This window comes from Streptomyces sp. NPDC057302 (assembly GCF_042667685.1).
Taxonomy (GTDB): Bacteria; Actinomycetota; Actinomycetes; order Streptomycetales; family Streptomycetaceae; genus Streptomyces.
Genome location: NZ_JBHUZJ010000022.1, coordinates 1 through 57,671, shown reverse-complemented (window position 1 = coordinate 57,671; position 57,671 = coordinate 1). Strand labels below are relative to the sequence as shown.

Below are 57,671 nucleotides of genomic sequence, written 5' to 3'. Positions count from 1 at the left end.
CCCGCTCCCGGGCCGTGACGAGTCGTACTGGATGGCCACGAGTCCCCCGACGTCCCTCCCCCCGCTCTCCGCGGACACGGAGACGGACGTGGTCGTCGTGGGAGGCGGCATCGCCGGGCTCAGCACCGCCTGGGAGCTCGTCCGCAGCGGGCTTCGCGTCGTCGTCCTGGAGGCCGACCGCATCGCCGCCGGTGTCACCGGCCACACCACCGCCAAGGTCTCCGCCCTGCACGGCCTGGTGTACGACCGGCTCCTGAGCACCCGTGGACTCGATGCCGCTCGTATGTACGCCCGCTCACAGCAGGGTGCCGTGGAACGGATCTCCGCCGTCCGTGACGAGCTGAACATCGACTGCGCGTGGGAACGCCGTCCCGCCCTCGCCTACACCACCCGGCCGGAGAACCGCTCCGCCCTGCAGGCGGAGGCGAACGCTGCCCGGGCGGCGGGGCTGGACGCCCGTTATGTCGAGGAGACCGGGCTGCCCTTCGACGTGGTGGGTGCGGTACAGGTCGAGGGACAGGCGCAGTTCCACCCCCGCGCCTACCTCCTGGGCCTGGCGGAGGACCTGCGGGCCCAGGGCGGAGTGATCCATGAGCGGACCCGGGTGACGGGTCTGCACGAGGGGAGCCCTTGCCGGGTCACCACCGAGGCGGGGCACACGGTCACCGCTCAGGACGTCGTCGTCGCCACCCATTACCCGGTCTTCGACCGTGCGTTGCTCTTCGCCCGCCTCTCCCCCCGCCGTGAGCTCGTCGTCGCCGCCCCGCTGGCCGGCGGCCAGGATCCGGCCGGCATGTACCTCACCCAGGACGACGGCAAGCGGTCCGTGCGCACCGCCCCCTACGGCGACGGCCGGCGGCTGCTGATCGTGACCGGTGAGGGCTTCACGCCGGGCGAGGGCGACGCGGCCGCCGGTTTCGCGCGCCTGGACGCGTGGATGCACGCCCATTTCCCCGTCGGTGACACCGCCTACCGCTGGGCGGCCCAGGACAATGACGTCAGCGACACCGTGCCGATGATCGGCCGCTACCACCCCGGCGCCCGGCACACCTACGTCGCCACCGGCTTCGGCGGCTGGGGCATGAGCGGCGGCGCGCTGGCCGGACAGCTCCTCACCCGGCTCATCCACGGGGAGGAGCCGGCGTGGACGGGGCTGTACGACCCGCGCAGGCTCTGGAGCGCGGTGCGCGAGGCCCCGGCGCTGCTGAGACAACAGGCCGACGTAGCCCGCCACTTCGTGGGCGACCGCCTCGCCACCACCCACGTCGACTCGGTCACCGACATCGCCCCGGGCACCGGCGCGGTGGTACGCATCGACGGCAGCCGCTGTGCCGTCTACCGGGACGAGTCCGGGACCGCGCACGCCGTATCGGCCCGCTGCACCCACCTCGGCTGCCTGGTCGCCTTCAACCCGGCCGAGACGGCCTGGGAGTGCCCGTGCCACGGCTCGCGGTTCGCGCCGGACGGCAAGGTCCTCCAGGGGCCCGCCACCCGTCCGCTGGCATCCCGCGACCCGGTGGTCGCCCCCAGCACCCCACCGGGAGAAGGGGGGTAGACCGGGCACAGGCGGACGCCCGGTCTCCGCGCGACGATCAGTGGTGTTCAGAGCAGTCAGACGCACGAACAGCCCCATGGAGGAGTCATGGCAGTACGGCACCAGCTCATCCGACGCCCGCCGCGAGACCTGTGGGCGGTGCTCGAAGACGAGTCCCGCTTTCACGAATGGGTGGTCGGCACGCACTCCTCTCGTCCGGGCGAGGGCGACTGGCCGAGGACGGGCTCCACCCTGAACTACACCGTGCGGCTCGGACCCAAGGACTTCGAGGGGTTCACCGTCGTACGCTGCCACGAGCCTCCGCGGACCCTGGAGCTCGAGGCGTACAGCGGGCCGCTCGGCACCGCACGCATCGCCTTCGACGTCCGGCCGTGGGGTGAGCACACGCTGGTCATCCTGGACGAGCACCCGCTGCGCGGCGTGGGCGGCGCCCTGCACAACAGCGCACTCGACGCCCTGTTGCAGCTGCGCCACCGCCGCATGCTGGGCCAACTGGCCCGTGTCGTCGAAGAATCGACGCCGGACAGGGGCGAGAAAGCCGTTGATGCCTGACGCGCACCGGGGAGCCTGAATCATCCGTTCGGTCGCGGTCTGCTCGCACACCTTGCGGGGGCTCACGTCAGATGGGAACAGTCTCTGGAAGGAGTACGTCATGCCGCAGGGGTCCAGCAAGAAGCGCGAGCGCCAGTACGAGCACATCAAGGAGGGCGCGGAGAAGCGCGGGACCTCCGAGGGCCGTGCGAAGGAGATCGCGGCGCGCACCGTGAACAAGGAACGCGCCCGTTCCGGGGAGTCGAAGACGGCGAGCAAGACATCCACGCGGGACAAGAAGTCCGCCTCGCAGCGCGGCGGCGAGCGCTCCCACAGCGGGGCGCAGGGTCCGACGAGGGACCAGCTGTACGCGGAGGCCAAGAAACGCAACATCGACGGCCGATCGTCGATGAACAAGCAGCAGCTGGCCAAGGCCCTCGGCCGCTGAGCGAGGACCGCGGCGCCCGTAGCGGATCCTGACCGCCACCGGATCGGGTGACGACGAGGGTATGAATGGGCATCGAGGGGCTACTAGTCCCCCATGACGCATCATGATCTTGTAGTGGTCGGTGCAGGCTCCGGGAACGCCGTCGTCGACGACCGGTTCTCCCACCTGGACATCGCGATCGTCTCCGAGGGACCCTTCGGCGGCACCTGCCTGAACGCGGGCTGTATTCCCAGCAAGATGCTGGCCGCCACCGCGGACATCGCCGACACCGTCAGGGACAGCGGGCGGCACGATGTCGAGGCCCGGCTCCAGGGGATCTCCTGGTCCCAGGTTCAGCGGCGCGTGTTCGGCCGGCTCGACCCGCAGGCCCGGGACGGGGAGCAGGGGCGGCGGGACACGCCTTGGATCACGGTCTACCGGGGGCGTGCGCGGTTCACCGGTGATCGGGAGCTCTTGGTGACCACCGATTCCGGCAGTGAGCGCGTCACGGCCGACCGGATCGTCGTGGCGGCGGGCAGCCGCCCGGTCGTTCTCCCGGAGATCAAGGATTCGGGTCTGCCCTACGAGACCTCCGACACCATCATGCGTCTGGACGAGGTTCCGGCCCGGTTGACCGTGGTGGGAGGAGGCTACATCGCCGCCGAACTCGCGCACGTCTTCCATACGGCGGGCGCCGAGATCACGGTCGTCGAACAGGCCGACCGGCTGCTGGCCCAGCAGGACGAATCAGTCTCCAGGACGTACACGGACAGCGTGCGCGGCCAGTGGGACCTGCGGCTCGGCCGGAAGGTCACCGGTGTCCACGGCACGCCGGGCGAGCTGAGCGTGACCCTCGACGACGGCACCCAGCTCTCGGCGGACACACTCCTCGTCGCCGTGGGGCGTGTCTCCAACGCGGACACACTCCACATCGACCAGGCCGGCATCGCCTCCGACGACCAGGGGCTGATCACGGTCGACGAGCAGCTGCGCACCAGCGCTTCCGGTGTCTGGGCCCTTGGTGACATCACCGACGGCGGCCCGCCGTTGAAGCATGTCGCCAACCGGCAGGCAGAGGTGATCGCCCACAACCTCCTGCATCCCGAACGACCGCGTGACATGTCCTATACGGCGGTCCCCTCGGCGGTCTTCGCGCAGCCTCAGATCGGTCAGGTCGGCGTCACCGAGCAAGAAGCCCGAGAGCGCGGCATCGACTTCGTCGTCGGCCGCCGGGACTACGAGGACGTCGCCTTCGGGTGGGCCTTGGAGAACTCGCAGGGCTTCTGCAAGGTCCTCGTCGAACGTGGCACGGGGGCCGTCATCGGAGCCCATGTGCTCGGCCCTCAGGCGGCCACCCTCATCCAGCCCCTCGTCCTCGCCATGACCTGGGGCATTCCGGCGCGTGACGTGGCCGAACGCCCTCTGTGGCCGCACCCCGCCCTCACCGAAGTGGTCGAGAACGCCTTGCGTGATGCCGTTGAGACGCTCGCAGCGTCATGACCTCGTACCCCGTTGGCCGTCACCGGACGGGACACCCCCGGGGCAGCCGTCACGGCTGCTCCGGGGGCTCGCCGGATGATCAGCGGTCGAGTTCCAGGCGGTAGACCCCGCCCTGCTCCGTGCCGACGAACAGGCTGTCCCCCTCCCCCGTGGCGGCCAGGCTCAGGACGTCCTTGTTCGGCATGCCGCGGGAGATGTTCTCCCATGTCCGCCCACCGTCGGTGGAGCGGAGCACGCCGCGTGCCCCGTTGGGCGTGAAGTCCTGCCAGCGTGACGTGGTGCCCGCGTAGAGGGTGCCGTCGACGTCGAGGAGGTCCGAGACCTGGATGCGCAGGTCACCCGTGTCGGCCTTGGTGAAGGACTTGCCGCCGTCCGTGCTGAAGCGGATCGCGGTACCCCCAGTGATCATCTTCTTGCCGCGGAAGACGACCGAGTCCACTTCGTGGTCGGCGACCTGGGTCGAGGTGGCACCCAAGTCGTCCGAGTACGCGAGGCCCCAGTAACCGGCCAGCCAGATACGGCCCTTGACGTGGGGGTCGGCCGTGATGTCCTGGTAGTACCTCCCGCGCGGCACGGTCTTCCACGTCTTGCCGCCGTCCGTGGTGCTGTGGACCCCGGCTCCGTCCATCCGCGAGTACGACACGACCATGCGGTCCGGGTCGGCCGGGTCGACCATGAAGGCGGTGGCCCCGCCCTCCAGGCTGCTGATCTCATCCCATGTGCGGCCCCCGTCCGTGGATTTCTGGACGTGGCTGCCGAGCAGATCGTTGGTCACCCGCCAGACCCGCTCGGGGTCCTTCAGGGGTGCGACCAGAGCGACGGTGGCGATGCCCGAGTCCCCGTCTCCCGCGCCCCACTCGGCGCTGCGTGCCGGAAGGCCGGTGCGGTGGACTCCCTCCGGGGTCGCGGCGAGCAGGGCGTCGCCCGCGGTGGCCAGCGCCGTCACGCTCTCGCCCTGCACGCCGATGCGGCGGTATCCGCCCTCGTCGGTGGAGCGGTAGAGACCCGTGCTGCCGCCGATGGTGTAGGAGCCGTCCTGCCATCGGTCGTAGTCGGCGAAGACGTAGCCCGGCAGCGGCTGTTCGGCCTCCTTCCACGTCCTGCCGCTGTCACGGCTGACCGCGCCGGTGCCGGTCAGGTCGTCGTGGTAGATCTCGCCGCCCTGGACGTCGAACACTCCGCTGTAGGTGCGGCTGGTCTTCTCCACGGTGCGCCCGCCGTCGCGGCTGACCCACAGTCCGCTCTTCTTGCCCATGGCTTTGATCGCGACAACGTTGCCGTCGACGTCGTACCCGCCCAGGTGCGTCTCGCCGATCTTGCCCTCGAAGACCTTCTCGGCATGCTTGCCCTGGCCGGTCGCGAAGTCGCGGACCACCCAGATCACTTGACCCGCCCACACGTACAGATCGTCGCCGCCGAAGCGGGCGTCGGCGACCCAGCCCTCGATGCCGTACCCGGTCAGGTCGACCGGCTGCCACGAGGCGCCGCTGTCCCTGCTGACGTAGCGGTCATCGGTGGCCGCCGTGGCGAGCAGCGCCTTGGCCCCGGGGTCGGCGGACAGTTCGGTCCAGGGCAACTGGGGGGCACTCATCCGCTCCCAGGTCTTGCCCCGGTCCCTGGTCTCGAGGAGTGCGCCGCCGGCCGGAAACGCGGAGGGATGGTCGCTGCGGACCGCCTCCCACCAGTGCTTGGGGTCGTCCGGGTCGATGACCAGGGACGGCTCCTGCTTGAGGTTGCTGACCGGCGCGTGGTTCCTCGGCTGCCAGGTCTTGCCGTTGTCCGTCGTCAGCCAGGCACCACCGCTGCGGGTTCCCTGCGTCATGACGGCCTGGCGGGGTGCGCCCGGGGCGATCTGGGTGGTGCCGGCCGCGCTGTTGGGGCCGATGGCCTTCCACCGCTTGGCGGTGGGCCCGGCCGCCGTGACCTCGAACGCGCCGCTGCCGTGCTGACGGATCCCCGCATCCGTCGTGGCACCCACCGTCATCCTGTGTACGCCGTTCCTCAGGTCCGTGAGGTCGGTCCGGTAGTAGTGCGGGTCGGCGGTGGCCTGCGAGGTGACGGTGAAGTCCCGGCCGTGCGGCGGGTCGACGGTCAGCTTCGGCGGTGTGCGCAGCTTGGTGGGCGTGTAGGTGTAGACCGTGGTGTTGCCGTCCGTGCTCGGGTCGACGGCCGCGTCCACGTACAACGGGATGGCCGTCATGAGGTAGGGAACACTGATCTTCCTGCCCTTGCGGGGCGTGACGGTGACGCGGCCGGTGAGGTAGTTGGTCGTCGCGTCCGTGACGTCGGGCCGGTCCCGCTCGACCTTGAGCCGGACCTCGGCCCTGCCGCCCGCGGGGATGGTGACGCGGCTCGGTGAGACAGTGGCAGGACCGCTGACGGTGACCTTGCCCGTGACGGCCTTGGCGCCCGTGTTGTGCACGGTGACGGTGCGGGTGCCCTTGACCTTCTTCCGGTCCATGTGCGGCAGCCTGAAGGACACGGTGGCCGGTGAGGCGTACAGGTCGGTGTCGGCCGCGGCTGCGGTGCCCAGTCGGCCACCGCCCTGGGCCTGCATGTCCGGGCCGGTCAACGCAGCGGCGGAGCCGATGAGTTGGGCGCCGCTCTGGGCCGCGGTGCGCTCGGGGTGCAGCTGGCGCAGCAGGGCGGCGGAGCCGGCGGCCATCGGGGAGGCCATCGACGTACCGGACATGCGCAGCACACCGTCGGGGACGATGCTCTTCGGCACGGTGGAGCGGATCTCCACGCCCGGGGCGACGATGTCGGGCTTGAGGTCGAGTTCCTGGTCGGGGCCACGGGAGGAGAACGACGCCATCTGGTCGGTGGCGTCGGTGCTGCTGAGCGTGAGTTGGGCCGATGTCTCGGCCAACTCGGCTAGCTGGCGCCCTTGTTCGGTGCCGACGCCGACGACCGGCAGGCGGTCCATGCGCAGCGAGTCGCCCGACGCAGCGGGCGCGGTATTGGCTCCGGCCAGGAACTCGCCCGGCGTACGGCCACTGTGGCGGCCTTGTGGCTTCGACGGGTCGTCGAGGGGGTTCGTGCGCGCACGCCCGTCCGTGGCGACCGGGCCGTCGCCGGTTCTGACGCCGCCGATGACGGCGAGAGCGCCGCGCTTCTCGGCCTCGCGCCAGATGGCCAGTTCCTCGGCCCACACATCGTCCGGGCTGGTCGAGGGTGGGATCGCGAGAAGCACGAACTTGCCCTTCACCTCCCCCACCCGCTCCCAGTCCTGCGCGGTTCCCATGCCGAGGTTGACCATCGGCCCCGTGACCGGAGCGGCGGGCGGGTTGGCGGAGCGGCCGCCTCGGTACGTGACCAACTGCTCGCCCTTGCCCGCGACCTTGACCACGGGCTGGCGCACGCCGCTGGTGGACGCGCCGACGGCGATCACCCCAGGGGCGGCGGCCGGGGAGCCGACGCTGTAGTAGCCGGGTCCGCTGTTGCCTGCCGCGGCGAAGACGAGGGCGCCGGCCTCGACGGCCTGGGACGCGGCCCGTGCCACCGGGTCGTCACCGGTGCCCAGTGCGTTGCCCATGCTCATGTTGATGATGTCGGCGCGGTGCGGGTTGGCCGGGTCCACGGCGGCTTCGAGTGCCGCGATGATGTCCGAGTCCTCGCCGACGCCTTCCGCGTCCAGCACCTTGTACGCCAGCAGCCGGGCATCCGGTGCGGCTCCCGTGACGCCGTCCTCGGCCGCGGCCTCGGCGGCGACGATCCCCGCCACGTGAGTGCCGTGGCTGTTGTCGTCCATGGGGTCGGGGTCGTCGTTGACGAAGTCGTGGCCGCCGACGACCTTGTGGCCCTCGCCGAGGCCGCCGCCGAGGTCCGGATGCGTGTAGTCGACGCCGGTGTCGATCACCGCGACAGTGACCCCCTTGCCGGTCACCTTGGCCCCGTTCGCGTCCTCGCGCTCCCACACGTCCGGGTTGCCGACCACCTCGTTGGCGTCCACGTCCTGGGCGCGGAAGATGCCGGCGGGCGTGACGGACCGGACGCCGGGCAGCTTCGCGAGCGCTGCGGACTCGCGCGCGTCGATGGTCATCGAGACGGCGTTCAGCAGCAGATTGTGCTTGCGGACGGACTTCGCCCCGACACCGGCGTCCTTCGCGGCAGCGAGAAAGTCGTCCTGCTTGCCCGACACGTCCTTGCGCTCTGCCGCGACGTCGGCGGCCTTGGCGCTCCTGGCAGTCCCGGGCGCCGCCTCCAGGGCGCCCGCGCCGTCGAGTTGGACGATGACGCGTTCCGTTCGCCCGGCGCCGCCCGGCGATGCCGGTTCGTCCGCGGCGGCGCCGGGGACCGAAGTGAGCAGTCCGCCGAGCACTGCGGCCGCGATCCCTATGTGGACAGGTCTGCTGTGGGCAGGTCCTCTGTAGACAGGTCTTCGGGGGGAAATTCTCATGTTCCGACTTAGTAGTGGTGCGTGCCCCTGACAAGCAACGCTTGAAGGGTGGCCCATTGCTGCCGCTGACACAGTTGGGCCACCATCACCGTCATGACACATGAGCTCGCCGCCGTCGGTATCGACGCCTTTGACGAGGATGTCTACCGGGCGCTGCTGTCCCGCCACGCGGCGGTTCCCGGACAACTCGCCGCAGAACTCGGCACATCGCCGACGCGTGTCACCCGCGCCCTCGTCCGCCTCCACGACCGCGGACTGGTCGGCCGGCTCTCCGGTCACCGGCTGCGCTACGCCGCCATCGATCCGCATCACGCGGTGGACGCCCTGATCCGCACCCACAGCAACGAACTGGACCGCGTGCGCTCCGCGGCGACCGGCCTTGCCCGCCTGTTCGAGGCCGCTCAGCACGGCGACGCGGAGGAGGTGGAGATCGTCCAGGGCAGCGAGGCCCTCGGGCGCTGGTTCGTACGGCTGCAACAAGAGGCGCGCGACGAGGTCTGCACGCTCGACCGGCCGCCGTACGCGCTGACCACCACCAACCCCGTGGAGAAGACCGCGCTGGAGAAGGGAGTGGTCTACCGGGCCGTCTACGCTCCGGAAGCCCTGGAGTGGCCCGGCGTGCTCGACGACATCAAGCATCTGGTCGACCAGGGCGAACAGGCCCGGGTACTGCCCGGCCTACGGGTCAAGCTCGCCATAGCCGACCACAGGCTGGCTCTCATGCCGCTGTCGTTGAACATGACGGACGTACGCGCGGCGGTGATCCGCCCCTCCGCGCTTCTGGACGCCCTCGTCGACTACTGGCGGTTGTGCTGGCACAAGGCGACGCCGCTGATCGGCCCGGTGGGGGCGGCGGACGAACCTGCCGATGAGGACAAGCTGCTGCTCTCCCTGCTGGTCAGCGGAGTCAAGGATGAGGCGATCGCACGGCAGTTGGGCTGGTCGGTGCGGACCATGCGCCGCCGGATGAGCCGCCTGCACGAACAACTGGGCGCCGCCAACCGCTTTCAGGCCGGCGTCATCGCCGCGCGACGCGGCTGGCTGTAACCGACCGCGGGTCACGAGCGCTCTGGGCACGGCCGACAAGTTTCTGTCGGCCGTGCCCAGAGTGCTACGCCGAGCTGGGTCGCTCCGCATTCTCTAGTAGTAGTGCTTGCGCCCGCCGATCTTGCGTCCGGTCGCGCCGAGGACCCACAGGACCGCGCCGACCACGACGAGGACACCGCCGACGGTCGTCAGCAGCGATATGCCGACCAGCAGGCCGATGAGGAGCAGAATGACGCCAAGAACAATCATTTGGGTTCCGATCTTCAAGTCTCTTCGGTACGAGCAGGGCCCTCACCTCTTCAGGCTCACAGCACCCTCTGCGTAACCCGGATCAGGTGAACCCGGCGCACCGCGTGATCCGCGGTAGCGGGATCCTGTCGTGCTGCCTCCGAGTGCCCTGCTCCCGGCCGTCCATGCACGCGCCGCTCCTCGACCTCGTAACGAGATGTGGGAGGGGCGGCTCGCGCTACCGTCCCGAGTCGCGCAGGGCGGACAGGATTCGTCCGGCTTGTCCGTAGCAGGCGAAGTGGTCGCCGGGAAGGGTGACGTGCTGCAGCTCTGCTGCCGTGAAACGGTCCCAGTCGGTGGCGGTGTCGTCATCCACGTCGGGGTCGTCCTCGTTGGACAGGACCACGAGGGGAACGTCCAGGGCCTGCGGCTTCGGAGCGTACGAAGCCAGCAGGGCGAGGTCGCCCGTCAGGATGCGCGTGGCGGTGCGGCGCAGTTCAGGGTCGGGGCCTTCTTCGCCTTCCTGCAGCCATTGCACCTCGGGGCTGTCGTCCTGCCCGGCGGACTGTGCGGCGGTGGCGTCGGGCGGGGGGCTGCCGGAGGCGATGAGGCGGGCGGGGGCGGGGAGGCCGAGCTGGCCGGCTTGGCGAACGGTTTCATAGGCGACTAGGGCGCCCATGCTGTGTCCGAACAGCGTGTAGGGCTTGTCGGCCATCCATTGCAGGGCGAGCGCGATGTGCTGGGCCAGTTCGGGCAGCGTGCCGGGCAGCGCCTCCTCGGTGCGGTCCTCGCGTCCGGGATACTGGACGGCCCAGAGTTCGGGGGCGTCGTGCCAGTCGGTGAGCCATGACCGGTAGGCGCTGGCGCTTCCCCCCGCGTGGGGCAGACAGATCAGGCGGGTGGTGGCGTCGGGCTGGGTGTCCAGTCGGCACAGCCAGGACGCGTAGGGGGCGTCGACGGTTGAAGAGCCGGGTGTCCCCTGTGGGGCGGCGGAGGTCATCGTGTCTCCTGCGCGGTGTGCTCGTCGCGGGCTTCTGGGGCTGACGCGTCTGAACTCGGCTGCCTCATACGGTCGATGTGCTCGGCCATGCTGGTGAGGGTCGGGGAGCGCAGGACCGTACGCAGGTTGAAGCTCTTGCCGTAGCGGCGTCGGATGTCGCTGGTCAGCTTGGCGGCCAGCAGGCTGTTGCCGCCGATGTCGAAGAAGTTGTCGTGCCGTGAGGTGACCGGGGCCGAGAGGATGTCGCTCCACATGTCGGCGAGCGACTGTTCGGTGCCTTCCACCGGAGGTTCCTGTGGGGTCCGGGGACGCTCCGGCAGGGCCCATGAGGCCAGGGTCTTGCGGTCCACCTTTCCGTTGCTGCCCAGCGGCAGATCGGTGAGCAGGAAGTAGTCGGCGGGCCTGGCGTACTCCGCGAGACGCTCGGCTGCTTCGCCCTTGACCCGGGCCAGGTCCAGGTCGGTGCCGTCGGGGACGACATAGGCGACGAGGCGGCGCTGGGCGTTCTCGCCTGCGACCACGGCGATGCAGCGGGAGACGGCGTCGTGTGCGGCGACCGCCGACTCGATCTCGCCGAGTTCGATCCGATAGCCATTGATCTTCACCTGGTGGTCGGTGCGCCCCAGGAACTCAAGGACGCCGTCGGCTCGGTACCGTCCCAAGTCGCCCGTGCGGTACCAGCGTTCGCCTTCGTGCTCGACGAAGTGTTCTGCTGTGCGGTCCGGGTCGTTGACGTACCCGTCGGCTACGCCCGCACCGCCGATCCACAGTTCGCCCGCCACCCACTCGGGACAGTCGTGCCGTTCGGGGTCGGTGACCCGGTAGGTCTGGTTGCCGAGGGGATGTCCGTAGGGGATGGACACCCAGGCGGGATCGACGGTGTCGACCTCGAAGTAGTTGGAGTAGACGGCGCCTTCGGTGGCCCCGCCGCAGGCCACGAACCGGCAGTCGGGCAGCAGGGCGCGCAGACGGCCGGGCAGGTCGAGGCCGATCCAGTCGCCGCCGGTCATCGCGACCCGCAAGGTGTGCGGCGGCGTGGTGTTCTCCGCGGTGCTGATCAGCATGTCGAGGAGTACGGGGACGGAGTCCCACACGGTGACGCGGTGCTGGTCCATCAGGCGCAGCCACGCGTGCGGATCGCGGCGGTCGTCGGCGTCGGGCAGGGCCACGGCGCCGCCCGCGCTGAGGGGCCCGAAGATCTCGTAGACGGACAGGTCGAAGTCCAGTGAGGAGATGAGGATGCCGCGGTCCTTGGGCCCGACCTGCCAGCGTTCGTTGATGTCGACGATGGTGTTGACGACGGACCGGTGGGAGACCTGGACGCCCTTGGGCTTACCGGTGGAGCCGGAGGTGAAGATGATGTAGGCCGGTGCGGCGGGCGACACGGCGACCGGTGCGGCCAGGGGCCGGCTGCTGCGGGCTTCGGCGAGCGTCAGCACCTGGGGCTTGGTGTCATCGCCGGGAGGCGTCTGGGCGGGGGCGTCGGCGGGGGCGTCCTCGATCACGTACCGGATGCGGGCCGTGTCGTGGATGCTGTCGCGCCGGGACCGGGGCTGCTCGGGGCTGATCGGTACGTAGCAGCCGCCTGCGGCCAGGATGCCGAGGACCGCGCAGATCTGATCCGTGCCCGAGGCGAGGGTGACGGCCACCGGCTCGCCGTCGCGCAGGCCTCGTGAGCGCAGGAGTCCGGCCAGGCGCAGGGCGCTGTCGGTGACGTCCGCGCGGGACATCTGGCTGTCGGGGCCGAGAAGGGCCGGCGCTGACGGGTCGGCTGCGGCATGGGTGAAGAACGGCTCGTGCAGCAGGTGGCCGCCGGCCTCCCGGCGGGTGTCGTTCGCCCGCTCGCGCGTGGCGCGCTGGCGGCCGGTGAGGCCCGCCGGGACGTTGGCCGACCAGTCCTGTTCGGCGAGAGCGCACAGCAGGTCGCCGCAGTAGTCCGTCATTCCCTCGTGCATGCCGGGCGGGAAGAGGTCGGTGACGATGTCCCAGGCCAGCCGCCTTCCCCCTTCGTACTCGTAGGCGATGCAGTCCAGCCAGACCTGCGGCGTCTGGGACTGCATCCAGCCCACGGTGCCCAGCGCGGCCTCGAACGCCTCATCGACCCACGGCTTGCCGGTCAGCGAGGTGTACACGACGCCGAGCGGCGGGAGGCGCTCGCCGCGCTCTTGGGCCAGCGCCTGCACCTGGGGCAGCGAGGGGGCGTCGCTGCCCCGTCCCAGCGCGGACCACCGGTCGTCCACGCGCCGCACCAAGTCTTGGAGAGAGGTGGGGGCGTCGAGGTCGAGCGGGAGGATCTTCAGCTGTGTGAAGTCACCGATCGTCTCGTGGAGTCCGGACTCCCGGGGGCGGTCGAAGACCGGCACGTTGAGCAGAAAGGTGCGGTTCTCGCTCCAGCGCGCCAGGGCGTGGGCGAAGGCGGCCAGCAGGACGGTGTCGGGATCGGCGCCGAGCTCCGTGGCCCGTCGGGTGATGTGCTTCCACTGTTCGGCGCTCACCGTGACGTTACGGCGCCGGAATTGCGGTGCGTCGATGCTCTGCGGGTCCGAGGTGAGCGGCAGGCGGGGGGAGCTGAACTCGATGTCCTCGAAGAGGTCCGTCCTGGGCACGGCATGCTCGGCGGCGCCGCCCTCCTGCCGATTCTCCTGCGACTGCGCCGCGTTGCGCCGATGGTCCGCGTACCGGCCGGTGGGTGCCTGCCCTGCGGTGCCGGTGTACAGAGCGGCGAGATCCGCGAGGAGGAGACGGATGCTGGGCGGGTCGGCGGCCAGCAGGTCGACATCGACGTGCAGGCGGGAGACTCCCCCGGGCAGGAGCGAGAGCCGCACGTCGAGCACCTGGCCGCGGGAGACGTCCAGCTTCTGCGTGGACATCTCCGCGCGGATACCGGCCAGCGATTCCTCGCAGGCGTCCGGGTCGCTCTCGGTGCGGTCGTTGGTCACCAGGCGACAGGTCGGCGGGCTGCCCGCGTGGGCCTCCTGGGCGTCGTCGGGGAAGCGTGCGGACAACATGGGGTGCCGCGCCTGGAGTTCACCGACGGCCGTGGCGAGCGTGGCCGCGTCGACTCCGGCGCCGTCGAACTCGAAGTACATGTGGCAGGCGGTGTCGCCCAACGGCTGCTCGTCCTGGCGTCCGATGCGATAGGAGCTCTGCACGGCGCTCAGTGGGAACGCGGCCGACACGGTCGAGGTGTCGATCGACATGGTGGTTCCTTTCGGTGTGGTCAGCTGAAGGTCAGTTGAGAGATGGTGTGGGCATCGCGAGGGGGCCATCGCCGCCCGGGGCGTCGTCGACGGCGGCGGCGATGATGTCGGCCGCCTGTCGCACTTCGTGGGCGGTGACGGTGAGCGGCGGCATGATCCGCAGGCAGTTCTTGAACGCTCCCCCGAGCCCCACCAGGAGGCCGCGGTGGCGGCACTGCTCCTGCACCCGCACGGCACGTGACACGTCCGGTTCCCGGGTCAGCGGATCGACGAACTCGACGGCCATGAGGAGCCCCGTACCGCGTACTTGGCCGACGCCCGGGTCCTTCAGGCCCGCTTCGAGCCTCTCGCGCAGCAGGCCGCCCATGGACAGGGCGTGGGCGGGCAGGTCGTGCTCGTCCAGGTAGTCGAGGGTGGCGATCGCGGCGGCGCAGGCCAGCGGGTTGCCGCCGAACGTCGAGACGGAAGCGCCGGGCAGGCTCGCCATCACCTCTCGCCGGCCCACGACACCGCCCAGGGGGAAGCCGCTGCCCACGCCCTTGGCGAAGACGAGCACATCGGGTGTCACGTCGTGCCACTGGTGGCCCCAGTAGCGGCCCGTGCGACCCCATCCGGTCTGGACCTCGTCGGCGATGAGCAGGATGTCGTGTTGCTTCAGGACGTCCGCGTACGCGCGCAACTGACCCGGGATCAGGGGAACAGCGCCTGCTACGCCCTGAACCGGCTCGACGAGCATCGCCGCCGTGCGTTCGGGAGTGCCGGTCGCGATGATCTCCCGCAGATCCTGTGCGCAGGCGTGGACGTACGCCGTGTCGTCCAGGCCGGACATCCCGCCGTACCGCTTGTCCCCGCTTCGGGCGTAGGCGACGCGCAGCGGGGAGAAACCCTGGGCCTGCCAGGCGCGGTCCCCGGTCACCGACAGCGCCCCGAACGAGCGCCCGTGGTAGGCGTAACGCAAGGCGATGACCTGCTGGCTCTGCCGGTACTGGGTGGCCAGCAGCAGTGCGGTCTCCACTGCCTCGGACCCTGATGTCGTGAAGAAGACCACCGCGTCGTCGATGCCCGAAGCGCGGGCGATACGTTCCGCCAGTTCGATCTGTTCGCGGATCAGATAGAACGTCGACGAATGCACGATGCCGGTCCGCATTTTCCGCTCGACGGCCTCACGGATTTCCGGGACGTCGTAGCCCAATGTATTCACGGCGACGCCCGCATAGAAGTCCAGGTAATCCCGTCCATCAGTTCCGCGAACTGTGCGGCCCAGTCCGGACTCGATCTCGAGGGGGACGTCGTAGAACAGCGGAACCCATGGCGGCAGAACTGCGCGATGTCGGTCGAAGAGGTCAGAACGTTCCATCCAAAAAACCTAGCCACGCCAAGTTGCGCAGGTCAACCAGGTGCATAGGGGCGCGTGTTGAGCCACCGCCCTTTCCGCCCACTGCTTCGAATGCGCCGCGTGCGCCCCTGTAGGTGCGGGTATCCGGAACGCCCCACCAGTCGAATAAATGCCGTGCGGATATGCACGGAAGAGAATTTACGCAGCGCTACGCTCTGGTCAATGGCGCATGCATCTAAGGGCGCGAAATCAAGCAGTTGAGGTTTTACTCACAGCTCTCGGGTAATCGCTTATGAACGGCCACGGCCCGCTGCGGTAACCAGAGGAGTTGAACGCCTCGGTCCGCGGAATCGGCCCTGGCGAGTGTCGAACAAAGAAAGGTCACCATGACAGGCACGTGCGAAACGCGCAGGCCGCTGTTCCAGCTCCTCGGCGAACTGGACACGGTGGACAAGTTCTTCGAGCAGGTATCCGACGACGTCAAGTGGACGATGGTGGGGCGGCACCCGCTGGCCGGGGCGTACCAGAACAAGCGGGACTTCCTCGACGGAACACTGGAGCAGATTCGGGCCCGTTCCGGTGGGCTCCGCTTCGACCTCAAACAGATGTACGGCACCGAATCCGAGGTCGTCGTGGTCATGGAGGGGATCGCCACCGCCACCGACGGCGAACCCTACGACCCCTTCTACGTCTGGCTGTGCCGCTTCGAGGACGACACCATCGTCGAGGTCCAGGCCTACGTGGACACCCGGGTCGTGACCGGGATCATCGACCGCGTACCGGTCGCGGGCGAGCCGCACACCTCCGCCGCCGAACAGGCCGAAGCCCGCGCGACACGCGTACCCGGCCCTCTGCATCGAGCCTGACGCAGTGATAGTCAGGGCCCGGGGATGCCTTCTCGACGCGTTCTCTCCGCCGACGAAATCCGCCGAACGCCGATGAACGCCGACGAGATCCGTTGAACGCCGACGAGCAAGGCACCCCGGGCCGCGAATCCGGACCCGGAGCTGACGAGACCATGCACCCTCACACCCTGATGGACCCTCACCCTGCCGCCGCACAAGCCCCTCTCCCCCGGCACGTGAGCAGGCTCCGGGGACTCGATCCGCACAGCATCGGCCTCATCGCCTACCAACTCTGTCTGAGGCAGGACGACCCAGAGGCTCTGCGCGCCGTGAGCGACGCCCTCATCCACCTGCGCCGGTTCGGCATCGAGACCTTCGACCCGCACTCCTACGCGGTCCAACTGCGCCTGCGCGCCCAGAGGGAAGCCACCCAGCCCCACCGGGCGCAGCCCGCCGACCGCGGAGTGCTCACGGTCGGCGAGCCCGTCGTCGTCACAGGTGAGCCTCACCGAGCCCGAGTCATCCACCGGACCTTCGCGGCAGGCGGCGAAGACCTCTACCCCGCACCCTGGTACGTGACCGCCGCGCGCAGGCCGGCCATCTGCCGGGCCCACGGCGCCGACGAGCTCGAGCCCCTCCCCGATCCCCGCCTTCCCACACGGCGCACGCCAGACCGGCATGCCTGAGCAACTGCCCCACCACAGCTTCCTCACGCTGGCGCAGACGCATCCCGACCGTCCGGCACTGCGCAACGAGCGCACAGCGCTGACAGCCGGAGAACTGGCCCGTCAGGCGCTCCAGACGGCCACCGTTCTCGCCGAGCGAGGAATCGGCAGGGGGGACGCTGTCGGCGTCAGCATCAGCGATCCCGTCCGATGCATACCCGCCGTACTGGGAATCCTGACCACCGGCGCACGCTGCGTACCCCTCGCTGAGGGCCTGCCCGCACGACGCCAGGAAGGCCTGCTCTGCAACAACGGCGTACGCATCCTGCTGACGGACCACCCGCAGGCCCGGACTCCCACCACCAGCGACCCGACCCCCCAGAACAGCTCCGCCCCCTACGACGTGGCGCCGACCTGGCGCATTGCCCAACTCCCCCTCGCACTGGCCGAAAGCGCCGAGCCCCTTCGCCTGGCTCCTGCCCGCAGAACAGGCCGGGTCGCCTGGGTCTACCCGTCGAACAACCGGCGGGCCGGAGCCGCTCACCTCCTCACACACCGAGACGTGGCCAGAGCAGCCGACCACCTCACCTCCAAGGACAACCGCCCCCGCCAGGTGCGGCTGCTCATCCCCAGCCACTCACCTCTCTGGCCGTACGCGGTCTTCCCCGCGCTCGCCCAGGGGATCCCGCTGCAAGGTGATTGAGTCAGGGAAGAGCTACTCGGGTTGAGCAGCGGGGAGGATGAGCGAATCCTGCAGCTCGTTGTTCGCGCTCTCGCTGCGCGGTGCCCCGTCGGAGACGTAGTCGTCGTCGTTCAGCGTCACTCTGTGCGAGACCGAGTGGGAGCTCCCGTCGCCGCCGTTCTCGAGCCGGCTCCCGGGCTGTCGCCCCTGAAGCGCTGGCCAGCGGCGATCTCGTCGCCGACCACCGACCAGACGGTCTCGTCGTCCTGGAAGGGGAGCGGGTCGAGGCTGCTCGTCTCTTGACGGACACGCTCGACCTCGCGGTCCAGGCGCTCGAACTCGGCCTCCTCGTCGCTGTCGTCGCCGCTGAAGGTGAATTCCTCGAGCAGACGCTGGAACCGGAGGGTGACCTGGACGAGGGAGGAGACGTCCGCGTGGAGTTCCCGCACGGTCTCCTCGTCGGCGTCGACTGCGTGCACCTTGCCGGAACCGGGATCGAGGGCGAGGTGGGCGTTGAGCAGCCAGCCGATGACGGGCCATTCGCCCACGCCCTGCGGGGCGTCCGCGAAGTCCTCGGCGTCGACGACGTCCTGGACGAGGGGCAGTCGACCGGAGTCCTCGTCGGACCCACGCAGCAGGAGCGTCCCGGTGGGGGCGCCGACGGTCTGCAGGAGACGCGCGCCCTCGGTGGCCGCGGCGCAGGGCGGAAAGGCGGTGGCGGGCAGCGTTGCGAGCCGGTCCTCGCCGAAGATGTCGGTGAGTTCGCTGCGGGTGACGTCGAAAAGCACTGCCGGGACTCCGAACTCGGCGGCGGCACGGGCGCCGTGGGGCTTTTTGGTGGATGGTCGCAGGCGGCTGGGGGGGGCAGCACGGCCGACATCGAGGCCGACGTCGACGCGGCGATCTGCGACGAAGATTACGACACCGTGAGGCGGGCGGGCTCAGCGGACCCGGGTGACATCGTCCCCGGTCATGCTCGATGCCAGTCTGACCCATAGAGTCGAGGCCATGACGTCCGAGCAGCCCCAGACTCCGGCCATGGCGTTCCTTGAATCCCAGGAGATCACCACGACGGACTGCCGCCAATGCGGAACCGAGGTGTCGGGCGTCAACGGCCGCTACGCGTGCGGGGTGTGCGGGTGGGTCAACAACTGGACCGAAGGCCACAACGAGCTGCCCGGCGGCGACAGCGCCACCTGACTGGACCGGTACACCGCGGTGTGCCGCGCACTCGGCGTTATGCGGAGCCCGCAACGCGTCACACCGCCCGACTGGTCCCTGACGGCATAAGGGTGCGCCCGGCGCGCCCCCTCCCCCACCGCACCCTCGCAGAACCAGCCCTCTGGTCTGCAGGATGTGCCCGAGATCAGTGGCCGAAGCCAGGGAGAAGATCCTTTCTGCCCTTCCCTCACGCGTCTGAGCCGGTAAGCGGCGGCGCCCCATCGCCTCGTCAGGCCCTCGGCTGGTTGGAGCAGAGCCGCGCGCGGGTTCCCTGCCGCCAGGTGAAGCTGAAGCTCCCACCGCGCTCGAGCCGTAGGAGTCCCTCCGTGCCAGTTCCCAGCTCCCCGCAGGTCCGCCTCCCCCTCGTCGCTCTGCTGGCCGCTGCCTGCGTGGCCGGGCTGGTGCATGCCCCGGCCCGAGCCGCGGATGCCCCGGCCGACGACGACCGCGCACTGCGGCGGCAGTTGCAGCAGCTGACCACCGCGCCCGGTGGACCGCCCGGAGCGGTGGCCGTCCTCAAGCGCGGGACCCGTACGGAGGTCTACCGGGCAGGCGTCGCCAAGACCGGCACCGGCCGTCCGATCGAGGTCACCGACCACATGCGCATCGCCAGTACGGCCAAGGCGTACAGCGGCGCGGTCGCCCTCCAGCTCGTCGACCGCGGCGAGCTGCGGCTGAACGACACCATCGGCAAGGTGCTTCCCCGGCTGCCGCGCGCATGGCACCGGGTCACGCTGCGGCAGCTCCTGAACCACACCAGCGGACTGCCGGACTTCAGCGCGAACCCGGAGTTCCTGGCCCTGGTGACCGAGAACCCGCGCCGCCACTTCGACTCCCGCCAGCTGCTGGACTTCGTGGCCGATGAGCCGTTGGTGTTCCGCCCGGGGGCCCGGTACACCTACTCCAACTCCGACAACATCGCCGTGGCCCTGATGGCGGAGGCGGCGACGGACTGCCGCTACGAAGATCTGCTCGCCCAGCTCGTGTACCGCCCGTTGGGTCTGCGCGGCACCAGCCTGCCGCAGGGCTACCGGATGCCCAAGCCGTACATGCACGGCTACGACGTCACCCCGCCGAACCCTCCCGAGGACATCAGCGACGTACTGAGCGCGTCGGGCGTATGGGCATCGGGCGGAATCATCTCGACGCCGAAGGACATGACGGCCTTCATCCGCGGCTACGCGGGCGGCAAGCTGATCTCCGACCGGACACGCCGCCAGCAGCTGAGCTGGGTGAACGGCGCATCCGAGCCGGCGGGGCCCGGCAAGAACAAGGCCGGTCTGGCCATCTTCCGGTACACCACCCGCTGCGGCGTGGTGTACGGCCACACGGGTAACTTCCCCGGCTATACGCAGCTGATCGCCGCCACGCCGGACGGCAAGCGGTCGCTGACCGTCTCCCTCACCACCCAGATCAACAAGACGAACAAGCCGGAACTGCTGAAGCGGCTGCGGTCCGTGGAGGAGAACTTCGTCTGCGCGCTGCTGCGCAAGAACGGGAAATAGGCGGCGGAACAGCGCCGGGCCCGGCGTCGCCCTCATCCGGGTAGCCCTCAGCCAGGTCGCCTGGCCATGACGACCAGGCCCGGTCCGCTGTACTCCTCTGCCGGGAGGCGAAGTTCGGCGACCGGGCACAGCCCAGCCTGCTCGATCAGGTCCACGAGCTGTTCCGGCCGCCACTTGTGTGTCGTCCAGCGAACGGGCACACCCCCGTAGGCCTCGGTGCGCACCGCGTCTTCGTCGCCGACGTGTGTCGCGGTGATGAAGTGTCCGCCGGGTTTGAGGGCGCGCGCGTACAGGGCCAGGACCTGAGGGAGGACGTCACGGGGGAGGTTGAACAGTGACCACCATCCGAGCACGCCCCCGAGCGACGCGTCTTCGAGATCGAGGTCGGTGGCGGAGGCCACGCTGAAGCGGCAGTGCGGATGAAGGCGGCGCGCATTCTCGATCATGCGGGGGGAGAGATCGACTCCGGATACGTCGAGTCCGCGTTCGGCGAGATAGGCGGTCACCGTTCCGGGTCCGCAGCCGACGTCGAGGACAGGCCCAAGGTCCCTCACGGTGTCGGCGAAGGCGTCGATCGACGCCTTGAGCCATGGGTGGCTACGGATGTCGCCGACTCCCGTGGTCACCACCATGTGGGCGTAGTTGTCCGCCACCCGGTCATAGGACTCACGAACCACGTCGAGATCGACTGGACGGTCAACATGATGTGCGCGCATCGGCCAACCATAGGACTGCGTGACGCTTTCGGGACAGGGCGGGGGCGGGACAGCGTAGGCGGCCCTGCCCGGTGTCCGCCCCGGACTCACGGACGCGGCAGCAGCATGGCGAGTGCCTGGTCGGCGAGGGCCGAGGCGGAGTCGAGGACGGGCATGATGCGCTGTGCCCCGCCTGCGACCAGGGGAATCTCGGTGCAGGCGGCGATGGCCAACTCCGCCCCTGCCTCCCGTAGTTCGCCGACGGCCGCGGCGATGTCGTCCCGCGCCCGAGCCATGTCACCGCCCCCTTTGACGTCGGCGATGGCGCGGTCGACGTATCGCGTCTGCGTGGCAGGGGGTACGTGGACGATCTGGAGGTCGAGCCTCTCCCCCGCCGCCTCGTAAAGGCGCGCGATGCGGGTTCCCTCCGTGGCCAGGATGCCGATCCGTTTCAGGGAGGGCTGGAAGGTGCGGCAGGCTTCGAGGGCGGCGGACACCATGTCGAGGATGGGTACGTCGGTGTGGGCGCGCAAGGCGTCGAGGTAGGCGTGTGCGGTGTTGCAGGGGATCGCGACGCAGGTGGCGCGGCCCTGGGTGAGCCAGGACACGCCGGTGAGCATGGCGCTCAGGGGTGAAGGGCCACGTCCGAGCAGGGCCTGCGTGCGATCGGGCACCGTGGGGTCGGCCCAGATCACCACGGGGAGGTGCTCCTGGTCCCGGTGGGCCGGTGTGCGCTCGATGAGGCGGCGGTAGAAATGGGCGGTGGCCATCGGCCCCATGCCGCCGAGGATGCCGAGCAGCGGGCGCAGGTCTTCCGGCGATGTCATGGACGGTTCGGTCGCGGTGCGTGCCGGGCCCCTCCGCTCCGCACCCACCCCTCTGCCTTCCGCCGCCCTCCGCTCCGCGCCCGTGGCCGGGGGGCATGGTGCCGCTTCGTCGGTGCTCTTCAATGCCGTTCGCATGCGAGAAGTCTTGGGCGGTCAGGGCGCTGGGCGCTTCGTCCGAGGAGCCGAACACTTGGCGGCCCGTATGTATCGAGGTCCCAGGGCTGCGTGCAGCGGACCCCGCCGACGCAGCACGCGTGAACAAGTCGTTCGCATATACGGAGGGCCATCTCCATATTGGTGCTGAGCGACGAACTTCGACGCTTCGCTCTCGCCTAGCGTCGTCAGCATGTATCTGAGGAGGAGTCGAAGGTGACCGAAGATCTGCACGAGCGCGCGGTCGTCGCCGACACGCACAATGACCTGCTCATGTCCGTGGTGGAGCGGCCGCCCCACCGATGGGCGGAGTTCTTCCGCGAGCGGTGGCTTCCGCAGCTGCGGGAAGGGCGGGTGGACATCCAGGTCCTGCCGGTTTTCGTGGACGATCAGTTCCGGCCCGAGGGGGCGCTGCGCCGCACCCTGCGGATGATCGAGTGCGCGCACGCCCTCGCCGAGGGGAACCCCGACCACGTACGCCTATGTCTGGACGGCGCTGACGTCGATGCCGCGCTGGCGGAGGGGCGCATCGCCCTGGTGCTCGCGCTGGAGAGCGCACCCGGAGTCGACGCGGACGTGGAGCTGTTCCGGACGCTGCACCGGCTCGGTGTCCGCATGGTCTCGATCGCCCACTGGGGGCGGTCCCCGCTCGGCGACGGCAGTGGCCAGGACGCGACCGGGTCCAGGCTCACCAGCGACGGTGTCGATGCGCTGCGGGAACTGGAGCGTCTCGGCATCGTGTTCGACATCTCGCATCTGGGGGCGGCCGGTGTGGCGCACGTGCTGGAGCTCGCGTCGCGGCCGCTGATCGCCTCGCACTCCGCGGTACGCGCGCTGTGCGATCACCATCGCAATCTGACCGACGAGCAGATACGGGGCGTCGCGGCCACCGGCGGCGTCGTCTGCGTCAACTTCGTCCCCGACTTCGTGGCGGCCGAGCAGGAGCAGCAGACCATCGACCGGATCGTCGATCACATCGAGTACGTCATCGAACTGGTCGGCGTCGAGCACGTGGGGATCGGCCCGGACTTCCTGCGGGAGGTGGCCGCGGACATCACGCCGCCCTGCTGTGACGGCGGCGACTACACCGGAGTCTCTCTCGACGCCTCGCTGCCGGGTCTGGACGGGCCCGCCGAGCTGCCCGCGCTGACGCGGGTAATGCTCAAGCGAGGACTGGACGAGAGTGCGATCCGCGCGGTCCTGGGCGGCAACGTCCAGCGGCTCTTCCGCGAGCAGCTGGGGAGGGCGCAGTGAGCGGCACGATGCCGGGTCAGCCGGCGCCCCAGCTTCCCGCGATGCTCGCGGACCTGGAGGAACTCGTGGTGTGCGAGTCCTTCTCGTCCGACCTGGATGCGGTGTCCCGCAGTGCGGACGTCGTGGCCGCGCAGGGAGCCCGCCTTCTGGGCGCCCTGCCGGAGCGCCTGGTCGTCGACGGCGTCACGCATCTGCGATGGATGTTCGGCACGCCGCGGGTGCTGCTGCTCGGGCATCACGACACGGTGTGGCCGATGGGCTCGTTGGCCACGCATCCGTGGTCGGTGCGGGACGGTGTCGCGCGCGGGCCCGGCATCTTCGACATGAAGGCCGGGCTGGTCCAGATCTTCCATGCCCTGGCTTCACTGCCCTCGCTGGAGGGCGTGTGCGTCCTGGTGACCGGGGACGAGGAAGTCGGCTCGGACACCTCGCGGGCGTTGATCGAGGAGACCGCGCGGCAGTGTGCGGCCACGTTCGTGCTGGAGGCGTCGGCGGACGGCGGCGCGCTGAAGACCGCGCGCAAGGGCACCTCCGCGTACGAGTTGGTGGTCCACGGCAAGGCGGCACACTCCGGTCTCGAGCCGGAGAAGGGAGTCAACGCGGCCATCGAGGCAGCCCACTTGATCCTCGCCCTCGAATCGCTCGCGGCCCAGGCCAACGCGGAGGCGCGCGAGGGGTGGTACACCACCGTCGTTCCCACAGTGGTCAAGGCCGGGACGACGACCAATACCGTGCCCGGCGGAGCCACGGTCGACGTGGACGTCCGCGTCCCCTCCCTCGCGGCTCAGGAGTGGGTGGACACCGCGATACGCGACATGAAGAGCACCGTCCCCGGCGCGCGGGTGGAGATCCGCGGCGGCCCCAACCGGCCGCCTCTGGAGGAATCGTCCTCCGCCCACCTGTTCACTCGGGCCGCCCTGCTCGCTCAGCGGCTGGGCCTGGGGCAGCTGTCATCGGCGGCGGTCGGTGGGGCGTCCGACGGGAACTTCACCGCCGGGCTCGGCTGCCCCACCCTGGACGGCCTGGGCGCCGTCGGCGGCGGAGCCCACGCCGACCATGAGCACGTGATCGTGGCCGAGATGGTCCCCCGAACCCGGCTTCTGGCCGCTCTCGTCCAGGAGCTCGCCCAGTGAGCGCCCTCGACGTACGACAGCCACACGCAACGCGCGGCCTCGTCGTACGGGAGCTGCACGAACTGCGCGAACTGGAGGGCGCCAACACACTGTTCGAGAAGATCTGGGGCAGCTCCCCCGGCAGCTCCCCCATGGGTGTCGAGCAAATGCGGGCGCTCTCCCACGCGGGCAACTACGTCGCCGGCGCCTTCGACGAGGGTCAGCTGGTGGGCGCGTCCGTCGCCTTCTTCGCCGCCCCTGCCGGAGAGGCCCTGCACTCGCACGTCACCGGTGCGCTCACCGGCCATCGAGCGGGCCTGGCCCTCAAATTCCATCAGCGCGAGTGGGCTCTGGCCCGCGGGCTGCGGCGGATCACGTGGACCTACGACCCGCTGGTGCGGCGCAACGCCCACTTCAACCTGACCAAGCTCGGCGGACGTCCGGTGGAGTACCTCACCAGTTTCTACGGGGCGATGGACGACGTGATCAACGGGGGCGACGACACGGATCGGGCCCTCATCCGCTGGGAGCTGAACGACGCTGCGGCGATCGCCGCAGCGGCATCGCGCACCGCCCCCGCGCCTGGCGCCACGCCGTTCCACGCGCCGGCCCCCGCCCCGATCCCCGCCGATGCCGCCACCGCCCTGTCCGTACGCGATGGCCTGCCCGCCATCGGAGACCGGGACGCAGCCACCCTGCTCGTCGAGGTCCCGCCCGACATCGAGGGGCTGCGCCGCACGGACCCCGGTGCGGCAAAGGCATGGCGTCTGGCGATGCGCGAGGTTCTCGGGACGCTCCTCGCCGAGGGCGCCCGCGTCACCGGCTTCCACGACAGGACCGCTTACGTCGTCACGCGCGACACCGCCCACATGCCGGCACCACCTCCGTGACCGCGCCACCCCGTGCCGACATCACCCCGTGACCGCTGCTGACCTCCCCGGGAGCCCAAGCACCATGAAGATCAACGGAATTGAACTGCGCCGGATCGCGATGCCCCTGCGGGCGCCGTTCCGGACCTCCTTCGGCGTCGAGACCGCTCGCGACGTCCTGCTCGTACGCGTGGTCACCCCCGAGAGCGAGGGCTGGGGCGAGTGCGTGGCCATGTCCGAGCCCCGCTACTGCTCGGAGTACGTCGAGGGCGCGGCCGACGTGCTGCGGCGTTTCCTGATACCGGCGTTGCCCGCATCGGCGGACGCCCACGCGGTCAAGCGCACCCTGAAGCCGTTCAAGGGCCACAAGATGGCCAAGGCGGCACTGGAGACGGCCGTCCTCGACGCCCAACTGCGTTCCACCGGACAGTCCTTCGGGACCTTCCTCGGGGCCGAACGTGAGCGGGTGCCGTGCGGCGTGTCCGTCGGCATCATGGACTCGATCCCCGAACTCCTCGACGTCGTGGGCGGCTTCATCGACGAGGGCTACGTGCGCATCAAGCTCAAGATCGAGCCCGGCTGGGACGTGGCCCCGGTCCGCGCGGTGCGCGAGCGGTTCGGTGACGACCTGCTGCTCCAGGTGGACGCCAACGCCGCCTACACCCTGGCCGATGCCCGGCAGCTGGCCAAACTGGATGCCTTCGACCTGCTGCTCATCGAGCAGCCGCTCGCCGACGACGACCTGGTGCAGCACGCGGCGCTGGCGAAGCTGTTGCGTACGCCGGTCTGCCTGGACGAGTCGATCGAGTCCGCCGAGGACGCCGCCGCGGCGATCACGCTGGGTGCCGCCTCCGTCATCAACATCAAGCCCGGCCGGGTCGGCGGCTATCTGGAGGCCAAGGCCATCCATGACCTGTGCGTGGCCCACGGCGTCCCGGTGTGGTGCGGCGGCATGCTGGAGACCGGCCTGGGCCGTGCCGCGAACGTCGCCCTTGCCGCGCTGCCCGGTTTCACCCTGCCGGGCGACACCTCCGGCTCGAGCCGCTACTTCGCCACGGACGTCACCGCCCCCTTCGAGCTCGCCGACGGACACCTCGACGTCCCCACCGGCCCCGGGCTCGGCGTCGAGCCGGTCGTCGATTTCCTCGACCAGGTCACCACGGCCAAGGAGTGGATCCAGCTGTAGCGGCGCTTCAGCCAGGCAGTAGTGAGCCGGCCCCTGGGGCAGATCCCGCACGGATCCTGCTCCAGGGGCCGGCTCACTGCTGTGAGTCAGTGGCGCTGCAAGCGGGGCACGGCATCCAGGAGGGTGCGGGTGTAGGTGTGGCGGGGTGAGCCGATGACCTCGTCCACCGGTCCCGCTTCCACCAGGCTGCCCGCGCGCATCACCGCAACGGTGTCGGTGACGTAGCGCACCACGGCCAGGTTGTGCGAGATGAACAGCATGGACAGGCCCAGTTCGGCACGGAGTTCGCGGATCAGGTTCAGGACGGCGCCCTGGACCGATACGTCGAGTGCGGAGGTGATCTCATCGGCTATGAGCAGATCCGGCCTCGCGGCCAGTGCGCGGGCCACCGCGACCCTCTGACGCTGCCCGCCGGACAGCTCCCGGGGGTACTTCCGCGCCGCCGCGGCGGGCAGCGCCACGAGGTCCAGGAGGCGTTCGATCTCTGCCCGCCTCGCGACGGACCCATTGCGGGGGCCGACGCCTTCGGCGATGGCATGTCCCACGCTCATGCGCGGGTTGAGTGAGGAGTAGGGGTCCTGGAAGACCATCTGGATCCTGGCCCGGTCGATGCCGGTGACGGAACCTCGGTGAGGTGTGAGTCCGGCGACGGCGCGCGCGAGCGTGGATTTGCCTGATCCGGACTCGCCGACCAGGCCGAGCGCGGATCCGGGCGGTACGTCCAGGGTGACGTGGTCGACGGCGGTGAACGTGCCGTAGCGCACGGTCAGTTCGCTGATCTTCACTGTGCCTCCCAGCAGGCGGCCTTGTGTCCCGGGGTCAGTTCCACAAGGGCGGGTCGTGTCCGGCAGCGGTCGGTGGCCAGGGCGCACCGGTCGGCGAAGGCGCATCCGGACCCCACCTCGGCGGGGGCGGGCTGGCGGCCGGGGATGGTGTCCAGGGGTTGGGTGCGGTCGGTGTCCATGTCGGGCAGGGAGCCGACGAGTGCCCGGGTGTAGGGGTGGGCGGCCTGGTCGGCGAGCTTGTGCACGGACAGTTCCTCGACGATCCGGCCCGCGTACATGACCACCACGCGGTCGCAGAGTTCGCTGACGACGGCGATGTCGTGCGAGATGAACAGGGCGCCCGCGCCGCTGTCGTCGACGACTTCCCGCAACAGGCGCAGGACTTCACGCTGCACGGTGACGTCGAGTGCGGTGGTGGGCTCGTCAGCGATGATCAGCTGAGGTGTGCCCATCAGGCCCATGGCGATGACGGCACGCTGGCGCATGCCGCCGGACAGTTCGTGGGGGTGCTGGGCGGCGGTGTGTTCGGGTTCCCGGATGCGGACCTGGTCGAGGCGTTCGATGGCGCGTTGCCGTGCCTGGGCCTTGGTGGCTCCCGCGTGCACGGTGGCGACCTCGGCGAGCTGCCCGCCGATCCGCAGCGCGGGGTTGAGCGAGGCTGTGGGGTCCTGGAAGACCATGGCCAGGGACGAGCCGAGCAGTTTGCGGCGATCGTGGGCGTCGAGCGTTTTCACCTCGGTGCCGCACAGCCGGTATCGGGCGGCCGTGACATGTCCGGGATACGGGATGAGTTGGCCGATGGCCGCGGCCGTCATGCTCTTGCCGCTGCCGGATTCGCCCAGCAGGCCGACGATCTCGCGCGCGTGGACGGTGAGGGACAGCTCGCGGACGGGCCGGATGTCGCCGGGGAAGGCGACGGTCAGGTCGCGTACGTCCAAAATGACGTCCGATGCGGGGGCATCGCAGGCGGCGGGCGCTGGTTCGGGGAGGGTGACGGCGCCGGAGGCCCGGGGTGTACGCGCGGCTGCCTTGGCGAACGCGTCGCCGAGCAGGGCGAAGCCGATGCCGGCGGAGGTCACGGCGATGGCGGGCCCGGCGATGACGACGGGAGTGACGTAGACATGGCCGAAGGCTTCGAACAGCAGGCGGCCCCAGTCGTAGGACGGCGGCTGCACGCCCAGGCCGAGGAAGGACATCGCGGACAGGCCGAGCAGCGCGCCGCCCATCGCCTGGGTCACGTTGAGGATGAGGGGTTCGGCGATGTTCGGCAGCACATGCCGGGTCAGCACCCGAAGGCGCGATACGCGCAGCATGCGGGCGGCGGCGATGTAGTCGGCCTGGGCGATGGACGAGGTCAGCGTGTGGGTGATGCGGGCGAAGGTGGGGGCGAGCGCGACTCCGATGCCGAGGACCGCGCCGCGCGCGCCGAGTCCGACGATGACGGCAGTGAACATCGCCAGGAGCAGGGAGGGGAAGGCCACCAGCGCGTCCACCACCCCGATGACGAGGCGTCCGGGCCTTCGCGGCAGCACGGTCGGCAGCACGCCGAGGAGGATGCCGAGCGCGGAGCCGATCAGTGTGGCCAGCGCCGCGAGTTCCAGCGAGAGGCGGGTGGCCACCAGGGTGCGGGCCAGCAGGTCGCGGCCTAGCGCGTCGGTGCCGAGCGGGTGCGCTGTCGAGGAGCCCGTGTTGATCGCGTCGGGGTCGAAGCGGGAGGCGGCGTCGCCCCAGATCATCGGTGCCACGACGGCCAGGACGAGCAGAGACAGGACGATGACGGCGCCGGTGAGCGCGGAAGGGTTCTTGAGCAGGCGTCGCATCAGCTCTCCTGGCGGGCGGTCGGGGCGGTCAGGGCGGACTTGGGGTCCAGGGCGCCCAGCGCGACGTCGACCACGAAGTTCACGCCGAGCACGATCGCGCCGTAGACGAGGATCACGGCCTGGGCGACGGGATAGTCCTTCTGCGTGATCGCCTCCACCGTCCGCAGCCCGAGTCCCGGCCAGGCGAACACGTTCTCCACCAGCACGCTGCCGGTGATCAGCCCGCTCAGCAGGAGGCCGCCCATGGTGAGCGTCGCGGTGAGGGTGTTGGGCTGCAGATGGCGTGCGTACAGGCGGCCCGCAGGCAGGCGCTTGGCGCGGGCCAGGCGCATGTAGTCCGAGCCGAGTTCCCGCAGCGTCTCCACCCGGGCGACCCGGGCGATCATCGCGGCGGGTCCGACGGCCAGGGCGATGACGGGAAGGATGTACGAGGCCGGGCCGGTCAGTCCGGCGGGCGGCAGCCAGCCCAGCGTCAGCGCGAACACGATCACGAGCACCAGGGCGTAGAGATACTCGGGCACGGCCACCGCCGCCCCGGTCAGGGCTCCGAAGGCACTCTCGGTGCCCTGGTTCCTGCCGTTCTCTGTACGGATGGCGCCCCACATCCCGAGCGGGATCGCCAGCAACAGCGCCACCAGGGTCGCCAGCGAGGCGAGCGCGACCGTGTTGGGCAGCCCGTCCGCGACGATCTGGGTCACCGGCTGTCCCGAGATGAAGGAGGTCCCCAGGTCGCCGCTGAACACGTCCTGTACGTAGTGGACGAACTGGAGAGGGATGGAGTCGTCGAGGCCGAGTTCATGGCGGCGCCGCTCGACCAGTTCCTTGGGTGCGGTGGGGCCGAGCATCTTGCGCAGCGGATCACCGGGAATCAGGTGGATCATCGCGAACGACGCCACGAGCAGGGCCGTCAGGGACAGGGCGAAACGCACCAGGTGCTTGGCGAGGAACCGCGGGGTCAAGGTCCGGGTGCGGGTGGCCCGCGAGCGGGGAGCGGCGGAAGCGTCGTCGACATGGGCGGGCGTGCTCAACGTGGGCCTCCGGTCAGGTGGATCGAGGTCGGCTCGAACAGGCCGGAGGTGAGGTGAAAGGTGGAGTTGCGGGCCGCGACGACGGCGGTGCGGTCCACGACGGGCACGATGTCCGCGCTGCGCAGCAGGGAGACTTCCGAGGCCCGCCACAGTGTGCAGCCCGCTGCGCCGGGCCGCTTCCCCGCCCGCCTGGTCGCCTCCTCGTACTGCTTGTTGGTCAGATGCGCGAAGTTGCCGCCGTCCGGGGTGAAGGGCCCCGACAGCATGCCGAGCAGCTGGGTGGGCAGGGTGACGCCCAGGGGCTCCCAGATCACGTCCCAGTCCTGGGTCACCGATTCCACTTCCGCGTAAGCGGCATCGACGACGCCTCGCAGCCGGACGTCTACACCGACGTCCTGCCACGCCTTGCCCAGGTACTCGGCCGCGGCGGTGGCGGCCTCGCCCGAGGAGGCGCCGTAGACCATGCGGATGCTCAGGCGTTTGCCGTCCTTGGTGCGTACGCCAGAAGCGCCGCGGTGCCAGCCCGCGCGGTCCAGGGCCTTCTCGGCCGCCGCCCTGTCGAATGCGGGAAGGGTGCCGGAGACCGTGTCGCCGGGACACGGGCGCGGGTTCTGGACGAGTCCGGTGGCCTTGCGCCCGGTGCCGCTGGAGGCGATGGCGCCCAACTCCCGCAGGTCGACAGCCTGGAGCAGCGCGGTGCGCAGAGCCGGGTCTTGTCCGGGGTGCCCCTTGCCCTGGTGGAAGAGGAACTCCGAGGGGCCGATGGACTGTTCGGTGGTCGTCACTCCGGGGATCTTCCGCATGCGGGCCCGGTCGGGTCCGTTCAGCATCGTGCCGTTGAGCTGGTCGGAGATCATCATGTTGGCCGCGGTCTGCTCGCTGGGGACCACCTGGAGCACCACCCGGCCCGGGGTACGCGGATCGTCGGTGCCCTTGCCGCCCGGCCCCCATCCGTAGTGCTTGCGCCGGTCGAAGGCGTAGCGCTGGTTGGGTTGGGCGGAGCTGAGCTGGAACGGCCCGGAACCTGAGGTGCCGTGTGCGAGGACGGAGCGGTCCTTCAGCCCCTTGCCGCACACCAGGAACATGAAGCGGGTGCTCTCCAGAATGAACCCGAAGGGCTTCGGCGTGGACAGCGTGACGGTGTTCGAGGCCTTGTCGGTCGTGGCCTTCAGGCCCTCGGGGACGGTGACGCCGAGAGTCGGTGACTTGGTGGCCGGGTCGGTCACGTGCCGGACGTTCTCGGCGACGGTGCCGGGGGTCACCCGGCTGCCGTCGGCGCAGGTGACATCACGGCGCAGGGTGAACGTGACCGACGAGGGGCGGACGTCCCAAGCACGGGCGAGCCCGGAGACGACCTTCCCTTCCGGTGAGACGTGGATGAGGGTGTCGTAGGCCAGCGACAACGCCGTATAGGTGTTGGTGTTGCGTACCTGCGCCGGATCCAGCAGACCCGGGTCGCCTTTGATCGCGAAGCTGAAGGTGTCGCCGCCTGCCGAACCGGCCGGCTGGGCCGTGCCGCATCCCGCGGCCAGCAGCGACACCGCGGTACACCAGGCCATGACGCGCACGCGTGTCATCGAGTACTCCAAGGGGGAAGGTGAGGGTGTTGCTCAGCCGCGCAGCCAGTCGACGGCCACGCGCGCCGCACGCCCGATGGCCGCGTCGGCGCGGGGGTCGCGCTCGGCCATCGAGCGGGTGCGCAGGAAGACGGCGACGGCGTAGCGCCTGCCGTCGGGATAGGTGACGACACCGGCCTCGTTGCGGATGCCGAACTCGGTGCCGGTCTTGCCCGCGATGCGTACGCCGTCCTCGAAGCCGGAGGTCAGTCGGTGCTGCCACACCTGCCGTGCCATGACGGCGCGCACCTCGGCGCAGGCTTCGGCGGTCCCTGCCCGGTCGTGCCAGATCGCGGCCAGCAGGTCGGCCACTTCCCGAGGAGTACTGGAGGGCACACGGGCGGGATCGCGCACGCTGAGCTGCCGGATCTCCTCCTCGGTGGCCCGTGCCACGCAGGTGTCGAAATCCGCGCCGTCCGCCATGCCCAGCTCACGGCGGACCGGCAGGTCGAGCGCCCGGCAGCCGGACACTCCGAAGCCGGGAAAGCCCAAGGCGTCAAGGGTGGCGCGGACGTTCGCCTCGCCGACGGCGTCGAGGAGCACGTCGGTTGCCGCGTTGTCGCTGATGGACATCATCAGGTGGGCGAGGTCGCGGGTGCTCAGCTCGATGTCGTACCGGCATCCGTCGCTGCCCGAACCACCCATGCGGTACTCGGCGGTGACCGTGTGCCGCGCCTGTCGGTCCAGGTGTCCGGCCGCTGCCTGGCGGGCGTACTCAAGGAGAATCGGGATCTTGAAGACGGAGGCCAGGACCACCCGCTCGTCGGCGCGGTGGGACACCTCCGCCGGGCCGTCGAGATCACGTACGTGGACGAATCCTTCTGCCTGGGCGTCGGCGAATATCGCTGCCAGGGCCGGTGTCACCGCGGGGTCCGCGGTGGTCTGGTCGCTGCTCATGCACTGCTCCTTGCGCCGGGGACAGGTGTTCAACGACGGAGGAAATCGATGGCGGTACGCGCGACGCTCCCGATCACGGCGTCCGCCCTGGGCTGGCGCACGGCCAGGGAGTGGGTGCGCGCGAAGACGGCCACGGCGTAGCGTCTGCCGTCGGGGTAGCTGACGACGCCTGCTTCGTTGCGCAGGTTCCACATGAAGCCGTTCTTGGCCGCGACCTCGATGCCGTCCTCGAAGGCGGCGACCAGCCGGTGTGTCGAGAGCTGATGAGCCATCAGGCCTCTTACCTCGGCGCAGGCTTCGGCGGTGGCGGCCTCGTCGCGCCAGATCGCCGTGAGCAGTCCGGTGACCTCGCGGGGTGTGCCGGCCTGGGCGCGCCGGGGGTCGAGCACCGACAGGGCGCGGATCCGGTCGTCACTGATGTGCTGGAGCTGCGTGTCGATGTCCGCGTCCGGGTCAATGCCCAACTCGTCCCACTCGCGGCCGTACAGCTCCCGGCCCGTACCGACGGGGAAGCCGGTGCATCCGAGCCCGGCCAGGGTCGCCCGTACGTTGTCGGCGCCGACGAGGGAGAGGAGTTTGTCGGTGGCGGCATTGTCGCTCATCGTCATCATGAAGTACGCCAAGTCCCGGGCGGCGAGCACGACATCGTCGAGGCAGCCGTCGGTGCCGATGCCGCCGCCCTCCTTCTCGGCCACGGCCACGGTGTGCCGCCCGGCGCGATCGAGGGTGCCCGCCGCCGCCTGTCGTGCGTACTCCAGGGCGATCGCGATCTTGCGTACGGAGGCCAGGATCACCGGGGCGTCGGCCCGGTAGGAGACCTCCGCGGCGCTGTCCACGTCACGGACGTGGACGTATCCGTCGGCTCCGGCGTCCTGGAAGAGCGCGGCGATGCGATCAGCCGGTGCGGTGTCCGGAAGGTGGGGTGGTGCGTTCACAGTTGCTCCACTGGAAGTGAGGGCGGGGTCAGCGCGCCTTGGGTGTGGCCCGGCCGCTGTAGCGCAGGAAGGACGTGCCGTCCGGAGCGGTCTCGAACACCACCGCGTCCCACAGCGACGCCTGGTCGTGGCGGGCCAGGAAGGTGTTCTCGTCCACGGCCGTCAGCGTGAACTCCCTTACGGGGGCGAGTCCTTCGAGAGCGCCGGTGGGCTCGGTGCGAAGGCGCAGCGCGCCCGCGTGGACGGTCGCGGTGATGCGGCTGCCGGCCCGCTCGTACACGCCCGCGAAGCGTTCCGTGTCCACCGCCACGGGCTGGGTGGGCGGGGTGAGCGGGGCGGGCACCGTGACGCCCGCCAGTTCCTGGAACAGCTCACTGGCCACGGCGTGCTGGAACTCACATGCGCGCCCGCCGTTGGTCAGCAGGGCGACCACGGTGTCGGTGGCGGGCAGCACCCAGAGCATGGCGTGCTGTCCGATGGTGTCCCCGCCGTGAAAGGCGACCTGTCTGCCGTCCCAGGACGTCAACCCCCAGCCCAGTCCCCACTGTTCGGCGTCGACGTACGGGTTGGGCACCCGCACCTGCGGGACGCGCAGTGCCTGCGGATCGGCGAGCAGGGCCCCCGGGGTCAGGTGGGCACGGCCGAACGCCACGACGTCCTTGGCGCGGGCGCACACCAGGCCGGCCGGGCCCATGGATCGCGGCAGCCCCCACACGTCGGCCGGTGCGCCGTCGTCGCCGTGGCCCAGCGCCGTCGCGAAGCGCAGAGCGTCTTCGGGCAGCGTGCATGTGTGGGTCAGGCCCAGCGGCTCGATGATCTGAGCCTTCAGCGCCTCATCCCACTCCAGCCCGGTCAGGCGCTCCACGATGCGCCCTGCGATGACGAACCCCGCGTTGCAGTACGACTGCCCGGCCCCCGGCGAGAACAGCTGGTCGAGCCCGGCGCAAGCCTCCACGTACCTCCGCAGACAGTCGCCACCGCGCCCGGTGTCCACGAACAGGTCCCCGTCGATGCCCGAGGTGTGGGTCAGCAGTTGGCGTACGGTGACGGCGCGCGTGGCCCGGGTGTCGCGTACCGCGAACTCGGGCAGCACGCCGGCCACCGGGGTTTCGAGAGTGAGCCGTCCCTGCTCGATGAGCAGCATCAGCTGTGTAGTGGTCCACACCTTGGTGATGGACCCGATCTGGAACAGGGAGTCCACGCTCACCGGCGCTGCGGTGGACCGGTTGAGCACGCCTGTGGCGCACGCCAGGGTCTCGGCTCTCTCGTGGGAGAAGGCCAGGGATGCGCCAGGCACCTCGAACTCATCGGCCAGCGCCGCGAGTCGGCTGCGCCAATGGCCGATGTCAATGCTGGGAGTCACGGAACCGTCCTTGAAGCGAGGAGGGAGCGGCGAGAACGCCACACTATGGCTGCATCTCCGCGCTCCTGATGGACCGGCAGACGAAAGGACAGAGCCGGCTTCGTATCGGCGTACGAAGGGAGCTCAGGTGTGACTGTGCGCTGCACAGTCCTCACGGTGGGATGTCCGCACCGCCGCGAGTGGGGACGGGATACCCGTACGAAGTCAGGTGGCTTGGCTCGTAGTTGGCGACGATCACGCGTCGGTGCGTCATGCCTAGGCTGAAGTCATCGATCGGCGGCGCCACCGACACGGGGCGTCGCCGTCCTCGTACCAAACGACCGCTCTTAGGACCCTTGGGGAGACGAACATGCCCTTGCTCGAAGTCGACGACTGCGTCCTGGTGGTCATCGATGCGCAGAGAAACTTCTATCCGCCCAAGCGGCTGGACGTGGACCGCCTCCGCCTGGACGAGACGGTGCGGCGCATCGCCTGGATCGCCCGCGTCGCAGGCGAACTGAACGTCCCCGTCGTCGTCACCGAGGAGGAGCCCGACTACAACGACCACACCGACGACACCATCCGCGTGGCTCTTCCGGCCGACGCGGTCACCTTCCCGAAGAACGCCTTCTCCGTCTGGGACAACCCGGAGATCGCTGGAGGCATCGAGGCGACCGGGCGCGGCACGACCGTGCTCGTCGGCCTGGAGACCGACATCTGCGTCGCGCACTCGGCCCTTCGGCTCCACGCGGCGGGTAAGCGCGTCGTGGTCGTCGACGACGCGGCCTTCTCACCCGGGCGGGCCCACGAGGCAGGGCTGCGCCGTCTCGCGGCATCCGGCATCGAGACCTTGTCCGCCAAGGAACTCTTCTACGACTGGGTGCGCACCATCGAGCGGGCCAACGCCTTCCACGAGGCGACCTCCGATCTCACGGTGCCGCCCGGCGTCAGGCTCTGACTGCCGGTGCACTGCGGTCACCACGCACGTCTGCCCCGCTCACTCCGGCGCGCAGGGGTTCATCAACCGCAGTTGCAGCATGAGCGCGAATCGCACCGAGGGATCCTGCAGGTCGACCTCCGCCACCTCGGCGACCCGCCGGATGCGGTAGCGGAAGGTGTTGGGGTGGACGAACACGCTCGCCGACGCTCCGATGATGTCGCCAAAGGCGTCCAGCCACGCGCGGAGCGTCTCGATCAGGTGGGACCGGTGCTTGGCGTCGTAGTGCACCAATCGGGCCACCGGGCTGAGCAGTTCGTCGCCCTGCACGGCGGCAAGGTCCCGCAGGTCGAGCAGCAGTGCGTCGATGTATACGTCGCCGATCGAGGCGACCCGCCTGCCGCTCTGGTCGCTCATCAGCACCCGCAGGACCCGGTCGGCCCTGGTGCGTGAGCGGCCCAGCGCCGACGGGTCGGTCGCCACCGATCCGATGCCGATCACCGCCTGCGCCCGCTTGCCGGCACGCTCCACGAAGTTGGCCGCGATCTGCATCGCCCGCTCCCGGCCGGCCGCGGGGTCCGCGGGCACCGGGACGACGGCGTAGGCCACATCGCCGAGCAGCGCGAGAGCCGACCGTGGCTGCACCGCGTTGAGGTGGATGCCCAGGGCGCTGGTCAGCCTCTGTCGTTCCGCGGCGAGCTGGGCATGGTCGCCCTTCTCGCCGGTGACCCCCATGGCCATCACCACCGTGGGCTCCTCCACGAGCCCCAGGCGGTCCAGGGCGTCGGCCGCCCCCATGCCGCCCTCCAGCACCGTGCTCACCAGGTCGGCCCGGAGCCGGTTCTGTGCGTCGGCGCCCGCCCGGTGGCGCAGCAGGTGCAGGGCGACGAGCTTCGCCGCATCCTGGAACGCCTGCTCGCGATCGGGGGTCAGCGGCTCCTCGACCGCGGCCCACACCGACCCCAGGAACTCGTCACCGGCCCGCACCGCGACGGCGACCCGCGGGATGGCCGTCTCCCCCTCCTCGATCGTGGCGGGGGCGATGTGGACGGGACGGTCGCTGCGGTACAGCTCGTTGAAGACGCCGCGGCTCTCCAGGATCCGCAGATACCCCTCCGGCACCTGGCGGGCCAGGATCGTGGCCACGCGTGACTGGTCCGCTTCGTCCTGCCTGCCGGAGAACGCCAGGATCCGCTGACGGCGGTCCTCGATCGTGATCGGCGCGTCCAGCAGCGTCGCGACGGCGTTGGCCAGCGCGAACAGATCACCGGAGGGAACCCCTCCCAGTGACTCCGCCCCCGAATCACCGACATCCCCTTCGGTGAGCAACGTCCGCAGGAGCTGTGTCAGTTGGGACCAGGACGCGCCCTGCGCCAGGCCGATCAGTGCCACCCCCGAGGCCGCGGACGCCGTGGCCAGCGCCTCGCCGTGCTCGACGGGACCGCGCACCACCAGGGCGGCCGCGCCGTGATCGCCCAGCTCGTGCATGAGCCGGGCGATCTGCTCCGTCCCGTAGACACCGACGCCGAGCACCATGGCGCGCTGCGGGTAGGTGACCTCGTCCCCCGGGTCGTGGATGACGACCCCGCCGACCTCGTCGACCAGCTCGGGCCTGCCGTGCACAAGGTCGAGCAGGGCAGGGCTGAAATCTTCGAGCACACGGGCAAGACTGGTGCGGAGATTCACCGACACGTGACTGATCACCACCTCAGGCTAAAAGGGCAACCATCCCTCAGGTTCGTACGCCCGAACAACTCTGGGATCAGGAGTCGTCTGCTCGTACCAGCCTGAGGGGGCCCCGGCAGCCTGCGGTCCTGCGGTCCTGTGCCGAGCCCTAGGGGATCACCGTTCCGGGGCCGTTGTCGCCGCTCAGGTTCAAGCCGAAAAACGCCTTCGCCGACGGTGCACCGATGTCCGTCGGGTTCAGCGCGACCGACTGCGATGCCGTCAGACCGGAGGCGGCGCCTCGCAGCAGCCACACCGCGCCGCCGTTGACGACCGTCCCCAGGTTCTCGCCCGGCGCGCCCGCGGTCAGATCCGCCTTGCCATCACCCGTCACGTCGAGCAGTCGTGCCGACCCGCCGAACACGTCGCCGGACTCCGCGGCACCCGGCACGCCCGCCGTGTCCTGGTGGAAGGCCTGCGCGCCCTTGCCGGTGAGCCCGTCCTTGCCGCTCTTGAGCAGCACCACGGCGCCGGCCTTCTTCTTCGAGCCGATCGCCTCGCCGGGGACGCCGACGGCCAGGTCGGGGTATCCGTCGCCGTTCGCGTCGCCCGCGCTCAGCCGGCCGCCGAACTGGTCGCCCTTCTCGCTCGCCCCGGGCACGCCCGCCGTGTTCTGCGTGATCGTCTGTGTACGGGTCTGGCTGGGGCCGGACGGCGAACCGTAATAGATCTTGACGGTGCCGGGGTCCTCCTCGGTGCCCTCCGTGTCGCCGTTCGGGAAGATCCGGGTGGCGAGGTCCGCGTAGCCGTCCTGGTCGAAGTCGGCGACGGCGGTGCTGGACGCGGAGTTCAGGGCCTTGGGGACGGTGGACAGGCCGGACTTGCTGCCCAGCCACAGCTTGCCGCCCTCGGCGTGGTTCTCGTAGACGTAGAAGGTCGCGAGGTCCTCGATGCCGTCGCCGTTGAAGTCGCCCGTGGCCGTCGAGTTGATGGAGTTGTCGGTGCTGAACACCTTCAGCTGCTGCGAGCGGGCGGGGACGCCGTCCCGGCCGAAGGGGCCGTGGAGCACGTCGTGGTAGTCGTAGTCGTCGCCGTTGCGCATGAACAGGTCCGGGTGCCCGTCACCGTCGAAGTCGCCCGCGGTGAGGTGGTCCCCGACCTCCGCGTTCGCCGGTGCGGGGACGAGGACGGCGTCCTGGCCCGAGATGCCGCCCTTGCGGCCCCACAGGACGATGACCGATCCGTTGACGTTGTCATCCGGCCGGTAGCTGCGGGCCCTCACCGCCAGGTCGGTCAGGCCGTCGCCGTCCAGGTCACGGGAGACCATCGTGTAGCCGAAGCCATTGTCGTCGCCCGATTCGCCGGGCACGCCCGGGGCGTCCTGGGTGATGACCGTGGTGCGCTCGGGGTCGATGCCCTGCGCCGAGCCGTAGCTGATCGTGATGTAGCCGGCCCCGATATGGCCACCGACCTTCGCACCGGGAGCGGCGACGGCGACGTCCTGATAGCCGTCGCCGTCGAAGTCCTCGCGCACGGTGGCGGCGCCGTCCTGTGCGGCTGCGGTGCCCGCGACGATCGGCACGCCGAGCGATCCGATCAGGGCGGCGGCCACGGCGGTCGATATGGCGGGTCTGCGGATGACCACGATTCCTCCTTGGAGCGCGAGCGATGTCGAGACGCGTGCGCGCTGATGTGATTCATCTGCGAGACACGCGGAAACGGCTGATGGTTGTGCGCTGAACGGCACTTGAATCAAGCGTTTCCATCCGACGGGCCGACCCGCTCGGGAGAGCAGCCGATCTACATCGCGCTCAGCGAGCGGCGTTGCCGTCCGTCCTCCGAGAAGTTCTCCGGCGCCAGCCAGGCGCGGAACGCCTCGCGAAGCCGCGGCCATTCACCGTCGACGATCGAGTACCAGGCCGTGTCGCGGTTGCGCCCCTTGTAGACCACCGCCTGGCGAAACACGCCTTCGAAGGTGAAGCCGAGCCGCTCGGCCGCTTTGCGCGACGGGGCGTTGAGGGCGTCGCACTTCCACTCGTAGCGCCGGTAGCCGAGCTTGTCGAAGGCGTAGGCCATCAGTAGGTACTGCGCCTCGGTGGAGAGCGGGGTGCGCTGGATCAGCGGCGAGAACACCACGTAGCCGACTTCGACGACCCCGTTGGCCGGGTCGTGGCGCATCAGCGACAGGGTGCCGACCGCCTTGCCCGACGTACGGTCGATCACCGCGTAGTGCAGTGGATCGGCGCTGCGGGCCGCGGCCTCGGCCCAGCGGCGGTACTGGCCGGCGCTTTCGAAGGGCTCGTCGGGCAGGTAGGTCCAGTTCCGGCCGTCGGTCGCGGTCGCGTACGCCGCGTAGAGGTCGTCGGCGTGACGCTCGGCGTCGAGCGGCTCGATACGGCAGTACGCGCCGTCCAGGTCGACCCGGGCCGGGGCCGGGCGGGGTGTCCAGTTGGGGAGTGACGCGCCGACGGGCTGGTCGTACGCGTTCAGACGTGATGTCACCAGATCTCCAGGATGTGTGCTCCCCGGCCACGCTACGGCCGGGGAGCGGCTCCGGCCTGCGGACAGCTCCGCTACCCCACGCCTGCCGCGATCCGTTTGTTGCGGCGTACCGATGACCAGAAGGACCAGGCGATCAGGACGACGCCCACCAGGCCGGTGACGACCTCGGGAATCTCGTACTGGATGGTGACGAGCAGGACCATGGCAAGAGCGCCGATCGCGTAGTGCGCGCCGTGCTCCAGGTAGACGTAGTCGTCCAGGGTGCCCTGGCGGACCAGGTAGACGGTGAGCGAACGGACGTACATCGCGCCGATGCCCAGGCCCAGCGCCATCAGGACGATGTCGTTCGTGATGGCGAAGGCGCCGATGACGCCGTCGAAGGAGAACGACGCGTCCAGGACCTCGAGGTAGAGGAACATGAAGAACGCGGCCTTCCCCGCAAGCACGACGGCGGACGGGGCATTGCCGCTCTTCTTGGCCTCTTCCTCCGCCTCGTGTTCGCGCTCCTCCTCTTCCTCCAGGCGGTTCTCGAAGAAGCCGGACAGGCCGCCCACGACGAGGTACGTGATGAGGCCGGCGATGCCGGAGATGAGCACCGTCTGTGCCTTGTCCACGTGCGTGCCACCGTGCTGGTGGGCGTGGGTGGCGAAGGTCATCGCGGAGATCATGAGCACGATGAGGGCGATGCAGACCGACAGCATGTCGATCTTGCCGAGCTTGGCGAGCGGTCGCTCGAGCCAGCCGAGCCACTTGATGTCACGGTCCGCGAAAATGAAGTCGAGGAAGATCATCAACAGGAACATGCCACCGAACGCGGCGATCGACGGGTGCGCGTCGGTCACCAGCTGCTGGTACTTGTCCTTGTCGTTGAGGGCAAGCCGCACGGCCTCGATCGGGCCGATCTTGGCGCTGATCGCGACGATCAGGACGGGGAACACGAGCCGCATGCCGAAGACGGCGATGAGCACACCGATGGTGAGGAAGATCTTCTGCCAGAAGGCACTCATCTTCTTCAGGATTCCGGCGTTGATCACCGCGTTGTCGAAGGACAGCGAGACCTCGAGGACGGCAAGGATCGCCACGATCCCGATGGCCGCCCATCCGTCATAGAACACCGCCGCGACCAGGCCGAGCGCGGTGACCGCGAACGACCAGCCGAAGGTTTTCAGAACCACTGGCTTCTCTTTCATGGGACGTCACAGGCGCAGGACGTCGAGCGGGGGCGCAAAGCGACTACGGGCGGTTCATCCAACACTCCCATACGCTGATCACCAAGGCCATCATGACCTGATGCCCCTCCGCGCCCCTTCGCACGCCATGGAATCCGTCCCTGTCCTGCGACCGGAGCCATCGGCCTGCGCTGGTCCGGGGTTTCGTGATCGTGCAAGGGTGGGCCACATGACGACAGAGCGATTCGAAGTGCAGCGCCAGATAGCCGCGTCCCCGGAGAAGATCTTCGCGTTGTTGTGCGACCCCGCCGGGCACGTGGCGATCGACAGCTCAGGAATGCTGCAGTCCGCCGAGGGCGAATCCGCGCGCGCGGCCGGCGACGAATTCGTCGTCCACATGGACCGCGAGTCGTTGAACGACTACCCGCTGGGCAAGTACGACGTCACCGTGATCATCACGAAGTTCGAGCAGGACGCCCTGATCGAGTGGACGATCTCCGGCCAGGTGCAGCCGCCCATCCGGCACCTCTACGGCTACCGGCTCGAGGCCAGCGAGGGCGGCACTCTGGCCACTTCGTACTACGACTGGAGCGAGATCGAGGAGCGCTACCGGGACGCGGGCATCTTCCCCGTGATCCCTGAGGCGGGCCTTCGCGCGACCCTCGGGATTCTGGCGCGGAACGTCGAGTAGCGAAGTCCTGCCCCCGGTCGCGGGAAACACGAGAACCGCCGCTCCCGGTCGCCATGGCCGGGAGCGGCGGTTCGATGGGGCAGCGGTCAGCGGGTCAGTGGGTCACGACCAGATCGTGAAGGTGACGGTGACCGAGGCCTTCTTGCCCGCCGCGTCCGTGACCGTCAGTGTCGCGTTGCGGAAGCCCCAGCTCGTGGGGGTGCCGGAGACCAGGCCCGTGGTCGGGTGAACGCTCAGCCCTGCCGGGAGATTCGTCGCGGTGAAGGTGTACGGGGCCGTGCCGCCGGTCGCCTTCACCGGCACGCTCATCGGGCGTCCCACGGTGCCGTTCTGGCTGCCGGGGTCGGCAAGCTTCGGCGCGCCCGTGCCGGGGGCCGTCACCGTCCACCCGAAGGACGTGGATCCCTTCTTTCCGGCCGTGTCCGTCGCGGTCAGCGTCACCTGGTGGGTGCCTGCGGTCGTCGGGCTGCCCGAGACCGTGCCGGTGGACGCGTCGATGGAGAGCCCCTTGGGCAGGCCGGTGGCGGTCCAGGTGTAGGGAACCGTGCCGCCCTCCGCGCTGTTGCGCAGCTCCACCCGGCTGCCGGTGGCGGTGGTCTGCGCGGACACCGCCGATACGGTCACCTCGCCGGGCTGCGGGTCCGACGTCACCAGCTGGGCACCGAACTTCGTGAGCGCTTCGTTGACCGGCTGGAAGATGGTGTACTTCTCGCCGCTTCCGCCGGTGCACGTCGCGCTGCCGCCACCCGAGTGGAGACCGACGGCCCGCCCCCCGGCGGGCGTCACGTAACTGCCGCCCGAGTCACCTCCCGCGGAACAGGCGCTGGAGTACGACAGCCCGTCGATCACCACATTGCCGTAGTCGACGCTCTGGTCGACCTTGGTGACCTCACCGCACCGGTATCCGGTCGTCTGGCCCGAGTGGCACACGGCCGTGCCCACGACCGCTTCGGCGGCGCCCGTCACGGTGACATCACCCTCGCCCCAGCCCGCCACCTTGGGCGCCAGCGACCAGCCCGCCTGGTCGACGTCGACGATGCCCATGTCGCCTTCGCGGGCATTGACCGACCCGGTGCCGTTCTTGTTCGACGTGCCCACGCGCGTGCCGTCCTTGCCGTACGCGGGCTGGCTGACGTCGTTCGTGCAGTGCCCGGCGGTGAGGAAGGCCTTGCCCGCGCCACTCGTCCGCGTCACGGGGAAGCCGACCGAGCAGGGTGACTCACTGCCCGGCGTCCACTTCTCTCCGCCCACGACATCGCCGCCCTGCTGACGGGGTACGTCTCGGGACTCGACCACCCGTATGAGGCCGCCGAGGGAAGCGAGCTTCGATCGCAGGGCCTTGGTGGCCGCGGTCGACGCGGCGGGGTCGACGGACACTTCGACTCGTTCCGCGCGAGCGTCCACACCCCACGAGCGCACACCGGGCACTCCCCGGCTCCACTTGCCGACCTGCCGCGCCGCCGTCTCCAACTCGGCGCGCGTACGGCGTGCTTGGTGGGGTACCGCTCCGGCATCCCGCGCGGCCTCGGCGGCCCGGGGCGTGGTGACGGCGGCGTGGAGGTGACCGTCGGCCGCGTCGAACCAGAGGGCGGTGGCCTGGTCGCCGACCGTGGTGCGGACCGCGGTCGCCACGCGCTGGGCCCGGCTCTCGTCGGCCAGACGCTCCGTCACGCCCGCGGGGCTCGTCCCGAGGTCTCGCGCCAGGGCCGCACGGAGTGCGTCCGGCAGCCGCGGCTCGGCCGTCGTCCCGGGAGAGGGAGCGGGAGTGTCCGCGTGGGCGGGCAGGCTTGGCAGGGCGGCCAGTCCGGCGAGGGCCGCCGCGGCCACGAGGCCGGTCAGGAGCGGCCGTTGAGAGAGGGGTCGCATAGGGGGTGTTCCTTTCGGGGGGGAACGGCTCTTTCGGGGAGGGCGCCGGTGACGGTGCATCAGCGGCGATGTGGTGCGTCCAGGGGCGGGTGTGGACAAGCCCGGGGGTGGGTCTCCCGGGGTGGTCGGAGGGTCGGGAGGGTCGGGATGGCCCATAGCGTCCTGGTGCCGGGGCGTCGGCGGTATCCGGGAAGGCCCCTGTCGCGTGCGTTCCGCATGCCGGAGGGAGCGGGGCCGGGCGTGGCGGGCCCCGCCGGGACGGCGGGCTTGTCAGGGAGATCCCTCGTCCGCCGGGCGGGCCGTGCACAGGCGTTGTGGTGCGGCAGGCGCGCGCTTACGGTGCCCGGTGTGCAAGGACAGACAGGCGCGGGCGGCGATGCGGGGACGGCGAAGGACGGCTGGGCCGCCGTGGTCCATGACGCCGCCACGCTGCTGGAGCGTCACGGGCGGCTGGCGGTCAGCGGTCCGTGGGGCTCGGGCAAGAGCACCCTGTTGGAGGCGCTGGCCGAGCAGTCGCCATCCGTGCGGGGCACCGGGGCGGTGCGGCGCTGCCTGTGGGTGCGTACGCAGGAGAGCGAGGCCGGGGTCGGCTACAGCGCGCTGGTCCAACTGCTCAGTGCGGCCCGGGTGCGGGGGGCGGGCGCGGCCGGTGCCTCTGCGGGATCATCTGGCCCGACGGCGGAGTCACCGGAGTCCCCGGAGCCCCCCGGGACGGCGCTTCTGCCCTGCGTCACGGCGCCCGGGGAGATTCCGGATGCGCGATCCACCGTAGGGGCACGCGCCGTTGAGCGGGACAGCGCGTGGAGCGGCGCCTGGCCATCGGACGCGGCCGATGATCCGCTGAGGCTGCGCCTGGCCCTGATCCGCCTGCTCGCCGAAGGGCCTCCGGCCCTGCTCGTGATCGACGGTGCACAGTGGCTCGACCCTGCCAGCGCGGACCTGATCGGCTACGCCGTACGCACCTTCGCCCCCGCTCAGTTGACCGCCGTGGCAGCTGAACGCACCACCGGCCACCCCGCCGCCGCGGCCGCGCTGCTCGGCGGTCACCCGGCGGTGCTGCCCGTACCCCCCTCCGATCTCACCGAGACGGCGGCCGAATGCGCGCGCCTCGGGCTGCCCACTCGTTGGGCAGTGCCCATCCACCGCTACTGCGGGGGCCACCGGGGCCTGCTCGACGCATGGTTCCGGTTCCACCCCGCCGCCGCGCCGTCCGGCGACGCGGACGGCTGCACCGGGCCGCCCGACCCTCCTCGGCAGGTGCGCGACCTGGCCACCGCCTGGATCGCCTCCGTCCCCGCGGACGTCCGCACCGACGTCCGCGCCACGCTCCAGGTCGCTGCGCTCGCGGGCAGGTGCGACGCGGACCTGCTGCGGCACAGTGGGTGTCGCAACTCCGAGGACCATCTCGCCCACGCCCTTGACGCCGGGTTGGTCGTCGCGGACGGCGCCACGGGACCTCTCCCATCCGGTGTGGCCCAGCCGCACCGCTTCGCCGCACCGGCCCTTGCCGAGGCAGCGTCCGCCACGGTGACCCGCGAGCGACGCACCGCTGTTCATCACGCCCTCGCCGCGTGCTGCCACGGCCCCGTCACACGCGCCCTGCACACCGCACTGGCCCGCGAATCCCCGGACCTGGCCGTCGCCGAAGACACCGCGCACGCGGCCGTTCTGGCCCGCGCGGCGGGCGAACGCCTGCGCGCGGCCGAGCTGTTGTTCCTCGCCGCCCGCCTCACCCCCGCCGGCCGGACCCACCTGCGTCTGGACCGGCTCACCGAGGCCGCGCGGGAAGCCGCGGCCGGCGGTTCCGCCGCCCTGTCCCGCCTGGCGGCGGACCGGATCGTGGCGGAGCACGGCACCCCCGCACAACAGGTGCACGCCCTGCTGTCCGTCGTCGACGCACTGGGCCAGGACACCGCCGGGACGCGCCCGTTGCTCGCCACCGCCCGCAGAACCGCGGCCAAGGACCCCGCGCTGCTCGCCGCCGTCGAGCTGCGTACCGCGGTGCAGGCGAACATCTCCGGCGAGGACTTCGCCCAGGCCCTGCATCACGCACAAGCCGCCACCGGCCTGGCCGAAGCGGCTCACGCCGTCCCGCTGGAGGCGGCCGCGCTGACGATGACCGCCCGGATGCAGCGTGTCCTTGGCCGTCACGACACCGCCACGGCCACCCTGGACCGCGCCCTGTCGCTGGCCGTGTCGCCGACGCGGCTGGGGATCCGCAACAGCCCGCAGTACCTCGCCGCCCGCCACGCGGTGTTCGACGCCCGCCTGCCCGAGGCCCGCGCCCTGCTGCTTCAACTGCTGCCCGCGGCCCAGGAGTGCGGCGAGCCCGAGGACCTGGTGGACCTGTGGCGCAGCCTCGCCGAGGTCGACGCGGGACGCGGTGCGTGCGGTCAGGCCCTGCACTGGTCGGCCCGCGCCATCGACCTCACCGAGGCTGCCGGTCTGTCGCCCGGGCCCGCCTGGTACACGGCCGCCATGGCCGAGACCAGCGGCGGCAGTTTCGCCCACGCACTGCGTTACGCCACCCACGGCGTGCGTGCATCGCGCGAGGAGCAGGACGCGCTGCACACGACACGCGGGCTGTGGGCCCTGGGCGCCGCGCTCCTGCACACCGGTCATGTCGAGAGGGCCGCCGCGACGCTGGCGGAGGTGGCAGAGCTTGAGTCACGCTCCGGGGCTGCCGATCCGGCCGTACTGCGCTGGCAGGGCGACGCGGTAGAGGCGTTCGCGCTCAGCGGGCGCACGGACGAGGCCAGGAACCTGCTGGAGCGCATGCAGGAGCGGGTGGACCCGCACCCCGCACATTCCGCCCTGCGCGCCGTGCTCACCCGGGCCCGAGGCCTCTGCCGCTATCTCGACGGCGCCGGCGAAGAGGCCGCGGAACTCCTGGCGGACACAGCAGGTGTCTTCGCCGGGCTCGGCCTGCCGGTCGAGGAGGGCCGCACCCAACTGCTGCGCGGCCGCGTCGAACGCCGCCGTCGGCGTGCCGCCGCCGCGCGCACTGCGTGGGAGAGCGCCCGCACGCTCTTCGAGGACGCCGAAGCGCGGCCGTGGACGGCGCTCGCGAACGATCACCTGACCCATCTGACGGGTCAGGCCTCCACGCCCAGTGCTGCAGCGGGACCGACGGCCCCACGCCTGACCGAGCATGAACTGCGCCTGGCCGAACTCGTGCGCACCGGCGCGACCAACCAGGAAGCAGCCCAGCAGATGTTCATCTCGGTCAAGACCGTGGAAACCGTACTGAGCCGCATCTACCGCAAGCTCGGCATCCGCTCCCGGACACAACTCGCCGCCGCGCTCACCCCTTGACCCGTGGCTTCACCTTCGGCCATACCAGGAAACCTATTAAGCCACAGATGTTAAATCTAACTTGGTCATGATAGCTTTCCTCGGTCGGCCAACGGCTTCCGGAGCGTTGTCTCCGGTCGGGAGGGGAAGTGACGGAAGATTTTCAGGTGCGGCAGATCGCGCACCATCGAGGCGACGCGGTCGTGCTTGCGGTGAGCGGTGAGCTCGACGTGCATACCGCGGAACTCCTGAGTGACGCGGTCACCGCGGCCATGGACAGCGGCCACCGCATCGTCATCCTGGACTGCGGGCGCCTGGTGCTGTGCGACTCGCACGGCCTTGATCACCTGCTCGCCCTGCGGACCAGGTTGCTCGAGCTGCAAGGGGATCTGATCCTGACATCGGTGCGCCCTGCCGTGCGGTACCTGCTGGAGGTCACCGGGACCGCGCAGATCTTCACCCGGGATCCCGGCAGGGACGAAGCGCTGCACCGACTGTCGCAGGCCGATACCGCACGCTTGACGCTTCACCCGGAGTGAGGGTCGGGCATGCCAGTCCGTGCGGCACCGCTTGTGGGTAGATGTAGATGGTGAGGCGGGGTGGATGACCGTCGGCACCATCGCAACGGTGGGTCGGCACCATCGCTACGGTGGCTGGATGGATCAGGATGAACGGCTGCTTCATTCCTCGTCGTTCGGCGCGGCGGCGATCGCCTACGCCGAGCACCGTCCCGACTACGCGCAGGCCTCGGTGTACTGGGCGCTGGAGCCCGCACCCGGGCCGCGCGTGCTCCACCTCGGCGCCGGTACCGGCAAGCTGACCGCCACGCTGGCCGCGCTGGGCGCCGAGGTCATCGCGGTCGAGCCCGACCCGGCGATGCTGACCGAGTTGCGTCGATCGCTGCCGACTGTCCGTGCCCTGTCGGGCAGCGCGGAGGCGATCCCGCTGCCCGACGCATCCGTCGATGCCGTGCTGGCCGGCAACGCCATGCATTGGTTCGACATGGCCGTTGCCGGACCCGAGATCGCCAGGGTTCTCGCACCCGGCGGCATCCTGGCCGGCCTGTGGAACCTCTTGGACGATGGGGTCGAGTGGGTGGCGGGACTCGCGCGGGTCAGCGGGAGCGCGGCCATCGGCCCACGTGACACACCGGCCGACTGGCGGGCCGAGACGGCCGGCATGCACCTTCCGAAGACCGGCGGGACCGCCCGGTTCGTCTCGCCGGAGCAGGCCGAATTCCCGCACGGGCAACGCCGCACCGCCGATTCCCTCGTCGCCACCATCGCAACACGCGCAGGGATGCTGGTCATGCCGGAGAAGGAGCAAGAAGCCGCGCTGGGCAGGATCCGCGCGTACCTCGCGGGTCGACCGGAGACCGCCAGCGGCGAGTTCACCCTCCCGATGCTGACCGGCGTACTGCGCGTCCGACGCCCGTAGCCGCCGTTGACTCGGCCGTGACGGATGCGTGACGGCGCGCCCCCTAGCGTCCATCCTCGCTGAACGCCACACCACGTGGATCCGAGGGAGGGGCCATGGCCATCCCCAACGAGGGCCGCGCCCACCACTTCCCCTGGATCGGGGTAGCCCACAGGACCTCGTCCGCAGCGCACGTCGGGCGTGGCTCCTCATGAACGAGATGGTGACCGCCATCACCGGCGCCGTCGTCGGCGCACTGTTCGCCGGGATTCTCGCTGCCATCAAGGCGGCTCTGGTCAGTCGCGCGGGCATCAACGAATCCCTGCGCAGCCTCCGCTTGAGCTCCTATCCAGACATATGGCGGGAGACCTCATACATCTCACGCTGGCCACGTCGCGAGCTGACAGCCCGTGAACTCGCGCGATTCCATTCGGTGTTGCAGCAGTGGTACTACCAAAGGGGCGGACTGTACCTCTCCCACAGTGCCCGCGACCGGTACAACGAGGTGCAGAAGGTGCTGGAGACCTGGCTCCAAGGCAGGAACCCAGACGCGGCGGACGCATCAGTTCCGCCCCCTGTGTACGACGCTCTCGTGGATGTCGGCCACGCCCTGCGCACCGCCCTGACCGAGGACCTGGAGACCCGCCGCGCCCGTTCCCTCATCCACGCACTCGGGCGCGCAAGACGGCACCGCGGACAGGCCAGGCGAGCGAGGTCCTCCATGGCCACGCTCGAAAAGGAGATGAGGGCTGCCACACGTGCCGACTGAGAGGTCGGCACGCTCCCTGGGCTCCCCCTCAACGACCCTTCCCTCCATGGACCTTGACGTGCTCGCTCCGTCGGCTCGCCACTAGAGTGAGACGGTGACTCCTTTGCCGAAAGACCCGCCGTCGCCGATCGACGAAGAGGCTCGCGACACGGCCGTGCAGCGCCTTCAGGCGGCGTACGCCGAAGGACACATCTCCCACGAGGAGATGGACGAGGGCCTCGACCAGGTGCTCACGGCGAAAGCGCACAGCGAGCTCGTGTCGGTCCTGGCCACGCTCCCGGCGGAGAAGGCGGCCAGCACGTCCACGATTGCCGTCGGCAGCGGACGGATCAAGCGGCGTGGCGCATGGCGAGTACCGCGCATGCTCAAGGTCGAGTCCGCGTTCGGAAAAGTGCAACTAAACCTATCCCGGGCCGAATTCGAGCACTCGGCAGTCGACATCGAGCTCCAACTCGGCACCGGCAAGGCCAAGATCACGGTGCCTCGCGACGCGATCGTCGACATCGAGGAGCTGCACACCGGGTGGAAGGACACCCGCTACAAGACCCGCCGCCCCTCCCGCCCCGGGGGGCCGCGGATCCGCATCTCCGGGACCATGGGGTACGGACGGCTGACGATCCGCCACGCGCGACGTTGAGGTTCCCAGCAGCCAAGCCCGGCGTCTTCGCTGTGATTCAGTTCACCCCCGTACACCGGACTGGTACGGAACATCCGTGCAGGGTGCATCGTTCAAGTAATTGTGACTGCGGAGGGGACAGTGTCCCCGGGCCTCACCTATAGCCCATGGGGAAGATCGTTCGGCTGAAGCCCCATGGAGCCTTTCGCCGAGAGGCGACCGCCCTCCGCATGTCATGCATACCGCCCCGGCTGGTCTCCCCCGTCCAGCCGGGGCTTTCCTGTATCCACATGGCGCCGGCCCGATGCCGCCGGCCTGGAGTTCGCCGGAGGCCGTACGAGGGCAGCGCCCCCGGGACCACGAGGGCATGCGGACCTGGGTCATGAAGTCGAGGAGGAAGTCGTCGCCGGTGTCCTTCGGATACGCGGTCCTTCGGACCGGCCGGGGGCCCCTCGTCCCGCACGGCCCCCGGCCGGGTCTCACACGGTGAGGTGCTGCTTGGTGTCGGAGCCGTCGGCAGTCGTCGCGGGGGCGACGCCGTGCTGCTCTTCTTCGGGGCGGCCCTTCTTCGGAAGAAGGAAGGTGATCGCGAAGAAGACCACCAGCAAGCACGCCTGGACGATCAGCGCGTGGTGGAAGCCACTCGTGAAGTCACCGGTCTTGGCCTGGGCGAAGAACAGGGAGCCGAAGACCGCGACGCCGATGGAGCCGCCGACCGCCTGGACTGCCGACAGGACACCGGAGGCGGATCCGATCTCGTCGTCGTCGACCGCGGCCAGGATGAAGCTGAACAGGGCGGCGATCACCATGCCGGCGCCGATGCCCGCCACCGTGACGCCGGGGGCGATGTCCCAGATCGAGAACGAGGCGGCATCGAGGCCGTCGAGCTCGAACCACAGCACGGCCGCTCCGGCCAGCTGGACCAGCGGGCCGATCTGCAGCACCTTGCGGCCGATCTTGTCGGCGAGGAACGCGCCGCTGACGGCTCCGCCGATCGCGGTGCCGACCGCGAGGGGCAGGTTGCCCAGTCCTGCGTCTCCGGCGGTGAAGTGCTGGCCGATCTGGAGGAACAAGGTCAGCACGAGCTGTGTGCCGATGAGCCCGCCGAAGAACAGGGCGATGCCGCCGAGCCCGACGGTGAAGGCCGGCTTGCGCAGCAGGCTCGGGGTCACCAGCGGCTCGCGGCCCGCGGCGGCCGTGCGGCGCTGCTGGAGAGCGAAGAGGGCGAAACCGATCGCCGAGGCGGCCATGGACAGCCATGTCCACAGCGGCCAGCCGTTCTCCTGCCCCTGGTTCAGCGGAAGTACCAGCAGGGCGCAGGCGGTCACGATCAGGGCCGCGCCGGTCATGTCGACCCGTACCGCGCGGTCGCCCGCCTTCCTGGGCACGAACTTCGCGGCGACGATCAGTGCCGCGATGCCGATGGGCAGGTTGATCAGGAACACCGACCGCCAGCCCAGGCCGAAGAAGTCGCCCTCGATGAGGAAGCCGCCCAGGACCGGGCCGATGATGCCGCCAAGGCCGAGGACGGGTCCGAAGATCGCGAAGACCTTGGTGAGCTCGGGGCCGGAGAAGTTCTCCCGCAGCAGGCCCAGGCCCTGGGGCAGGAGCAGCGCTCCTGCGGTGCCCTGCAGCAGGCGGAAGGTGATCAGCGACTCGATGTTCGGCGCGACCGCGCACAGCAGGGAGCTCGCGGTGAAGGCCGCAAGTCCGATCAGGAACATCCGGCGCCGGCCGTAGCGGTCGCCGAGCCGGCCGCCGAGCACGAGCCCGGCGCCCAGGGTGAGGGCGTAGCCGCCGATCACCCACTGCAGTCCGACGGAACCGGCACCGAGGGATTTCTCCAGATCCGGTCCGGCGACGTTGACGATCGAGGCGTCCAGGAGATCCATGATCTCCGCGATGATCATCACCGCCAGGATCAGCCACCGCCACCGGTAGGGCTCGGTCGTCTCGTCGGGGGTGGGGGACGGGTCACGCACGCCAGATACCTCCATGGTGAAGTAATTTCACAATGAAGGTAAAGTGGTGACGATGGGTTGTCAAAGCGGGCGACAGGACGCCCCCCCCCCGGTCGACTTGCTCCCTGCGGGAGTCAGCTGGTTCGGTAGCGGGTGGCGAGGGTGGGGCTCTGGCCGGCGAAAGCGGCGAGGTCGGCCTGGAAGACGTTGTCCAGGAGAGTGCGGTCCTCGACGCCGGGGGCGATGACGACCTCTCCGAGTTCCAGTCCGCGCAGGGTGCCGGTGACGAAGTCCTCGGCACTCATCCGCGGGATGGCGCTGGCGTCGATGCCCTGGACGGCATGGAAGTTGGTGGCCACGATCCCGGGGCAGACCGCGTGGACGGTGACTCCCGTGCCCTGGAGTTCCGCGCCGAGCGTCTGGGACATGGCCACGAGGTGGGCGAGGGTGCCCGCGTAGACGGCGCGGCGCGGCATGACCTCGGGCCCCGCGGGACCGCTGAAGGCGATCATGCCCGCGATGTTGATGATCGCGCCCTTGCCGCGCTCCTGCATGCCTCCCACGGCGGCGTTCATGAGGAGGGTGGGGGCGAGGACCTTGACGTTGACGACTTCGCGGGCCCGCGAGGCGGGCAGGTCGGCCAGCGGCATGTAGTGGGAGACACCGGCGTTGTTGATCAGCAGGTCGACGGGCTCGTCCGCGCAGTACGCGGCTACGGCGTCGATCCCCTCCGGGGTGGAGAGGTCGGCCGCGACGGTGCGGACCCCCCGGCGCGCACAAGACGATCGACCACCCCGCCGTCGGCGCGATCACCTTGGACTGCGACATCCTCCACGTCACCGGCAACGACCTGCACATCATGATCTACACCGCAGAGCCCGGCACCGAGGACGCCGAACGCCTCGCGCTCCTGTCTGTCATAGGGACACAGACCCTCGTCGGTTGAAATCCCGGACACACGAACCTCGACGTGCTCGGAGCTGGGCGAAGCCTCGTGTTCACCGCGACGCGCCGGACCCGGCCGTCGGCAGGTAGCGCGGCGCTCGCCAGGCCTTCAGCCGGTTCTCCACCGCGGCCCCCAGCGACAGGAGCTTGCCGTACTGGTGGTCGCCCGCCATCAGGAGCAGGCCGACCGGCAGTTCGTGCACGGATCCCGCGGGCACCGAGAGGGACGGATATCCGGCGACGGCCGCCGGCGTGGAGGACGGGATGACGTCGTTGTCGCCGCGCGCGCAGTCGGTCGTCCAGGCGGGCGGGTTCGTGGGCGCGGCGATGGCGTCCAGGTGGTGGGCGGCCATGGTCTCGTCGAGGGAGCGCCGGGAGAGGTCCTTCAACTCGGCGCGCATGGCACGGTACTTGGGGTCGGTGGTGGGCGGCGCGTCGAGGGCCTGCTCGAACAGCTCCTGGCCCGCGAAACAGGTCTGCTCCTCGGAGTGGCTGCGGTTGAACTCGATCAGCTCGGCGAGGTTCCGGGGCCCTTCGCGCGTGCCGAGGTAGGCGTCGATGTCCCGGTGGAACTCGCTGAGCAGCGCCGGGAATTCAAGTTCGGCGAGCCGCGCCTGGTACGGGGGCGTCACCTCGACGACCACGGCTCCGGCCTTGCGCAGCTTCTTCGCCGTACGCGTCATCACCGCGTCTACGTCGGATCCGAGCGAGGGCAGGCGCCACAGGCCGATGCGCTTGCCGCGGAGGCTGCTGGAGTGGGCGGCGAGATCTGCCGCCGGGTCCTTGGCCGGGAGGCGGGCGCCGTCACCACGCGAGGCCTCACCACCGCTGAGCACGGAAAGCGTGAGCGCGGTGTCGATGACGTTGCGTGCCATGGGTCCGGCCGTGTCCTGTTCGGCGGAGATCGGCACCACGCCCGACTGGCTGACCAGGCCGAGGCTGGGCTTGTGGCCGACGACGCCGTTCATCCCGGCCGGGCACACGATGGAACCGTCCGTCTCGGTGCCGATCGCCACCTGCGACAGCGACGCGGCGAGCGCGGCGGCCGAGCCTGCGGAGGACCCGCACGGATTCCGGTCGAGGACGTAGGGGTTGTGGGTCTGCCCGCCCACCGCCGACCATCCCGATGTCGGCTTCGCCGCGCGGAAGTTGGCCCATTCGGACAGGTTGGTCTTGCCGAGAATCACCGCTCCCGCCTTCCGCAGCCGGGTGACGAGCGCGGCATCGGTGTCGGGCGGGCTCCCGGCGAGCGCGAGCGACCCGGCCGTGGTCGGCATGTCACGGGTGTTGACGTTGTCCTTGAGCAGAACGGGAATGCCGTCCAGCGGCCCGAGGGTCTCGCCGCGCCGGTGCCTGACGTCGCTGGCGGCCGCCTGGCGCAGGGCCGTCGGGCTGGTACGCAGCACCGAGTGAATCTTGGGATCGACGTTCTCGATCCGCCGCAGGTAGGCCCGCGTCAGCTTCGAGGCGGTCAGCGAACCGTCCGCCATGCGCGCCTGCAACTCCGGGATCGTCACGGTGTCCAGATCGACCCCGGGCCCGAGCGCCCCGGTCGGCGGCGACGAGCTCCCGGCACCGTGCTCGACGGCCTGCGCACCAGCGTCCGGTACGCCTGTCAGAAGGGACCCCGCGACAAGGGCGGCGGTCATTGCGGCAATGCTCCTCTTCCCCATGCGGATCAGCGGACTACACGGGCAGCCTCCGGCGCAAGGGTGCGGGACCTCGCCGGAGCGCGTACAAGTGCAGGAACCGCGGCCCACCTCCAGAAAGAGAGACGCCCATGGCGCCGTACGACGTCAAGCGCGAGCAGAAAGCCCTCTACGCACCCAAGAACACCGCGTGGGCCGTCGTAGACGTTCCCGAGCAGCAGTTCATCGCCGCCGACGGCAGCGGGAACCCCAATACCGCGCCCGCCTACACCCACGCGGTCGAGGCGCTCTACGCGGTCGCGTACACCCTCAAGTTCGCCGCCAAACGCACGGCCGGCGGCGACTTCGTCGTCGCGCCACTGGAAGGCCTGTGGTGGGCGGACCGGCCCGAGGCCTTCACCAGCGGCGCCAAGGACACCTGGAACTGGACCATGCTCATCGGCATGCCCTCCTGGGTCACCAAGGAGATGATCGAGGACGCCAAACAGACCGCACTGGCGAAGAAGAAGCTCCCCGCGATCTCACAGCTGCGGCACCTCACCCTCCACGAGGGCCCCAGCGCGCAGGTGCTGCACGTCGGTTCCTACGACGACGAAGCACCCGTGCTGCACGAGCTGCACCACACGTACCTCGACGCCAACGGCCTGCGCGTGTCGGGCTTGCACCATGAGGTCTACCTCAGCGATCCCCGCAAGACCGCCTCCGAGAAGATGAAGACCGTCCTGCGTCAGCCGGTTGAACCCATCGGCCGGTAGGGGCTGTTCACTTGGGGGCTCGCATCGACCGCTCAGCGCATAGCCTGCGCTCCTATGACCGACAGCAGTTGAAGCCGGTCGTAGCTCTCGCTGCCCGGTGCGGCCGTGTACACCAGCAGGCTGTGCGACTGGTCCGGGTCCAGGACGCCGACCTCGGGGTGGACGAAGCGTTTGACCTCGTGCGGACGGATGCCGACCTCATGCTCTGGTGAGCGCGACCCCGAGCGGGCTCTGGCGCACCGTCTCGCCGAGTTCGGTGACGATCTCGGCAGGGGTGTCGTCCAGCCGGTCGAGGATGCGGAGCGGACCGGGGCCGCTGTGTTCGCCGGTCGTGCCCCGGGCGGGCGGAGTGTGCCCGGAGAGCCGGAAGAGGTGGTCGCGCTCGTCCAGGGAGAGGTGGAGGCCCTGCGCGAGGGAGGCGATCATCTGCTCGGACGGCTGCGGGCCGCGTTCGCGTTCCAGCCGGGCGCAGCTCCAGCGGCGCGGCGAAGCCGAGGGCCGGGGCATCACGAGCAACCTGTCCCATCCGGGCATCGCGCCGACGAGCCTGCTCGCCGCCCGCCCCGAGGTCGGCCGCGCCAAGGACACCCTGGAGCAGACGCTGTACAGCCACCTGCGCGACGCCGAAGAGGCCCAGCGGGTGTGGCGGGTCTCCGAAGAACTCGCCGGCGTTCGGTTCGCCGGCCAGGGGCCGCCGATCAGCCGACGCCGATCGAGGTGACCTCGTAGACGGCGGCCGAACTCATGGACAGCCCTCGGCAGGTCAGTTGATACGGCGGCGTGCGGTGGGAGTGCACTTCGACGTCGAACGCCGTTGGACGTGGCGAGCGTCCGGTGATGCGGATGCGCCAGCGGCTGTCTTCGCGCGACGTCTCGACGACCTCGTAATCATGCCGACCGGCCGGGCCGAAGCGTCTGAGGACGGCTGAGAGCGCGGCCTGCTGCGGCGGGAAGAGGTCCGTGTATCCGCGCAGATACTCCGCGTGGATCCGGCCTGCCAAGTGGTCCTCGATCACTGCCACTGACGACGCGGCGTCGAGACCGCCGTAGTACACGCCGTCCGGTGCGACGACGACGTTGGCGGCGAACCTGTCACCGCCGACGTGGGTGCATTCCCACACCAGGTCCGGCCAGCGCTCGCTCAGGGCGCGTCCCACGGGCCGCCCGCGGACGGCGCAGCAGGTGTCGTGCTGACCGTGGGCGCAGACGAGGACGACGGGCGGACAGCCGAGCTCTCCGGGGGCACCAAGGGCTTCGGCGACCTGCGCCAGGTCCTGGTCGCGGCTCCATGTGCCCCATTGCTGGCGGTAGGCGCCGGAGTTCTCGTAGTGCAGCACGGCCCAGCGCTTGGGGCCTTCGGGGCTGTTGCGTCCGTGCCGCCTGATCAGCAGCACGCGTGCCCGCACCGCTTGGGCGGCGGAGAACACGAGTCCCTTGGTGTCGGGATCAAGATCAAGGCCGTCGAAGCCGTTGGGCGGCCAGCCGCCCCGGTACTCGACGAGTACCCAGACGGAGCCGTACGGTGCGGTGCCCGCGAGGGAGTCGGCGCGTGTCCGCGCGGCTTCGGCGCAGAAGAAGCGGTCTGCCGCGGTCACCTCGGCCTCGTCACTGTTCCGCGGGCACCAGCACGCCCGCGCGCAGCAGTCTTTCGACGAGTTCGACGCCGAGTTCGGCGGCGGTGCGGACCTCGCCGTCGAGCATGCGGGTCACCGACGGCAGGTCGCTCCCGGGGAAGTCGAGCCAGCCGACGCGCGTGGTCAGGCGCGGGCCCTCTAGGCGCGCTGCCAGCTCTCCACGCAGCCGCACCCGTGAGTGAGGGCCGAGGCCGTCGACGGCCTTGAGCTGGGCCAGCGTTCCGAGCGGCGCGGGGCGTCCCTGGCCACGCCGGGTGCGGTGGAACAGCGGAGCGGGATCGGCCTTGGCGACGGCGGCTACGAGGTGTTCGCGGACGACGTCGAGCTCGCCGTCCGGCCCGTCCACGCCCAGCGGCAAGGTGCCGCGCATCCGGGGGTCGTCGCGCAGCGCCGCGAGTGCGGCCTGGGCGAGCTGTTCGGCGAGCGCGTAGCGCGTCCAGTTGTGGACGCCCAGCGTCAGGTGGATCGAGACCTCGCCCTGCGCCTGGGCGGCGTGCAGCCAGCCTCGCGGCAGGTAGAGGACGTCACCGGGCTCGAGAACGGTGTCGATGCAGGCCTCGCCCTTCGCGGCGTCGGCGACGGCGCTGCGGCGATCGGTCCAGGGCTGATCGCGCAACGGGTCGGGATGTACGGGCTCGTGGACGAGCCAGCGCTTGGAGCCGTCGATCTGCAGGACGAAGACGTCGTGGACGTCGTAGTGATCGTCGAACCCGCGGTTCTGCGGCGGGGTGACGTAGGCGTTGGCCTGCACCGGATGGCCGAGCTCTGTGCTCAGCCGGGCGGTGAAGTCGCCGACCGGCCCCCAGGTGCGTTGCAGCGCTTGCAGGACGAGCGTGGCGCCGTCGGCGAAGCTGCGCCACAGGGCGGTGTCGTCCAACTGGTCGGCGATGGTGGCGCCGACACCGGCGGGCGAGGTGAAGGACGACTCAGGGAGCGTGGAGCCGTCCTTGGCCACGCGCAGAAAGGGCGTACGCAGCCCGCGACGCGAGGTCAGTTCGTCCACGGCATCGGCGGAGAACAGATCGGAGAATTCACTCGCGCGTCGCGTGAGCAGCGCTGTGCGCGCCCAGACGTCACGAGCGAACTCCTCCCGGCTCAGGCCGGTGAGCCGTGTCTCCAGGACGCCGACGCCTGCTGGGGCG

General features: G+C 70.2%; 47 protein-coding genes and 3 pseudogenes (1 of these 50 running past the window's edge). 24 read left to right on the top strand and 26 right to left on the bottom strand.

Annotation, left to right across the window (positions count from 1 at the left end; genetic code table 11):
* The 4 genes from ACFUPX_RS18070 to ACFUPX_RS18055 all read left to right on the top strand — a co-directional run.
* Window positions 1-1,555 carry the 3' portion of an FAD-dependent oxidoreductase gene (locus ACFUPX_RS18070; RefSeq protein ID WP_383322794.1) on the top strand. Its footprint begins 29 nt before the window's first position, so 1,555 of the gene's 1,584 nt are visible here — the last part of the coding sequence; the start codon falls outside the window, past its left edge; its stop codon occupies window positions 1,553-1,555.
* Window positions 1,556-1,642: 87 nt separating this feature from the next.
* On the top strand, window positions 1,643-2,107 hold the full coding sequence (locus ACFUPX_RS18065) for an SRPBCC family protein (RefSeq protein ID WP_383322791.1): 465 nt from the start codon (window positions 1,643-1,645) through the stop codon (window positions 2,105-2,107).
* Between the two features lie 100 nt (window positions 2,108-2,207).
* Complete coding sequence (locus ACFUPX_RS18060; protein WP_383322788.1) at window positions 2,208-2,534, top strand: plasmid stabilization protein; 327 nt, start codon at window positions 2,208-2,210, stop codon at window positions 2,532-2,534.
* A 93-nt stretch (window positions 2,535-2,627) separates the two neighbouring features.
* Window positions 2,628-4,013: a mycothione reductase gene (locus ACFUPX_RS18055; RefSeq protein WP_383322785.1), complete on the top strand. Its 1,386-nt coding sequence runs from the start codon at window positions 2,628-2,630 to the stop codon at window positions 4,011-4,013.
* A gap of 79 nt (window positions 4,014-4,092) precedes the next feature.
* Here ACFUPX_RS18055 and ACFUPX_RS18050 read toward each other — a convergent pair whose 3' ends face one another.
* The gene (locus ACFUPX_RS18050; protein WP_383322782.1) at window positions 4,093-8,334 is read right to left on the bottom strand and encodes a S8 family serine peptidase; all 4,242 of its coding nucleotides are present in this window, start codon (window positions 8,332-8,334) and stop codon (window positions 4,093-4,095) included.
* Between the two features lie 171 nt (window positions 8,335-8,505).
* Between ACFUPX_RS18050 and ACFUPX_RS18045 the strand changes: the two genes are divergently transcribed.
* Complete coding sequence (locus ACFUPX_RS18045) at window positions 8,506-9,459, top strand: helix-turn-helix domain-containing protein (RefSeq protein ID WP_383322779.1); 954 nt, start codon at window positions 8,506-8,508, stop codon at window positions 9,457-9,459.
* A gap of 93 nt (window positions 9,460-9,552) precedes the next feature.
* Here the strand turns inward: ACFUPX_RS18045 and ACFUPX_RS18040 are convergent, their stop codons facing one another.
* From ACFUPX_RS18040 to ACFUPX_RS18025, 4 genes are all read right to left on the bottom strand, one after another.
* Window positions 9,553-9,708 carry a hypothetical protein gene (locus ACFUPX_RS18040; protein ID WP_383322776.1) on the bottom strand — a complete coding sequence of 52 codons (156 nt, stop codon included), beginning with the start codon at window positions 9,706-9,708 and terminating at the stop codon, window positions 9,553-9,555.
* A 217-nt stretch (window positions 9,709-9,925) separates the two neighbouring features.
* Window positions 9,926-10,687, bottom strand: coding sequence for a thioesterase II family protein (locus ACFUPX_RS18035; protein ID WP_383322773.1), 762 nt, complete (start codon window positions 10,685-10,687; stop codon window positions 9,926-9,928).
* Window positions 10,684-13,887: an amino acid adenylation domain-containing protein gene (locus tag ACFUPX_RS18030; protein ID WP_383322770.1), complete on the bottom strand. Its 3,204-nt coding sequence runs from the start codon at window positions 13,885-13,887 to the stop codon at window positions 10,684-10,686. The genes ACFUPX_RS18035 and ACFUPX_RS18030 overlap by 4 nt, the downstream gene beginning before the upstream one ends.
* Before the next feature lie 31 nt (window positions 13,888-13,918).
* Window positions 13,919-15,244 carry an aspartate aminotransferase family protein gene (locus ACFUPX_RS18025; RefSeq protein WP_383322767.1) on the bottom strand — a complete coding sequence of 442 codons (1,326 nt, stop codon included), beginning with the start codon at window positions 15,242-15,244 and terminating at the stop codon, window positions 13,919-13,921.
* Window positions 15,245-15,609: 365 nt separating this feature from the next.
* Between ACFUPX_RS18025 and ACFUPX_RS18020 the strand changes: the two genes are divergently transcribed.
* From ACFUPX_RS18020 to ACFUPX_RS18010, 3 genes are all read left to right on the top strand, one after another.
* Window positions 15,610-16,089, top strand: a complete 480-nt coding sequence (locus ACFUPX_RS18020; protein ID WP_383322764.1) for a nuclear transport factor 2 family protein — start codon at window positions 15,610-15,612, stop codon at window positions 16,087-16,089.
* 215 nt (window positions 16,090-16,304) lie between these two features.
* Window positions 16,305-16,754, top strand: coding sequence for a hypothetical protein (locus ACFUPX_RS18015; RefSeq protein WP_383322761.1), 450 nt, complete (start codon window positions 16,305-16,307; stop codon window positions 16,752-16,754).
* Window positions 16,747-17,436 carry an AMP-binding protein gene (locus tag ACFUPX_RS18010; RefSeq protein ID WP_383322758.1) on the top strand — a complete coding sequence of 230 codons (690 nt, stop codon included), beginning with the start codon at window positions 16,747-16,749 and terminating at the stop codon, window positions 17,434-17,436. Before ACFUPX_RS18015 ends, ACFUPX_RS18010 begins: the two co-directional genes overlap by 8 nt.
* Before the next feature lie 116 nt (window positions 17,437-17,552).
* On the opposite strand, the gene ACFUPX_RS18005 is transcribed toward ACFUPX_RS18010, so the two are convergent.
* On the bottom strand, window positions 17,553-18,203 hold the full coding sequence (locus ACFUPX_RS18005; protein ID WP_383322756.1) for an SUKH-4 family immunity protein: 651 nt from the start codon (window positions 18,201-18,203) through the stop codon (window positions 17,553-17,555).
* A gap of 220 nt (window positions 18,204-18,423) precedes the next feature.
* Between ACFUPX_RS18005 and ACFUPX_RS18000 the strand changes: the two genes are divergently transcribed.
* Together ACFUPX_RS18000 and ACFUPX_RS17995 are read left to right on the top strand one after the other, a co-directional pair.
* Window positions 18,424-18,615 (top strand): hypothetical protein, encoded by a 192-nt coding sequence (locus tag ACFUPX_RS18000; RefSeq protein ID WP_383322753.1) that lies wholly within the window; start codon window positions 18,424-18,426, stop codon window positions 18,613-18,615.
* Window positions 18,616-18,962: 347 nt separating this feature from the next.
* Window positions 18,963-20,141 carry a serine hydrolase domain-containing protein gene (locus ACFUPX_RS17995; protein ID WP_383322750.1) on the top strand — a complete coding sequence of 393 codons (1,179 nt, stop codon included), beginning with the start codon at window positions 18,963-18,965 and terminating at the stop codon, window positions 20,139-20,141.
* A gap of 47 nt (window positions 20,142-20,188) precedes the next feature.
* Here ACFUPX_RS17995 and ACFUPX_RS17990 read toward each other — a convergent pair whose 3' ends face one another.
* Window positions 20,189-20,857, bottom strand: coding sequence for a class I SAM-dependent methyltransferase (locus tag ACFUPX_RS17990; protein WP_383322747.1), 669 nt, complete (start codon window positions 20,855-20,857; stop codon window positions 20,189-20,191).
* Between the two features lie 86 nt (window positions 20,858-20,943).
* Window positions 20,944-21,663 (bottom strand): aspartate/glutamate racemase family protein, encoded by a 720-nt coding sequence (locus tag ACFUPX_RS17985; protein ID WP_383322744.1) that lies wholly within the window; start codon window positions 21,661-21,663, stop codon window positions 20,944-20,946.
* A 369-nt stretch (window positions 21,664-22,032) separates the two neighbouring features.
* Between ACFUPX_RS17985 and ACFUPX_RS17980 the strand changes: the two genes are divergently transcribed.
* The 4 genes from ACFUPX_RS17980 (at window position 22,033) to menC (ending at window position 26,237) form a co-directional block, all read left to right on the top strand.
* The gene (locus ACFUPX_RS17980) at window positions 22,033-23,070 is read left to right on the top strand and encodes a dipeptidase (RefSeq protein WP_383322741.1); all 1,038 of its coding nucleotides are present in this window, start codon (window positions 22,033-22,035) and stop codon (window positions 23,068-23,070) included.
* Between the two features lie 41 nt (window positions 23,071-23,111).
* Entirely contained in the window at window positions 23,112-24,203 is a 1,092-nt protein-coding gene (locus tag ACFUPX_RS17975; protein ID WP_383322922.1) for a M20 family metallopeptidase, read from the top strand.
* Window positions 24,200-25,072: a GNAT family N-acetyltransferase gene (locus ACFUPX_RS17970; RefSeq protein ID WP_383322738.1), complete on the top strand. Its 873-nt coding sequence runs from the start codon at window positions 24,200-24,202 to the stop codon at window positions 25,070-25,072. The genes ACFUPX_RS17975 and ACFUPX_RS17970 overlap by 4 nt, the downstream gene beginning before the upstream one ends.
* Before the next feature lie 64 nt (window positions 25,073-25,136).
* Complete coding sequence (gene menC / locus ACFUPX_RS17965; RefSeq protein WP_383322735.1) at window positions 25,137-26,237, top strand: o-succinylbenzoate synthase; 1,101 nt, start codon at window positions 25,137-25,139, stop codon at window positions 26,235-26,237.
* An 86-nt stretch (window positions 26,238-26,323) separates the two neighbouring features.
* Here menC and ACFUPX_RS17960 read toward each other — a convergent pair whose 3' ends face one another.
* Genes ACFUPX_RS17960 through ACFUPX_RS17930 form a run of 7 tightly spaced genes read right to left on the bottom strand, consistent with a single transcriptional unit; the run spans window position 26,324 to window position 34,681 of the window.
* Entirely contained in the window at window positions 26,324-27,022 is a 699-nt protein-coding gene (locus ACFUPX_RS17960; RefSeq protein ID WP_383322732.1) for an ABC transporter ATP-binding protein, read from the bottom strand.
* A complete protein-coding gene (locus tag ACFUPX_RS17955; protein WP_383322729.1) occupies window positions 27,019-28,842 on the bottom strand; it encodes a dipeptide/oligopeptide/nickel ABC transporter permease/ATP-binding protein in 1,824 nt (607 codons plus the stop codon). The genes ACFUPX_RS17960 and ACFUPX_RS17955 overlap by 4 nt, the downstream gene beginning before the upstream one ends.
* On the bottom strand, window positions 28,842-29,870 hold the full coding sequence (locus ACFUPX_RS17950) for an ABC transporter permease (protein ID WP_383322726.1): 1,029 nt from the start codon (window positions 29,868-29,870) through the stop codon (window positions 28,842-28,844). The genes ACFUPX_RS17955 and ACFUPX_RS17950 overlap by 1 nt, the downstream gene beginning before the upstream one ends.
* Window positions 29,867-31,447 carry an ABC transporter substrate-binding protein gene (locus tag ACFUPX_RS17945; protein ID WP_383322724.1) on the bottom strand — a complete coding sequence of 527 codons (1,581 nt, stop codon included), beginning with the start codon at window positions 31,445-31,447 and terminating at the stop codon, window positions 29,867-29,869. Before ACFUPX_RS17945 ends, ACFUPX_RS17950 begins: the two co-directional genes overlap by 4 nt.
* A 33-nt stretch (window positions 31,448-31,480) precedes the next feature.
* Complete coding sequence (locus tag ACFUPX_RS17940; RefSeq protein WP_383322721.1) at window positions 31,481-32,383, bottom strand: serine hydrolase; 903 nt, start codon at window positions 32,381-32,383, stop codon at window positions 31,481-31,483.
* Window positions 32,384-32,412: 29 nt separating this feature from the next.
* Window positions 32,413-33,318, bottom strand: a complete 906-nt coding sequence (locus ACFUPX_RS17935; protein WP_383322717.1) for a serine hydrolase — start codon at window positions 33,316-33,318, stop codon at window positions 32,413-32,415.
* Between the two features lie 28 nt (window positions 33,319-33,346).
* Window positions 33,347-34,681 (bottom strand): serine hydrolase domain-containing protein, encoded by a 1,335-nt coding sequence (locus ACFUPX_RS17930; protein WP_383322714.1) that lies wholly within the window; start codon window positions 34,679-34,681, stop codon window positions 33,347-33,349.
* A 349-nt stretch (window positions 34,682-35,030) separates the two neighbouring features.
* Between ACFUPX_RS17930 and ACFUPX_RS17925 the strand changes: the two genes are divergently transcribed.
* Window positions 35,031-35,618, top strand: coding sequence for an isochorismatase family protein (locus ACFUPX_RS17925; RefSeq protein ID WP_383322711.1), 588 nt, complete (start codon window positions 35,031-35,033; stop codon window positions 35,616-35,618).
* A gap of 39 nt (window positions 35,619-35,657) precedes the next feature.
* Here the strand turns inward: ACFUPX_RS17925 and ACFUPX_RS17920 are convergent, their stop codons facing one another.
* The 4 genes from ACFUPX_RS17920 to ACFUPX_RS17905 all read right to left on the bottom strand — a co-directional run bounded on the left by ACFUPX_RS17920 (window position 35,658) and on the right by ACFUPX_RS17905 (window position 40,939).
* On the bottom strand, window positions 35,658-37,301 hold the full coding sequence (locus tag ACFUPX_RS17920) for a PucR family transcriptional regulator (protein ID WP_383322708.1): 1,644 nt from the start codon (window positions 37,299-37,301) through the stop codon (window positions 35,658-35,660).
* Between the two features lie 130 nt (window positions 37,302-37,431).
* A complete protein-coding gene (locus tag ACFUPX_RS17915; RefSeq protein ID WP_383322705.1) occupies window positions 37,432-38,907 on the bottom strand; it encodes an FG-GAP-like repeat-containing protein in 1,476 nt (491 codons plus the stop codon).
* Between the two features lie 155 nt (window positions 38,908-39,062).
* Window positions 39,063-39,764 carry a GNAT family N-acetyltransferase gene (locus ACFUPX_RS17910; protein WP_383322702.1) on the bottom strand — a complete coding sequence of 234 codons (702 nt, stop codon included), beginning with the start codon at window positions 39,762-39,764 and terminating at the stop codon, window positions 39,063-39,065.
* 71 nt (window positions 39,765-39,835) lie between these two features.
* On the bottom strand, window positions 39,836-40,939 hold the full coding sequence (locus ACFUPX_RS17905) for a DUF475 domain-containing protein (protein ID WP_383322699.1): 1,104 nt from the start codon (window positions 40,937-40,939) through the stop codon (window positions 39,836-39,838).
* 223 nt (window positions 40,940-41,162) lie between these two features.
* Between ACFUPX_RS17905 and ACFUPX_RS17900 the strand changes: the two genes are divergently transcribed.
* A complete protein-coding gene (locus ACFUPX_RS17900) occupies window positions 41,163-41,624 on the top strand; it encodes an SRPBCC family protein (RefSeq protein WP_383322697.1) in 462 nt (153 codons plus the stop codon).
* Between the two features lie 102 nt (window positions 41,625-41,726).
* On the opposite strand, the gene ACFUPX_RS17895 is transcribed toward ACFUPX_RS17900, so the two are convergent.
* A complete protein-coding gene (locus tag ACFUPX_RS17895) occupies window positions 41,727-43,490 on the bottom strand; it encodes a putative Ig domain-containing protein (protein ID WP_383322695.1) in 1,764 nt (587 codons plus the stop codon).
* A gap of 348 nt (window positions 43,491-43,838) precedes the next feature.
* Here ACFUPX_RS17895 and ACFUPX_RS17890 point away from each other — a divergent pair, with 348 nt between their 5' ends.
* The 5 genes from ACFUPX_RS17890 (at window position 43,839) to ACFUPX_RS17870 (ending at window position 49,606) form a co-directional block, all read left to right on the top strand.
* Window positions 43,839-46,805, top strand: coding sequence for an AAA family ATPase (locus tag ACFUPX_RS17890; protein WP_383322692.1), 2,967 nt, complete (start codon window positions 43,839-43,841; stop codon window positions 46,803-46,805).
* Between the two features lie 146 nt (window positions 46,806-46,951).
* The gene (locus ACFUPX_RS17885; RefSeq protein WP_383322689.1) at window positions 46,952-47,323 is read left to right on the top strand and encodes an STAS domain-containing protein; all 372 of its coding nucleotides are present in this window, start codon (window positions 46,952-46,954) and stop codon (window positions 47,321-47,323) included.
* 64 nt (window positions 47,324-47,387) lie between these two features.
* Window positions 47,388-48,221, top strand: coding sequence for a class I SAM-dependent methyltransferase (locus tag ACFUPX_RS17880; RefSeq protein ID WP_383322686.1), 834 nt, complete (start codon window positions 47,388-47,390; stop codon window positions 48,219-48,221).
* A 190-nt stretch (window positions 48,222-48,411) separates the two neighbouring features.
* Window positions 48,412-48,969: a hypothetical protein gene (locus ACFUPX_RS17875; RefSeq protein ID WP_383322683.1), complete on the top strand. Its 558-nt coding sequence runs from the start codon at window positions 48,412-48,414 to the stop codon at window positions 48,967-48,969.
* 94 nt (window positions 48,970-49,063) lie between these two features.
* On the top strand, window positions 49,064-49,606 hold the full coding sequence (locus ACFUPX_RS17870) for a DUF1707 domain-containing protein (protein WP_383322680.1): 543 nt from the start codon (window positions 49,064-49,066) through the stop codon (window positions 49,604-49,606).
* Window positions 49,607-50,064: 458 nt separating this feature from the next.
* Here the strand turns inward: ACFUPX_RS17870 and ACFUPX_RS17865 are convergent, their stop codons facing one another.
* Both ACFUPX_RS17865 and ACFUPX_RS17860 read right to left on the bottom strand, forming a co-directional pair.
* On the bottom strand, window positions 50,065-51,567 hold the full coding sequence (locus tag ACFUPX_RS17865; protein ID WP_383322677.1) for an MFS transporter: 1,503 nt from the start codon (window positions 51,565-51,567) through the stop codon (window positions 50,065-50,067).
* A 113-nt stretch (window positions 51,568-51,680) separates the two neighbouring features.
* Window positions 51,681-52,271, bottom strand: coding sequence for an SDR family NAD(P)-dependent oxidoreductase (locus tag ACFUPX_RS17860; protein WP_383322919.1), 591 nt, complete (start codon window positions 52,269-52,271; stop codon window positions 51,681-51,683).
* A 41-nt stretch (window positions 52,272-52,312) separates the two neighbouring features.
* On the opposite strand from ACFUPX_RS17860, the pseudogene ACFUPX_RS17855 reads away from it, so the two are divergent.
* Window positions 52,313-52,492, top strand: a pseudogene (locus tag ACFUPX_RS17855) (transcriptional regulator); the annotation flags it as partial.
* Between the two features lie 52 nt (window positions 52,493-52,544).
* Here the strand turns inward: ACFUPX_RS17855 and ACFUPX_RS17850 are convergent.
* Window positions 52,545-54,140, bottom strand: a complete 1,596-nt coding sequence (locus ACFUPX_RS17850; protein ID WP_383322674.1) for an amidase — start codon at window positions 54,138-54,140, stop codon at window positions 52,545-52,547.
* Between the two features lie 131 nt (window positions 54,141-54,271).
* Between ACFUPX_RS17850 and ACFUPX_RS17845 the strand changes: the two genes are divergently transcribed.
* On the top strand, window positions 54,272-54,895 hold the full coding sequence (locus ACFUPX_RS17845; RefSeq protein WP_383322671.1) for a GyrI-like domain-containing protein: 624 nt from the start codon (window positions 54,272-54,274) through the stop codon (window positions 54,893-54,895).
* A 32-nt stretch (window positions 54,896-54,927) separates the two neighbouring features.
* Here ACFUPX_RS17845 and ACFUPX_RS17840 read toward each other — a convergent pair.
* Window positions 54,928-55,363: pseudogene (locus tag ACFUPX_RS17840) on the bottom strand (hypothetical protein); the annotation flags it as partial.
* 1 nt (window position 55,364) lies between these two features.
* Between ACFUPX_RS17840 and ACFUPX_RS17835 the strand changes: the two are divergent.
* A pseudogene (locus ACFUPX_RS17835) lies at window positions 55,365-55,616 on the top strand (hypothetical protein); the annotation flags it as partial.
* On the opposite strand, the gene ACFUPX_RS17830 reads toward ACFUPX_RS17835, so the two are convergent.
* Together ACFUPX_RS17830 and ACFUPX_RS17825 are read right to left on the bottom strand one after the other, a co-directional pair.
* A complete protein-coding gene (locus ACFUPX_RS17830; protein ID WP_383322669.1) occupies window positions 55,594-56,490 on the bottom strand; it encodes a sucrase ferredoxin in 897 nt (298 codons plus the stop codon). The pseudogene ACFUPX_RS17835 and the gene ACFUPX_RS17830 overlap by 23 nt on opposite strands.
* Before the next feature lie 10 nt (window positions 56,491-56,500).
* The coding region (locus tag ACFUPX_RS17825) for a cupin domain-containing protein (protein ID WP_383322666.1) at window positions 56,501-57,671 on the bottom strand (1,171 nt) is incomplete at its 5' end.

Bases quoted from the DNA above. Each gene is read 5' to 3' on its own strand.
- ACFUPX_RS18065 (WP_383322791.1), top strand. From the start codon at position 1,643: ATGGCAGTACGGCACCAGCTCATCCGACGCCCGCCGCGAGACCTGTGG.
- ACFUPX_RS18060 (WP_383322788.1), top strand. From the start codon at position 2,208: ATGCCGCAGGGGTCCAGCAAGAAGCGCGAGCGCCAGTACGAGCACATC.
- ACFUPX_RS18055 (WP_383322785.1), top strand. From the start codon at position 2,628: ATGACGCATCATGATCTTGTAGTGGTCGGTGCAGGCTCCGGGAACGCC.
- ACFUPX_RS18045 (WP_383322779.1), top strand. From the start codon at position 8,506: ATGACACATGAGCTCGCCGCCGTCGGTATCGACGCCTTTGACGAGGAT.
- ACFUPX_RS18040 (WP_383322776.1), bottom strand. From the start codon at position 9,708: ATGATTGTTCTTGGCGTCATTCTGCTCCTCATCGGCCTGCTGGTCGGC.
- ACFUPX_RS18035 (WP_383322773.1), bottom strand. From the start codon at position 10,687: ATGACCTCCGCCGCCCCACAGGGGACACCCGGCTCTTCAACCGTCGAC.
- ACFUPX_RS18030 (WP_383322770.1), bottom strand. From the start codon at position 13,887: ATGTCGATCGACACCTCGACCGTGTCGGCCGCGTTCCCACTGAGCGCC.
- ACFUPX_RS18025 (WP_383322767.1), bottom strand. From the start codon at position 15,244: ATGGAACGTTCTGACCTCTTCGACCGACATCGCGCAGTTCTGCCGCCA.
- ACFUPX_RS18020 (WP_383322764.1), top strand. From the start codon at position 15,610: ATGACAGGCACGTGCGAAACGCGCAGGCCGCTGTTCCAGCTCCTCGGC.
- ACFUPX_RS18010 (WP_383322758.1), top strand. From the start codon at position 16,747: ATGCCTGAGCAACTGCCCCACCACAGCTTCCTCACGCTGGCGCAGACG.
- ACFUPX_RS18000 (WP_383322753.1), top strand. From the start codon at position 18,424: ATGACGTCCGAGCAGCCCCAGACTCCGGCCATGGCGTTCCTTGAATCC.
- ACFUPX_RS17990 (WP_383322747.1), bottom strand. From the start codon at position 20,857: ATGCGCGCACATCATGTTGACCGTCCAGTCGATCTCGACGTGGTTCGT.
- ACFUPX_RS17985 (WP_383322744.1), bottom strand. From the start codon at position 21,663: ATGACATCGCCGGAAGACCTGCGCCCGCTGCTCGGCATCCTCGGCGGC.
- ACFUPX_RS17975 (WP_383322922.1), top strand. From the start codon at position 23,112: ATGCTCGCGGACCTGGAGGAACTCGTGGTGTGCGAGTCCTTCTCGTCC.
- menC (WP_383322735.1), top strand. From the start codon at position 25,137: ATGAAGATCAACGGAATTGAACTGCGCCGGATCGCGATGCCCCTGCGG.
- ACFUPX_RS17955 (WP_383322729.1), bottom strand. From the start codon at position 28,842: ATGCGACGCCTGCTCAAGAACCCTTCCGCGCTCACCGGCGCCGTCATC.
- ACFUPX_RS17945 (WP_383322724.1), bottom strand. From the start codon at position 31,447: ATGACACGCGTGCGCGTCATGGCCTGGTGTACCGCGGTGTCGCTGCTG.
- ACFUPX_RS17940 (WP_383322721.1), bottom strand. From the start codon at position 32,383: ATGAGCAGCGACCAGACCACCGCGGACCCCGCGGTGACACCGGCCCTG.
- ACFUPX_RS17925 (WP_383322711.1), top strand. From the start codon at position 35,031: ATGCCCTTGCTCGAAGTCGACGACTGCGTCCTGGTGGTCATCGATGCG.
- ACFUPX_RS17900 (WP_383322697.1), top strand. From the start codon at position 41,163: ATGACGACAGAGCGATTCGAAGTGCAGCGCCAGATAGCCGCGTCCCCG.
- ACFUPX_RS17895 (WP_383322695.1), bottom strand. From the start codon at position 43,490: ATGCGACCCCTCTCTCAACGGCCGCTCCTGACCGGCCTCGTGGCCGCG.
- ACFUPX_RS17880 (WP_383322686.1), top strand. From the start codon at position 47,388: ATGACCGTCGGCACCATCGCAACGGTGGGTCGGCACCATCGCTACGGT.
- ACFUPX_RS17875 (WP_383322683.1), top strand. From the start codon at position 48,412: ATGAACGAGATGGTGACCGCCATCACCGGCGCCGTCGTCGGCGCACTG.
- ACFUPX_RS17850 (WP_383322674.1), bottom strand. From the start codon at position 54,140: ATGACCGCCGCCCTTGTCGCGGGGTCCCTTCTGACAGGCGTACCGGAC.
- ACFUPX_RS17845 (WP_383322671.1), top strand. From the start codon at position 54,272: ATGGCGCCGTACGACGTCAAGCGCGAGCAGAAAGCCCTCTACGCACCC.